The organism is Pseudonocardia xinjiangensis (assembly GCF_012911925.1).
In the GTDB taxonomy this organism is placed as follows: Bacteria; Actinomycetota; Actinomycetes; order Mycobacteriales; family Pseudonocardiaceae; genus Pseudonocardia; species Pseudonocardia xinjiangensis.
The window spans coordinates 1-57,029 of the sequence record NZ_JAAXKY010000014.1; the positions used below are offsets into that span (position 1 = coordinate 1).

Genomic DNA, 57,029 nt, shown 5'->3' on the forward strand with positions numbered 1-57,029 from the left:
GTCGGGGTGTGTGCGGTGCGGATCGGGGGAGCCGCGGCCGGCTGCGGGGGGTGGCCCGCGGCACGGTGCCGGCCGCTCGGGGTGACCTGATCGGCCCGGTCGGCGGGGCGAACCACGGGAAGCCTGGTGGTGGGGGGTGTCGGGTCGTACCCGGGCGCGCGGGGCGCCACGGCCGGGAGCGGACCGGTCCGGCCGACGGTCTTGACGGGCCGCGCCGGGAGGACGCGGGTGAGCCGCGTGGTCACCGACGTGCTGTCCGGGGCGGCCCACTGCGGCCGGCCCGCAAGGATGCCGGCGGCGGCCGGTACCGCCGGGGAGCCCGCTGCCGCGTGGACCGGCGGTGCGCCCGCGGCGGCTGCGGGCCCGTGGTGGTCGGGGTGGTGCAGCTCGTAGAGCCGCGTGTAGCCGGGATGCTGCCCCAGGAGTTGCTGATGGGTGCCCGCGCCGGTGATCGCGCCGTCCTCGAGGAAGAGGATCTGGTCGGCGTCGGTCACGGTGAGCAGGTTGTGGGAGATGATGATCGTCGTCCGGCCACTCATCAGCCTGCGCATCGGCTCGAGCACCCGCTGGGTCGACTCGGCGTCGAGACCGGTGGTCGGTTCGTCGAGCAGCAGCACGGGGGAGTCGCGGATCATCGCCCGGGCGATGGCGAGGCGCTGGCGCTGACCTCCCGAGAGCATCCGGCCGCGCTGCCCGATCCGGGTGTCGTAGCCCTCGGGCAGTGCGGTGATGAAGCCGTGCGCGTCCGCGGCGGTCGCGGCGTCGACGATCTCCTCGTCGGTGGCGTCGGCTTTGCCGTACCGGATGTTGTCGGCGACGGTCCCGTCGAACACGAGGGTCTCCTGCAGGACCGCGGTGACGTTGCGCCGCAGGTCACTCAGCGACAGGTCCCGCAGATCGCGCCCGTCGAGGGTGATCCGGCCGCTGTCGGGGTCGTAGAAACGCAGCATCAGCTTGGTCAGCGTGGTCTTGCCGGCACCGCTCGCCCCGACGATCGCCACCTTGGCGCCGGGCGGGACCCGATAGCTGATCCCGCGCAGGACCGCCTTGTCGGTTCCCGGGTAGCGGAACTCGACGCCCTCGAAACGGACGTCGCCTGCGGCGCGGGTCAACGGGCGGGGGTACTCGGGCTCGATGACGCCGGGCTGTTCGTCGAGGACCTCGATGATGCGCTCGGCGCTGGCGCTCGCCGAGTAGATCGAGTTCCACAGGTTGCCGAAGCCACTGATCGGCCCGTAGAGCTGGGTGAGGTAGGCGACGAAGACGAGCAGCCCACCGAGGGTGATCCGGTTGTTGGCCAGCTCCCACACCGCGATGCCGACGACCAGCAACACGCCGATGGTCTCGAGCAGGCTGCTGAACGGGGAGAACAGCGCTTCGAGCCGGGTGGCGGTCATCTGGGCCCGGAAGCTGCCGAGGTTCTCCTCACGGAACCGGTGCACTTCGTGGTCCTGGCGGTCGTAGGCCTGGACCAGCGCGACGTTGCTCAGCGTCTCCTCGGCGACCGCGGTGATCGAACCCGAGCGGCGCCGCCGTTCCCGTGAGGCGTCCTTGAGGCGCCGGGAGAACGTCCGCGCCAGCAGGAGGAACCCCGGCGCGGCGACGAACGCGGCGAGCGCCAGCTGCCAGTTCAGATAGAACATGGCGACGATGTAGAAGCCGATCTGGAACGTGTAGGTCAGGGCCACGTTCACGCCGGTCAGGACCATCGACTCGATCGAGCCGACGTCACTGGTCAGGCGGGACAGGACGTCACCGAGCTGGTTCTTCTCGAAGTACCCGAGGGACAACCGCTGCATGTGCTCGAAGAGGCGAACCCGCAGGTTCAGGACGAATCGCTCGCCGACCCACGCCGACATGTACTGATCGGTGAAGTTCAGCAGCCCTTCGAGCAGGGTGATTCCCAGATACGCGCCGGCCACCGTGGGGAACAGCCGATAGTCGTGCGGGGTCAGCACGTCGTCGACCAGGATCTTGAACAGCCAGATGCCGACCGTCGCCAGCGCCGGGCCGGCCGCGGCCAGCAGCAGGCTCAGCACCATCCGCCCGCGGAACGGGCGCGTCTCGGGCCAGAACCGGCGGAAGATGACCCGGACCTTGAGCCGGGGGGCCTGCTCGACCAGCGACGTCGCGCCCCCGGCAGCGTCGTCGTCCGCCGGTTCGGTCTCCGGTACCGCACCAGCGGAGTGGGCGTCGGCCGCCACGGCTGTCATGAAGAACCCCCTTTGCCACCACGGCCCCACCCGCGCGTCGCGGGTGGGGCCGTGTGTTGTTCAGAAGCTCAGCCGCAGTGGCTGCTGGACTTCTTGTCCCACTGGTGGTGGCTGCTGTGCTTGTGGTGCCAGCTCACCGGGCGGTGGTCCTTGTCGTCGTGGTGGTGGTGGTCGTGGCGCGACTTCGGGGCGTCCTTGCAGGACTTGCCGTGGTCCCGGCCGAATCCGATTCCGATGCCGATATGCATGTTGTCCCTTTCTGGGTTTACCTCGGGGAGCGAGGCCCTTGAGCAACCTCGGGGGGCGAGGTTACAGACGGCCTATCGGGGCCCTCCGTGGAGGTGTTTCCAAGATTCTCCCGCATTCCCCTGATCGGCGCAGCCATACCGTGGAAAACAGATCAAACTGGGCAGAAAGCCAGATATCAGAATCAGTAAGAATCGGGCTAAACCGTGCGTACGGGCGCCGCGATGGGCCCGCTGGACGGTGGTTGCTCTGATCGGGTGAAGCGGCCTCGGGTCGATCCGGGTCGCACCCGGGCGGCGGGGCGGGCCCGCACCGCCGGGTTCCCGGCCTACCTCCGGGGAAGCGACGACAGGATCTTGACGACGAGGGCGTCGGTCAACCCCAGCCGCGGCGTGTTCTCCCGCGCCCGCGCGACGATCTGCCGCGGGCTCAGCCCCATGTCGTGGTAGAGCCGGACGACCTTCTCCTGCTCCGGGGTCCAGGGTCGCCGCTGCGGTGCCGGCCGTACACGTCGCTGCTCCGGCACCCGGGGACCGGGCGCGGCAGGAGCGGGACGGGTGTTCGGCGGCCGGTAGTCCAGACCCACGCCGGTGTCCTTCTTCGTGAACTCCCCGGACTCGCCCCGGCGGCGGATCTCGTCGGCGTCGGCGACCACGAAGGCCTCCGCGCTCTTGTTCACCCCGACGGCGGTGATCGTGAGACCACGGTGATAAAGCGCCTGGCACGATTCCTTGGTGCAGTAGCGGTAGCCGAGCTCCGCCCGCTCTCCGGGTAGCTCGGCACCGCAACCGATGCACGTCAAAGCTGCGGACGTATTGCTCACCTCCGGTTGGTGAAACGCCGCAGCGAGGTGGCCTGTTCCGCGGGCGACCGGGGAATGGTCGGGTGATCTTTTGTGCGGGTTTCCGGACGGGCCGGGGAAGAATGTGTACCGCGGGCGCCGGCTGCTCCGGGGCAGGTCGGACTACTGATCCCCGTCCTCGGGTGTCACCGGGCAGCGGGAGGCTGTGCAGATGAGAGTCGAGTCGGTGACGCGTCTCCCGGAGGCGTTTCAGCGTTCGGTGAGTGCGGAGCAGATCACCGCCATGGCCCAGCGGGCGTTCGGGCCGCACGCACCCGTCGTGTCGGCCGTCGAACTGGGAAACGGGATGTACAACAACACCTACCGCGTCGAGCCGGCCGGCCAGGCACCGGTGATACTCCGGGTGGCGCCGGAACCGGGTCGGCAGAACCGCATCGAGCGGGAACTGATGCGCAACGAGCACGCGAGCCTGCCGTACTTCGCCCCGATCGCGCACATGATGCCGCGCACGCTCGCCGTCGACTTCACCCACGACCTGATCGGTCGCGACTACCTGTTCCAGACGATGCTTCCCGGCGTGCCGGCGGCAGACGGCCTGGCCGCCTACCCGCGTTCGCGGTGGACGTCCTACTTCCGCCAGATGGGCTCGATCGCCCGCCGGGTCCACTCCGTGCGCGGGCCCCGGTTCGGCCCCGTGGCCGGGCCCGGCTTCAGCACCTGGAGCGCCGCGGTGATCGCCTGCCTGGAGGACACCGCAGCCGACCTCGACGACGCGGGCCTCGACGCGACCGACGTCCGTGCGGTCGCCGAGGCTGCTGCCCGGGACAGGGCGGTGCTCGACGAGATCGTCGAACCCCGCCTGCTGCACGGTGACCTGTGGACCGTCAACGTCATGCTCGACCCCGGCGCCACCGAGCCAACGATCTCCGGGGTGTTCGACCACGACCGGGCCTCCTGGGGCGACCCGGAGGCGGACTGGACCGTCCACATGGCCGGGCAGCGGCCCGGCGCCGAGCGCGACACCTTCTGGGAGTCCTACGGGACACTGTCAGCGACCCCTGAGGGTGCCCTGCGCCGGCTCTTCTACCGGGCACGGCACATCGGCGCGATCCGGCTGGAGTGCCACCGGCTCGGGAGGTTCGATGACGTGCCACGCACCTATGACGGCATGCGGCTCGTGCTCGACGGGCTGCACGCCTGACGGTGCCGCGCTCTCAGGCGCCCAGGTGGGTCACGGTCGGTTCTCCGTGGCGGACGGCGAGGCCGGGGAGGTGGACGGCGAACCGCTGCTGCCCGGGCCGGAGGTCGTGGCAGCGTCCGGGACGGTGCCGCCGGGGGTAGGGCTGACCGGGCCGGGCGGCGTCGTCCGGCCGGAGTGAGAGCGGCGCCAAAGAACCCGGCCACGGGTGTCGGCGATGTCGCCGGTGGAGCCCGAGGTCGCGTCCTTCCTGCCCAACGTCCGCCACGCGAAGCTCCTGACGGCGAGTGCCCCCTCGCCTGCCGCGTCCCAGCCGCGTTCCCGCAACCGCTTGGCCTCGGGCCCGTGTGCGTACTCGACCGCCTGCCGGCGCAGCTTCTCCAACTGCCGGCGTCCTTCGGGCTGACCGGCGTAGTACCCGATCCCAGCCGCGATCACGTGGCTGATCAATCCCATGACGTCCTCCTGGTAGTCGTGCCGACATGACACCGACGGGGGCGAGCTCGCCGACTCGACTCCTCGTCGCAACCGGCCCGGTGTGCGCCGGACGCCGCTGGTACGGGGTACCCGATCGTGGTGGCGCTACGCGTCGGCGGCGTCACCGGTGTGCGGGAAGTCCGCTCGGAGGTGTGGCGGACGAGGACGCCGAGCGCGCACCGGTTCACTCCCGATCATGAACCGGTGCGCGCTCGGGCGGGCTACTTGACGGCGATGATGTCGACCGTGCGGATGTCGGGATCGCCGGCCAGCAGGTCCGGTCCGACCTGGGCGAGGGCCTTCGGGATCTCGCCGCCCAGGTGAGCCTGCCGGGCCTCCTCGGCCTCGAAGGTGTCGAAGATCCCGAAGGTGTTCTCGTCGATCCGGAACGCGTACCAGGTGACGGTCCCCTCCTCGGCGACGGCGATCGCTCGGCCCTGCTCGAGGAAGGCGCCCAGCTCCTCCGCCTTTCCCGGTTTGGCCTCGAGCCGGGCGAGCAGTCCGACGTGGACGGTCATGGTGTCTCCCTGGGTTCGGTGGTCCGGGCGCGCCTCGGAGCTCGCTTAGTGGAATGTATACTCCAAAACGGCGTTCATGCCTGCGGCGAACGGGCCGGCCGTCACGGAGCCAGTGCCACGAGGCAGAGGTCGACGACGGTGTCGACGTAGGCGGCGTCCACGGGTTCACCCGAGACCAGCAGCCGGTAGTGCAGCGGGGCGAAGACGAGGTCCAGCGCCGTGTCCGGGTCGACGTCGGCGCGCACCACCCCGGCCTGCTGCGCGTCGCGAAACGCCTGCCTGACGGGTGCGCGGCGTGGCTCGAACCACTGCTCCGCCAGGGCGCGGGCCAGGTCCGGGTCGGTCTGCGCCGCGCCGATCAGCTCCCGCAGTCTGCGCCCGCCGGGGCCGTCGACGTACAGCGTGACGAACCCGTGGGCGAAGCCGCGCAGCCGGGAGGGGAAGTCGCCGTCCCCGGCGGGGAAGGGGCCGATGCTCACCTTGTCGAGGAAGGCCTCGACGCGGACCGCGCTGGGTGCTTCTCTGGAGAGACGAGACGACTCGTCTCGTCATATCGGGAGGGAGATCCGGATCATGTCCAGTCCCGCTCGTCGGGCCTTCACTGTCGAGCACCGGGGACGATGGCGGCTGCGCACGCCCGACGGCGCTCCGTTCCTGTCCGTCGGCGTCGTCCACGCCGACGACACCAACCTGCGCTACCCGCACAACATCGACATCCATCGGGAGCGGTACGGGGGATCGAGGCGGCGCTGGCTGCACGAGGGCCTGGTCCCGGAGATGACGTCCTGGGGCTTCAACACCGTGGGCTGGACCTCCGAGTACGTCAGCGGCTCCGGCCTCGCCACGGACGGGGGCATCGTCGACCTGGGCCACTCGGACGGCCTGGCGCCCGACGAGCTCGCGGGGGCCGGCGTTCCGTACACGCTGTCGCTGCGTGTGGCCGAGATCGAGCACTGGAACGGCGCACCCGCGTACCGCGATCCGCGCACGCCCGCGTTCGCCCAGTGGTGCGACCACCTGGCCAGGACGCTGTGCCGTCCGGAGGACCCGAACCTTCTCGGGTACTTCCTCGTCGACGTACCCGGCTGGGGTCGCCATCCCGCGGGCGGCGGCTACCCGGCCGCCGAGCTCCCGGCCATAGCCGAGGCGTACTACCGCGTTGCCACCCAGGCGATCCGGCGCCACGACCCCCACCACCTGATCCTGGGTGACCGTTACGGCACCCGCGCCGCGGTGCCCGAGCCGGTGCTCGACGCGATGGCGCCCTACGTGGACGTGCTGTCGGTGCAGGCGTTCCCCGGCCCCGGCCCCGGGAGTCTCGATGCGGCGCTGGAACGGATCGGCCGCTGGCACGAGCGCACCAGCCGGCCCGTCCTGATCGCCGACACGGGCAACTGGTGTCCCACCATCATGAGCCCTGACCGCACGGGTTCCGCCCGTGACCAGCGCGAACGCGGTGCGGGCTACGTCGCGGCGGCCGAGGCGTTCGCGGCGCTGCCGTGGTGTCTGGGGTGGCACTGGTGCAGCTGGGTGGAGAACCCGCACCGCGGCTTCGGGTTGAAGGACCCCTGGGACGAGCCGTACCGGGATCTCACCGACGTGGTGGCGGAGACGAACCATCGGCTGACCGGGCTGGTGCGCGAACAGGCGGGCGAACCCGTCTGAGCCTGCTACCGGACGGTCATCGAGGCGATGTGCTCGATCACCGTGTCCAGCCCGGCCTCCAGCGCGGAGGTGTCCCTGCGGACCTGGGTGAGCAGAAGGCCGCCCTGCAGGGCCACCAGCAGTGCCGTGGCCAGGCGTTCGGGATTCGCGTCGGACGGCAGGTCGCCGCGGTCGCGCATCGCCTGGATCCCGGCCCGGATGGCTGCCTCCCACCTGTCGAACCCGGTGGCGAGAGCGGCGCGAGCCTCCGGATCGACCTCGGCGAGCTCACCCGCGAGCGAGCCGATCGGGCAGCCGCCTTCGTAGTGGCGCTCCCGCTGGAAGCCGACCAGGAGATCGCGCCACTGCCGCAGCGCCGTCACGCTGTCCAGCCGGCCGAGCAGGGGCTGCTGGGCGCCGAGCACCGCATCGGTCTGGCAGGTGATCACGGCACGGATCAGCGCCCGCTTGTCGCGGAAGTAGTGGTAGATCTGCGAGCTGCTGACCCCTGCTGTGGCCTGCACGTCCTCGAGGCTCGTGCCGGCGACGCCCCGCTCGAACATCAGGCCGGCCGCGGTGGTGACGATCCGCTCGCGGGTTGCTCGTCCCTTCCGGGTCAGCCGTGGCTCCGGCGTTATGTCCCCCTCGGTACTCACCGGACCCATCCTACCTTTCTGGAGCTGGTGCTCCACTACAGACGGTGCTACAAAGTGGAGTAACTATTCCATTCTGTCGGTGTCACCCGCCGACCCCGGAAGGACCACCATGACCTCCACCGACCACGCCCTCGCTGCCCGCATCGCCGAGCTGGAAGCGAGCCTCGACGGCAAGCTGCCGGCCGGGGCGCGGGCGGCTTTCGCCGCCGAGCGCGAGCAGCTCGACGCCGCCGGCCTACCCGCGGGGATCGCCGACGTCGGCACGCCGATGCCTGACGCACCGCTGCTCGACGTCCACAGTGACCCGACCACTCTGGCGGAGGCGATCGGCGACGGAGCCGCCGTGGTGGTCTTCTACCGCGGCGCCTGGTGCCCGTACTGCAACCTCGCGCTGCGGACCTACGAGCAGGAGCTGCTTCCCGCGCTCCGCGAGCGCGGGGTGAGGCTGGTCGCGATCAGCCCGCAGCGTCCGGACGGCTCGCTGACCGTGCAGGAGACGAACGAGCTCAGCTACCCCGTCCTCTCCGATCCCGGCAACCGGATCGCCACCGAGCTGGGGATTCTCGCCCCCGTGCACGACGGCGCACATGCGGCCCAGGTCGAGCTCGGGCTGGACGTGGCCGCCGGTAACGCCGACGGCACGGCGACACTGCCGATGCCGACCGTCGTGGTGGTCGACCGGGGGCGTGTCGCGTGGATCGACGTGCACCCGAACTACGCCACCCGGACGGAGTCGGCCGACATCCTCGCTGCGGTGTCGGCCACCGTGGCCGCCACCGGAACGTGATCGCGCAGGGCGCCGCCGGGGGCCGCCGATGAGCGCGCCCGTGTTCGACGCGGCACTCCGAGGAGCACCCACCTTCCTGGTGGGCAGCGACGGTCGTGTGGCCGGCCTCGCTGTCCACCGGTTGCGCCGCCCCGCCGACGGCGACGATGCGTGGCTGCTCGACCGCTGCGCCGGGCCCGTCGTCGACCTTGGCTGCGGACCGGGCCGGCTGCTGGTCGCGCTGGCGGAGCGGGGGATCCCGGCGCTCGGGGTGGACCACTCTCCCGTCGCGCAGGCCCACTGCCGCAGGCGCCGGGTGGCGATGGTGCGCCGCGACCTGTTCGCGGCCCTCCCCGAGGAGGGCCGCTGGTGGCACGTCCTGCTCGCCGACGGCAACATCGGCATCGGGGGCGATCCCGCCTCGTTGCTGACCCGCGCGGCTCGCCTGCTGCGTCCCGGCGGCACTCTGCTGGTGGAGACCCATCCCGAGCCGGAGCGGGCCTGGTCCGGGACGGTTCGCGTGTGTTCGGCCGGCCGGCTCGGTCCGGCCGTCCCCTGGGCGGCGGTCGGCTCCGCGGCGCTGCGCAGGCTGGGCCGGTCGCTCGGGCTGCGCGAGGGACCGGGCCGGGACGGGCGTCGCTGCTTCGTCGAGCTGACGGCCGGCTGATGACGCCGTTCGCGCCCGCCGATGCGGCGGACCGTGGGACGGCGAGCGAGCGCCCCTTGTGGCTTTCTTACCGACCTGTCGCTCGACCGGTTACGGGCGTCGGCCGCCGTAGGGTCTGGAGCGCACACACCACTCACCGGAGGATCCGATGACACGCCCCGAGGTCCGCCCGCGTCCACGCGAGAGAACGGCGCCGCCGATGCCCCGGTTCCGCAGTCCTCTACGTGGCCCCTGGCTGACCTCGGTGTTCGGAGCCGTGCTGCTCGCGGCGCTGCCCCTCGTCGTGATCACCGGCCTGCTCGACTACGTCGCCTACGGCGCCGGGCAGAGCATCCCCGGCGACGTCGGGTGGCTGCACCTTCCCGCTTTCGACTGGCCCACGCGCCCGTCGTGGCTGTTCCGGCTGACCCAGGGGCTGCACGTCGGGCTCGGGCTCATCGTCGTCCCGGTCGTCCTGGCCAAGCTGTGGTCGGTCATCCCCAAGCTGTTCGAGTGGCCCCCGGCCCGCACGCCCGCGAAGCTGCTCGAGCGCGCCTCGCTGCTGCTGCTCGTCGGCAGCATCCTCTTCGAGATCGTCACCGGGCTGCTCAACATCCAGTACGACTACGTGTTCGGTTTCAGCTTCTACACCGGGCACTACCTGGGGGCGTGGGTCTTCATCGCCGCGTTCGTCGCCCACGTCGCCCTCAAGCTGCCCACGATGCTCCGGTCCCTGCGCACCCGGTCCCTGCGCGCCGAGCTGCGGACCCCGCTCGCGGAGACCCGCCCCGAGGAGCCCGACGGTGAGATCGGGCTGGTCCCGACCGACCCCGCCCCACCCACGATGAGCCGCAGGGGAGCGCTCGCCCTCGTCGGTGGCGGCGTGGTGTTCGTCGTTGCGCTCACGGCCGGGCAGACGATCGGCGGCCCGCTCCGCCCCCTCGCGCTGCTGCTTCCGCGCAGCCGGACGCCGGGCGGCGAACCCGCCAACGACTACCCGGTGAACCGCACCGCCGCCGCCGCCACGATCGACCCCGCCGCCACCGGTGCGGCGTGGCGGCTGGATATGACCGGCGGCCCCGCGGCACAGCGGCTCGACCGGGCGATGCTGCTCGCCGGCTCCGAGTCGTTGCCGCTGCACACCGCCACCCTTCCGATCGCCTGCGTCGAGGGCTGGTCGACCGTCCAGACCTGGACGGGGGTGCGGCTTCGTGACCTCGCTGCGCTCGCCGGCGTCCCGAACCCGGGCTCGGCTTTCGTCGACTCGCTCGACCCCGGCCCGTTCGGCCGGGTCACGCTGACGGGCGGTCAGGTCGTCGACCCGGACGCGTTGCTGGCCCTGCAGGTCAACGGCGCCGATCTCAGCCCGGACCACGGCTTCCCGGCCCGGGTCATCGTCCCCGCCCTGCCCGGCGTGCACTGCACGAAGTGGGTCCGTTCGATCAACTTCCGGGCCGCGTGATGGGCACGTTCATCAGCCGCTACGGCGCTCGGCCCGCGCACCTCGCGCTCCTGCTGGTCTCCTTCGCCGTCGCCGCCTACGCCGCGTCGTTCCTGCTCGGCGACCCGGCGCTGCTCACCGTGCTCGTCTGGTTCGTCGGCGCCGCGGTGGTCCACGACCTGGTGCTGTTCCCGCTGTACGCGGCGGCCGACGGCTTCCTCACCGCGACGGTCGCCCGGCTGCCGCGCCCGCGCGTCCCGGTCATCAACCACATCCGGATCCCGGCGCTGGGCGCGGGCCTGACCCTGCTGATGTTCCTGCCGGGCATCATCCGCCAGGGCGGGGTGACGCACATGGCGGCCACCGGCCTGGACCAGCAGCCGTACCTGGGCCGCTGGCTCTGGCTGGTGGTGGTGCTGTTCGCCGTCTCCGCGGTGGTCTACGGGGTGCGGCTGCTGCTCGCCCGGCGGAGCACGGGTGACCTTCCGGCCGGGGCCGGCGCGACGTGACGGCCGGAACATCGGCCGCTGCCGGAGTGTTGTTCACAGAGCGTCCGTCGGGTGGACTGCGCCGTGGAACTCGGGAACCGGGACACGAGTTGACGGGAAAGACGAGCGTCGCACGAACGACGCCGACAGACACAGCTATGACGAGCGGCTGTTCGAGACCGAGGAGGCCACACGGTGGCAACTGAGACGGCGATTCTGGCTGGCGGCTGCTTCTGGGGAGCGCAGGAGTTGCTGCGCAAGCGCCCGGGAGTGATCTCGACGCGAGTCGGTTACTCCGGCGGCGACACCCCGAATGCCACCTACCGCAACCACGGCGACCACGCCGAGGCGGTCGAGATCGTCTTCGACCCCGACGTGATCTCGTTCCGGGACGTGCTGGAGTTCTTCTTCCAGATCCACGACCCGTCGACGAAGAACCGTCAGGGCAACGACGTGGGCCGCAGCTACCGCTCCGCGATCTTCTACACGAGCGAGGAGCAGAAGCGCGTCGCCCTCGACACGATCGCGGATGTCGACGCGTCGGGCATCTGGCCCGGCAAGGTCGTCACCGAGGTGGCCGCGGCCGGGCCGTTCTGGGTGGCCGAAGAGGACCACCAGGACTACCTGCAGAAGTACCCCAACGGTTACACCTGCCACTTCGTGCGGCCCGACTGGAAGCTCCCGCACCGCCAGGTGCAGTCGGCCCGGTAGGGGCCCCGTATCGGCGCGCTGAGGCCCGCCGCGTACTAGCCTGCAGCAGAGACTGTACTCAACGGTACAGTCTCTGCTGACAGGAGCATCGTGTTCACGTACGAGACGACCAGTGCCGACGAGGCACCCGCACCTGCCTCCTACGCGGTCGAGGACCGCTACCTGGGCTACCGGGACGCGGATCGCGCCAGGCCGTACGCCAAGTACCTCCGGGACGACACCCTTCCCCTGCAACCGCACGTCCCCGAGGTTCTCCTGGCGGGGATGGCGCCCACCGAGTACGGCTACGACATCGCCGACGCGGCCCGCATCCTCTCCCGTCCGGGCCACCACAAGATGGAGACCGGCTGGACGAGGCTCGACAGCGGCGTCGTCACGGTGGCCGTCCACACCGACATGCCCGGCGTGACCGGCGAGATGTGGGACTGGTGGATGGGCTGGCACAGCTGCGAGTCCAGCAGGTACAAGCTGTGGCATCCCGACGCGCACCAGTTCACCGCAGTCGGAGAGCCCAGGAGTGCGGACACCGCCCTGAGCGACCGGCAGCGCTACGTGGACAACGTCTCCTACGTGGACGAGTACGTCGGTGGCGTCCTCACCCCGCTCGCCATCCGGTTCGTCGATCCCGCTCGGCTCGGCTTCGACGCCCCCCGCCCAGGAGCCACGGTCATCGCCGGCCGGGTCGGCCTCAGCGTCGCGCCGGTCGCCTTCGGCTGGGTCGTGCACCAGGTGCGCCCCATCGACACCGGCGCCGAGATGCGGAGCCGGTTCTTCCTGAACCACCTGGAGCACCTCGACCTGCCGGGCGCCTCGGTGGCCACCCCGCCCAGCGGCCGCGCGCCCGTCGCACAACCCGACATGGCAGCCCTCGGCGCCGCCCTCCTGCATCACTGTGCCGCCGAGATGAACCACCTCTCGTCCTTTTTGCCCGTATTGCACGAGGAGTTCGCCGGCACCCCGTGACCTTTCCGGTCACGACACCGACTCGGATTGCGGAAATGCCCGGGCATGACAACGGGCCCATCTCGAGTGAGATGGGCCCGTTGTCGGGCGAGCGTCAGTGCCTTACGGAACGGCGTCCGTAGAGGTTGGCCACGAGGACGACCCCGATTGCGGCGACGATGACCTGCACGATCAGCTCGAGCCAGTCGATCCCGCTGGTAGCGGTCGGGATACCGATCGCGCGAGCGATGAAGGTGCCGATGAACGCGGCGACGATCCCGACCACGATGGTGAGCCAGATGGGAATTGGCTGCCGGCCGGGAACGACCAGGCGACCCAATGCCCCGATGATCGCCCCGATGACGATCGCGGTGATGATGCCGGTGACGGTCACAGTTCCTCCAGCGTATGGCGGGCCGACAGTTCGGCCCGGCTCAGTAGTTGTCCCCGTTCGAGGCGCGGCTGAATCCACAAACTCGCTCTGTGACCGATTCGAAACCATCATTGCGCCGGATGGGTGAACGGGGATGACCCCTGACTACGACGTCCCGGGCCCGCTGGTCCGGGGGGAGTGGCGCCTCCGGCCGTGGCTCAACGCTCCGCGGCGGCCAGGGCGCGTCGGAGTGTGTCGACGTCCGCGGGCACGCCCGGCGAATCCGTGAAGTTCGGGTCGCCGCCCGAGTAGACCGGGCCGTACGACGGGGTGCCGGGCTGGAAGCGCCAGCCCTCGGCGAGTGGGCCGACGTCGACCGCGTCGTAGCCGATCCCGTCGAGGAACGCCGTCACCGTCGCCTTCGCCTGCGCGTTGTCGCCCGCGATCGCCAGTGGGCTGCGCTCAGGGGATCCGGCCGGCCGCGGCAGCGCCTGGAGGTGCCTGTAGAAGATGTTGTTGAAGCCCTTGACGACGTGAGCGGTCCCCAGGTGCTTCTGGAGCAGCTCGCTGCTGGTGGTGGAGCCGTCGTCCAGCTCGGGGAAGTGCCCGTCGCGGTCGGGGTAGTAGTTGTTCGTGTCGATGACGACCTTTCCGGCGAGCGGTTCGACCGGCACGCTCCGGTAGGCCTTGAAGGGGACGGTCACCACGACCACGTCGCCTGCCTCGGCCGCCTCGGCCGGTGTGGCGGCCCGGGCGTGCGACCCCAGTTCGTCGACCAGCTCCTGGAGCGTCTCCGGCCCGCGCGAGTTGCTCAGCACCACGTCGTAACCACCGGCGACGGCGAGCCGTGCCACGGTGCCGCCGATCAAACCGGCACCGATCAGTCCGATTGTTGTCACGTCGGAGACAGCTCCGGCGTCTGAGTATGTATTCCCCGGAAGTCCGCCCCGGCGTGGGAGAGGTCACAGAACGAAGGGCGGGTGACCGCCGTGTGGTGATCAACGCGCTCGTCGAGCGCGACGTGAGCTGATCCGTGGGGGTAGTGGGCATGCAGTGGTACACGAAGGTTCTGCGCCAGTACGTGAACTTCGGCGGCCGAGCCCGGCGAACCGAGTTCTGGATGTTCACCCTGTTCAGCGTGATCGTCGCAGCGGTCCTCCGCCTTGGGGACGCCCTCCTGTTCTCGACGTCGGGACAGCCGACGGTCGCGTGGCTCAGCACGATCTACGGGCTGGCGGTCGCACTCCCGACGCTGGCCGTCGGCGCCCGGCGCCTGCACGACACGGGCCGTAGCGGGTGGTGGCAGCTCCTGGCGGTCATCCCGGTGATCGGCGCCATCGTGCTCATCGTGTTCTACGCGACCGCTGGGGAGCCCTCCGCCAACAAGTACGGGCCCGACCCGAAGGCCCTCCCGGCCGACTACCTCATCCGCTGAGCGGGAGCCTGCCGTCGGATCGTCACACGCGCCCGTAGCTCTCGACGAGCTCCGCTCCCAGGCGGGCGAGCTCGGCCCTGACGGACGGCGGCTCGACCACCTCGACGGTCGCTCCCCAGCCTGCGAGCTTCTCCGCGATCGAGATCGCCATGGGCGCCGCGACGCGGACCCGGACGCGCCCGTCGTCGAGCGTGTCGATGGGCTCGCAGTGCCGTCCGAAATGGTCGCGCAGCACCGGTAGCAGCCGCGCGGAGATGAGCACGGTGGCCGAGAGGAGCGAGCGATGCTGCTCCACCTCGTCGACCACCCGCTCCCACTCGCGCGACAGCTCGAAGCCGGCGGGTCTCTCGGCGGCGAGGTCGGTGACGGTCGCCTCGACGATCCGGTCGACGCGGAACGTCCGCTGTTCCTTCTCGGTGCCGGCGACGAGGTACCAGACGTCGTCCTTGTCGACGAGGCCCCACGGGTCGACGAGGCGGCGCGTCCTCGTGTGCCCGCGGCTCTCGTACTCCAGCGAGACCTTGCGGCGGCGGACGACGGCCTCCTGGAGGGTGTCGACCCGCTCGGGGCGTACGCGGTCCCGCTCGCCCCACCGCGTGGAGTCGACCACGACGGCGTGGGCCGCGGCCTCCGCCTCGGCCCGGAACGTGTCGGGCAGCGCTCTGACGAGCTTGCGCAGTGCCGACCGGACCGGCGGGGCGACGGACGCGGCGGGACCCGCGAGCAGGAACAGCGCCGTCGCCTCGGCAGAGGTGAGGCCGGTGAGGTCGGTGCGGGCGCCCCCGACGAGCGACCACCCGCCGCCGCGTCCGGGCTGGGGATAGACGGGGACACCTGCGGTGGACAACGCCTCCAGGTCACGGCGGGCAGTGGCCACCGACACCTCGAGCTCGGCTGCCACCTCGGCCGCGGTCACCCGACCGCGGGCCTGCATCAGGAGCAGCGTGGCCACCAGCCGATCTGCGCGCATGCGACGATTCTCCCAGACAAAGTGCTCACTAGATGAGCACTTACCGGGCCCATGATGACGGTGTTCACCGCGGCGGACAGGCCGCCCCGATCACAGGGAGCACCGATGTTCCGAGGATTCGCCACCATCAGCTTCTACGCGGACGAGCTGGCTGCGGCGCGGGACTGGTACACGGAGCTGCTGGGCATCGAGCCGTACTACTTCTTCCCTCCGGCGCCGGCGGCGCCCGCGTACGTCGAGTTCAGGGTCGGCGACGACGGGGACGAGCTCGGCTTCATAGACCGCAGGTACGCCCCCGGCGGGGCGTCCGCAGCCCCCGGCGGCGCGGTGATGCACTGGCACGTCGACGACCTCGCCGCCACGGTGGAGAAGCTGCTCAAGATGGGCGCCACCGAGTACCAGCCCATCACCGAGCACGGCGATGGATCGGGGTTCGCGACCGCGTCGGTGGTCGACCCGTTCGGCAACGTCCTCGGCGTCATGCACAACCCGCACTACGTCGAGGTCCTCGCCGCCCGGACGAAGGCGTGACCGCTGTGGCCACCGCGCCGAACCTGCGCACGTTCCGGGCGGAGGACCGTGCGGAGTGGCGGGCGTGGCTGCAGGACAACTGCGCCACGGCGGACGAGGTCTGGCTGGTGATCCAGCACGCGGGCAGCGGCACGCCGGGCGTCCGGCACCGCGACGCCATCGAGGAGGCGCTCTGCTTCGGCTGGATCGACAGCCTGGCGCGCAAGCTCGACGCCACGTCGTGGGCCCAGCGGTTCACCCCCCGCAACCCGCGGGGAGCCTGGAGCAACGTCAACAGGGAGCTGGTGGAACGGCTGACCGTGCAGGGCCTGATGACCCCGCACGGGCAGGCGGCCGTCGACCTCGCGAAGCGCACCGGCACGTGGTCGGTACTCGCCGACGCGCAGAGCGGGGTGGTCCCCGACGACCTGCGTGACCATCTCGCCGCCGACGAGGCCGCGGCCCGGCACTTCGAGGCGTTCCCGCGGTCGGCCAGGCGGGCGATCCTCGAGTGGATCGCGCGGGCCAAGCGGCCCGAGACGAGGCAGCGCCGCGTCGCGCGGACTGTCGAGTGCGCCGCCCGGAACGAACGGCCCTGACAACGCGCGAGCGGGCAGCCCACCTGCGTGGGCTGCCCGCCGGTCGGTCGGGTGGCTCCGGAGAGTCAGCTGCCGGTGAGCAGGCCGACCACCATCGAGATGATCGCGGTGTTGTAGACGAACGCGAGCAGCCCGTGGCAGAGCACGATTCCGCGGGTGCGGGCGTTCTGGACATCGACGTCGGACGTGGCGAAGGTCGTGCCGATGGCGAAGGAGAAGTAGACGAACTCGAGCAGCGTCGGCGACGGCGTCTCGGGGAACGACAGCGGAGCGTCGTCGCTGTTGAGGTACAGCCGGGCGTAGCGCTCGGCGTAGCTCAGGTGCAGGATCACCCAGGCCAGCAGCACCATGACGACGCTGATCGCCTTGACGGCGGCGACGCTCTCGTCGGTCCCTTCGGCCGTTGCGATGTTCAGCCCGGCACCGAGCAGGGTGATCGCCGTGGCCAGGGTGATGAGGTAGCTCGTGCGGCGCCCGGCCAGTCGCAGTGGCCAGCGCTCGTCCCCGCGTCGGGCCCGGCGCACCCGGGACACCCGGATACCGGTGTAACAGAAGGCGAAGAGCATCCAGGCCAGGCTGGACAGGATGAAGCTGGGGGAGTCCACGGCGGCATCGTCGGGATCCAGGATGTAGGCCAGGCTCGCCAGGAGCAGCAGGATGTCGACCGCGTTGGTCACCAACCGACCGGGCGACAGACCTGGCGACGTGGTGACGGGCTGCGGATCTTGGGCGGTGTCCGGTTCGGCCGTCTTGGTGGACACGCTGTTCTGGTTCACTGGGCTGTCGGTCCCTGCTGGTCGTCGTGGATCAATGGAGGAGAAGGCCCTGCAGTCTGCCGACGTCGTTGGCGTGCGGGGTGACCAGATGGTGAGTGACCGGCTCGGTTGGCCCGCCTCCAGCGCCTCGCACCTGTGTCGTCGATCGTGAGCGCGTGGATCATAGCCACCTGCGTTTCGAAGTTGATCGCTGCATCCTGATCACGGCTCGGTGCGCTCGGCTCGTTCTCGGGAGGTTCGGTGAGGGTCGCGGTCGTCGGTGCAGGCGTGGTCGGGCTGTCCACCACCGCCGAACTGCTGCGGCGCGGCGTCGACGTGGTGTGTCACGAGCGGGCGGGCGGGCCGATGGCCCAGCGTTCGGCCGGCTCGTCACGGATCTTCCGGCTGGCTCACCCCACACCGGACCTGGTGCGGCTCGCGCAGGCCGCCCGGGAGGGGTTCGGCCGCTGGGAGCAGGCGTCGCACACGGCGATGATCGCGCCGGGCGGCTGCGTGATCAGCGGGGACCAGGTGCCGGGGTGGGCGGCCGCGATGGCCGCTGCCGGGGCAGCACACGAGATCGTCGACGGGCGGTCGGGCCGGCTGCGGCTCCCTGCGCGCAGGCCGCCGTCAGCGGCGCTGGTCGACCCGTCGGGTGGCGTGATCGACGTCGACGCCGTGCGGGCCCACCTGATCGAGGTGACCAGCGGCGCCGTTGTCCAGGACCACGTCTACGCGCTCGAGGACACCCCCACCGGCGCAACCGTGTGGAGCTCGGCGGGAACGGCCCGGTTCGATGCGGTTCTGCTGACGGCCGGGGCCGGGACGTCGCCGCTCGCTGCGCAGGTCGGCATCTACACCCCACCCGCGTTGGCGCACCACGTGCGGTTCACCTTCCCGGTCGACCCGGCGGTGTCCTGGCAGTGCTGGATCGACAAGCCCTCCGCCGGCCTGGCCACCTACCAGCACCGGAGCGGTCCCGGCCGGTGGGCGGTCGGCGGATCGATCGATCCCGGGCAGGTGGCGTGGGAAGCGGGCCGGGACGCGGCCACCGCCGCGTCGCGCGACGCCGTACTCCGGTACGCGCGCGAGCACCTCGCGGTCGAACCCCGCGTCGTGGACACCCTGTACTGCGTCACCACACCGGGCCTGGCCGACGGGTTCGAGTTCCGCCGTCACGGCGCGATCCTCGCGGTGTCCGGCGAGAACCTGTTCAAGTTCGCGCCCCTGCTGGGCGAAGTACTGGCGGAAGCGTGCACCGGCGGGTCGACGCCTGCGGTCGCGGACCTGGCTCGCCGGTAGAACGCCCCGATCGAAACGGCTTTGCGCCCGGAGGCGCCCGAGGCGACCACGGCACAGCCGGACCGCGCCGGTGCGGTCAGCGGCTGCGCGACCTCGGAGAGGTCGATGTGGCCGGGTCGGTGGTGCTGGTCAGGCCGATCGGGAGCCGGCCGCGAGCTCGTCGGCGGCGTCGAGCACGTCCTCGCCGTACAGGTCGTGCACCCAGTTGGACTGGTAGACGGTGTCCAGGTAGCGCTCACCGAGGTCGGGGGCGATGGCCACCGAGGTGAGGTCACCGTCGTCGTGCTGGGCCAGCCAGCTCATCGCACCGCTGACGACCGTGCCCGTGGAGCCGCCGAACAGGAACCCGCTGCGGGCCAGCCGGTGGCAGGCCCGGATCGTGTCCGCCTCCTCGACGAGCACCACCTCGTCGACGTAGGACTCGTCGAGCAGCGCAGGGCGCACACCCGTGCCCAGCCCGGGGATCATGCGACGACCCGGTGCACCACCGAAGGTCACCGAACCGACGCTGTCGATCGCGACGATCCGCACCGGCCGGTGCCACTCCCGGAAGAACCGCGCGCAGCCCATCAGGGTGCCGGTGGTGCCGGCCCCCACGAACAGCACGTCCAGGCGGGGGAACTCGTCGGCGATCGCCGGGGCCGTCGTGCGGTAGTGCGCCCTCCAGTTACCCGGGTTCGTGTACTGGTTCAGCCACACATAACGGGGGTCCGAGGCGCACAGCGAGCGGACGTAGTCGATCCGGGCGCCCAGGAAGCCGCCGACGGGATCCGGTTCGGTGATGATCTGCACCTGGCTGCCCAGTGCCTCCATCAGCCGCCGGGTCGCGAGGTTCGAGCGGGAGTCGGTCACGCAGACGAACCCGTAGCCCTTGCTCGCCGCGATCATGCTCAGCGCGACGCCGAGGTTGCCGGACGAGGACTCGACCAGTATCGACCCAGGTCTGAGGAGCCCGTCGCGTTCGGCGGCCTCCACCATCTCTGACGCCGCCTTTAGCTTGATCGAGCCGGCGAAGTTGAAACCCTCGCACTTCAGGAAGAGCGACTGCCCGAAGATCGACTGGAGGTCGACGTAGAGCTGCTCCTCGTTGAAACCCTGAGGGACGGAAATGACAGACACGATGGCCTCCTCAATTACAGCAGAACATTCGGCTGCTCACCCGTACCGGCGCAGCTCGTGGAAGAAGTCGTCGACGACGTGGAGCTCGCCGGAGCGGGTCACCTCGTCGTAGACGTATTTGCCGACGGCGAGATCGAGCACGCCGAGGCCGAAGGGTGAGAACACCACCGGGCGGTCTGCCGGCACCGTGACTCGCCCGGCCATCACGTCGTCCAAGGTGCCGTCCAGGAAGTCACGGTTGCCCGTGAGCTGCTCGGCCAGATGGGGCGAGGTGTTGGCTTTGAGGCAGTGTTCGACGTCGTCGACGATGTTGGTGGAGGCCAGCACGATCTCGGGAGCGAGGTCGCGCAGTGACACGTGCAGGACCAGCGGGTTGTGGTCGAACCAGGACACGTCGTTGACGTGGGGTTCGCCGGCCACGGTCGCGAACACGACCAGGTCGCTGGAGCGGATCAGGTCCTCCGCGGAGCGGTGCACGGTGATCCGTCCGGGGAGGCCGGTCTGTTCGAGGTAGCCGCGGAACCCCGCGGCGTGCTCGGTGGACAGGTCGAAGACGCCGATGTCGTCGAAGGACCAGTCGGTGCCGGTGAGGAAGGTGTGGATGTAGCGGGCGATCAGGCCCACCCCGAAGAACCCGACGCGGGTGGGGCGGGCGCGGCCCCGGCTGAGCCGGTCAGCGGCCAGCGCAGCCGAGGCGGCTGTCCTGGTGGCGCTGATGATGGAGCTTTCCAGGCAGGCGAAGGGGTAGCCGGTGTCGTGGTCGTTGAGGATCAGCACGGCCGAGGCGCGTGGGATGCCGGCTGCGACGTTGCCGGGGAAGCTGGAGATCCATTTGAGGCCGTCGACGCGGACCTGGCCGCCGATGGAGGCGGGCAGGGCGATGATCCGGTCGGCGGGGCGGTCGGGGAATCGCAGGAAGTAGGAGGGCGGGTTGACCGAGTCACCGGCACCGTGCAACCGGTAGGTGGCCTCGACGACCTCCATGATCTGCTTCTCCCGGCCCTGCAGCGCCTGCTGGACCTGACCGCCGGAGATCACCGCGAACGGCGGGACGTTCGCGCTCATGAAGTGCTCACATCGATGGTGGGCGAGCAGTCGACCAGGCGCACCGCGTCGGCCATGCCGACCAGCACCTCGCGCGGCCCCTCGTACGGCTCCCGGCTGTGGGCGGTGCGGATGTTGTCCACCAGCATCAGGTCGCCCGCCTGCCACGGCTCGCGCATGGTGTGGGCCTCGTTGACCTCGTTGAGCAGGTCCACGACGTCCGGGGTCATCGGTTCGCCGTTGCCGAACCGCGTCGTGAACGGCAGCCCGTCGGCGCCGTACATGTCCACGAGGAACTCACGCACCTCCGGATCGATCGTCCACTCGCTGAGGAACGCGATCTGGTTGAACCAGCAGCGCCGGCCGGTCACCGGGTGGTGCACCACAGCGCTGCGCCGCTGCCTGGTGCGGAGCCCGCCGTCGGGCTGCCACTCGAACTCGATCGCGTTGGCGCGGCAGTAGCTCTCGACCGCGCCACGGTCCTCGGTGCCGAAGGCCTCGGCCCAGGACGCCCCGATGTCGTCGTTGTAGTTCCGGACGAGCAGCCAGCCCTCGCGCTCGAACCGGTCGACCAGCTCACGCGGCAGCGCCTCGAGCACGGTCGGCGAGTCGGCCACTCCGGTCGCGCCTCCGCTGGTGGCCGCGCCCAGACAGGCGAACAGCATCACCGAGGGGAACTCCAGGGTGTAGCTCAGCTCGTGGTGCATGCACATCTGCTGGTTCGCCGGCCACTTCGTCGAGGAGTAGACGCCCTCGGAGTAGACCTGCCGGGGTGCGAACGCCTCCCGCTCGGCCATCAGGCCGGTGGTGGTCAGCCGCTGGAACACAGCCGCCACCTCCGCCGCGTCGCGCAGGCCGAGGCCGCGGACCAGTACCGAGCCGTACTCGGCGACCAGGGCGCGCAACGCGTCCCGGCGCTCGCCCGCCCAGCGCGGCGCGTCGCCGCTGGGGTCGGCCCGCAACATCGGCGGCTTGCCGGGTTGCAGGTCCACGTCGAGCAGTGACGCCGCGGATGAGGACGACATCTCGATCTTCCTTTCCGTTGTCATGAGGAGAAAGCCATCAGTTCGGCGGCGCGCAGCACGGCCTTCGCCGCCTCAGCGGGCCGGGTGCGCAGGAAGTAGTGCCCGCCGTCGTCGAGCTCGTGCAGGTCGACATCCCGGGCGAACAGCTGCCAGTCGCGGTACCGCTGCGCGAACCTCGCGGTGCTCGGGTCGTCGGCGGCGACCACCACGGTGATCGGCGCGGACAGCTTCACCGCAGGCGGGCTGTCGAGGGCGTCGGCGAAGTAGCGGTGGGCGGACACGCAGTCGTGCCGGTAGGCCGCGCCGACGTGCTCGGCACGCTGCTGGTCCAGCTCCCCGAGCTGGGTGTAGCCGGTGTCCGCGGTCAGGCCGGCGGCGATCTCGGCGCTGGTCCGCTCCGAGAGCGCGGCGATGGTGGCGCGCCGGACGCCGGCGTCGCCGGGCAGCTGCGCAGCCAGGAACACCCGCTGGACAGCCACCCCCCGTGCCTGCAGCTGCGTCGCCGTCTCGAGGGCGAGCGCAGTGCCGGAGGAGTGGCCCCACAGCAGCACCCTGGTCAGGCCACGCCCGACGATCTCGGCGGCCACCTGCTCGGCGACCTGCACGATCGGCATGAACGGCTCGCGTTCGGCAGCGAGGTCGTGGCCGGGCAGCTCGACGGCGAGAACCGCCAGCCCGCTCCCCCGCAGGGCCCTGGCCACCGGCTCGAAGTTCACCGCGTTGCCACCCGCGTAGGGGAAGCACACCAGCGCGCCGACCTGCCCACCGTCCGATCCCGAGAGGGCCTGCAGCAAGCCGGGGCGGCGCTCGGACCTGCCGTCGACCAGGCCGGCCAGATCGGAGAGGACCGGGTGCCTGGTGATGTCCTTGAGCGACACCGCCCGGTCCAGTGCGATGGCCAGCTTCACGGCAGACAGCGAGTTGCCACCGCGGTCGAAGAAGTGGTCGCCGCGACCGATCTGGTCCACCGGAACGCCGAGCACCTTCGCCCACGCGGCCGCCAGCCGCTCCTCGGTCGGCGTCCGCGGTGCGTCGTAGTCCTCCTCGACGACGTCGAGCTCACGGGCGAGCAGCGTCAGCCGCTTCTTGTCGATCTTGCTGTTGGGGGTGAGCGGCAGGCTTTCCTGCCAGTGGAAGGCCGCCGGCACCATGTACTCGGGCAGCGACTCGGCCAGCCGGTCCCGCAGGACGTCGACCTCGAGCGGCCCCCCTGCGGAGTAGAACGCCACGAGCTGCTTGCTCTGGTCGGGCCGCTCGGCCACCACCACGGCGCCGTCGCGCACCCCGGGCACCCGCAGCAGCGTGTTCTCGATCTCGCCGATCTCGATCCGGAAGCCGCGGATCTTGACCTGGGCGTCGCGGCGGCCGAGGAACTCGAGCTTGCCGTCCGGCAGCCAGCGGCCGTGGTCGCCGCTGCGATAGAGCCGCTCGCCTTCGCGGTGCGGGTCGGCCAGGAACGCGAGCCGCGTGCGCTCGGGGTCGTTGATGTAGCCGCGACCGACGCAGATCCCGGAGAAGACGATCTCCCCCGGCGCGCCGAGCGGCACCGGGGAGAGGTGCTCGTCGACGACGTAGACGCTCACGTTCTGGATGGCCGGGCCGAGCGGGACGCGTTCCCCGTCGGGAGCCCGGTCCATGACCTCGTGGTTGGTGTCGTCGGAGGTCTCGGTCAGCCCGTAGGCGTTGACCAGCTTGATCGCCGGCTCCGCGGCGAACCAGCGCTGTGTCAGCTCCCTCTTCAGCGCCTCACCGGTGGCCGACACGCTGTGCAGGTCCGGGAGCTCGCGCGGGTGCTGCTCCAGGTAGGACAGCACGACCTCGAGATAGGACGGCACGACCTGCAGCACCGCGACGCGGTGCTCGGTGATCGTGTCGACGAAGCGCTCGACGTCGAGGATGGCGTCCTGCTCCACGAGCACGGTGCGCCCGCCCACCAGCAGCGCGGAGACCAGCTGCCACAGCGAGATGTCGAAGCACTGGGGCGCGGTCTGCGCGACCGCCTGCCCCTCACCGATCTCGCAGGCGTCGATCTTGGCGTAGAGGTGGTTGAGCATCCCGGCCTGCTCACACATCGCACCCTTGGGCTCACCCGTCGAGCCGGAGGTGAAGTAGATGTAGGCCAACTGGTCCGCCGTCACCGCCACACCCAGGTCGTCCTCGGCGTGGTCCTCCCCGTACGCGACATCGACCACCAGCCGCTCGACGCTCGACAGGGAGTCGAGGGCCTTGTCGAGCGTGGTGGTGCTGCCCGGCTCGGTCAGCACCAGCGTGCAGCCGGCGCGGGAGAGCGTGGTCGCGATCCGGTCGGCCGGGAAGTGCGGCTCGATCGGCAGGTACGCCCCGCCGGCCTTGAACACCGCCAGCACCGCGGCCATCCAGTCCAGGTTCCGCTCGGTGACCACCGCGACCACGTCCTCGCGCCGCAGCCCGCGGGCCAGCAGCGCCCGCCCGAGCCGGTTGGCGCGGGCGTTGAGCTCGCGGTAGGTCCACTGCCGCTCGCCCTGCACCGCCGCGACCGCGTCCGGGTGCGCCGCGACCTGCTGCTCGAACAGCTCGTGGAACCGCACATCCGGCAGCTCCCGCCGCGGACCCGCCAGGCCCTCGAGCTGAAACGCCAGCTCCTCGACCGACAGCAGGCTCTGCCGCCGGTGCTCGGCGTCGAGGTCGGCGGTGATCAGGGACAGCGCGGTGAGGTAGTAGCCGGCGACCCGCGCGGCGTAGTCGGCGTCGAGCACGTCGGTCCGGTAGCGCAGCACGAGCCGCCCGTCGGCGATGCCGACCCGCAGCACGGTGCCCTCGGCGAACTCGCCGGCGTGACCGGTCGGGTCCAGGACGGTCTCGAAGGACGGGCCGGCCACGCCCAGCTCGCGCCGCAGCTCCTCGACCGGGAAGTCCTGGTGCGACACCAGCTCCGACTCGACCCGGCCCGCACCCAGCAGCAGCGAGCGCCACGACCCGGGTTCGGTCGTCAGCCGGCAGGGCAGCGGGTGGCCGCCGTCGACGGCGACGTAACCGGTGACCACGTCCCGCTCACCGGACAGCGCCGCGAGCACCGTGGCGTGGGCGGCCACCAGCACCGAGCTGAACGGCACCGCCAGCTCGTCCGCCAACCGGTGCACCGCCGTCACCAGCGCGTCGGGAACCGGGGTCCCGTACTCGGCGACACCCGCCACCGCGCCGGACCTCCAGCGTGGGATCGCGGTCGAGCCACCGGCGACGAGCACCCCGCGCCAGAACTCTCGGCCGGCCTCCACTACCGCTCCCATCGACAACCTCCACTCACCGTGACCATGGTGTTGACCACTGCATTTCCGCTAATGCGATTGTGCATGGCGCGCGACCAGCTGCGGCGGAATCACCGCCAACGCCATCCGTCCGTGGTCCTCCCGCATCTCCCGGGCCGGGTTTCCCCCCCAGCGGGCGTTCTTCGGCATTTCTTCACCCTTCATGAGGAAAGCATCGGCGGCGAGTGCCGATCCGTTACCCATGGTCACTCCGTAGTGAACCATTGAGCTGACCCCCAGAGTGCAGCCCGAGCCGATGACGATGTGATCGGACTTGAATGCGCCGTCCTCCTGCGAGTGGCACTGGATCTTGCTTCCCGCATTGAGCGTGCAGTCGTCGCCGATGGTGACCAACGTCTTCTCGACGATGCCGCACCCGTCGTCGAAGACACGCTTTCCGATGCGGACCCCCAGCAATCGCCAGGCCAGGCCCTTGAACGGGGTGCCGTCGAGGATCTTCGGCTGCGCGCTCAGCTTCCAGTAGCGCTCGTGCCACCAAAAGTACGGATCGTAGATCGAGCAGACTTTGGGACGCAGGTCCTTGAACCCCGCGACGAGACGTTCCATGAGCACGGTGTAGAAGAGGCTGAACAGGAGGGCGAGAACGCCACCGATGGCGATCGACACCGCCCCGAGCAGGGGATAGAGGTCCGCGGCGCCCAACGCGAACAGTGTGACCACGAAGACGTTGATCGATCGCACGAGCAGGACGACCCCCATGGTCGCGATGTTGTACCGATTCTTGGCGGCGAGCCGGCGAGGCAGTTCCTCCGCGGTCTTCATGTGATCGAACCGGGTGTCCCGCTGGACCGTGCGCGGGATCTCGAAGTGGGGAGATCCCAGCAACCCGACGTCGTTCCGGGCCACTCCTCCGAACGGCACCATGACCTTCGTCGCGAGCAGGCAGTTGTCACCCGTGCGGCCCTGCGCCGGATAGACGATGAAGTTCCCGAGAAAGTTGCGTGCACCGATCGCCGTGGGAGACACGCGGAACGACGTGCTCGAGAAGTCCGCGTTGACGATCGAGAGCCCGTCGGCGACCATCGTGCCGCTTCCGATGGTGCTGTGGTACGGGTTCTCGTGCTTCAGGTCCATCCCGAAGTTAGACCCGGTCTGCACCACGTCGGGAAACTTGTACCCGAGCCAGTGAAGATAGTTGACGATGTAGGAGCTGTCGCCGAGCATGAACGTGAAGAACTTGGGGTTGGTCAGCCGCGCGACCATCCGCTGGGCCGCGTAGCGGATGCCGTACAGCCGGTAGTCCCGGTCCGGCTTGATGGCGAGGTTGAACACCCGGGGAACGGTCATCACGACGAGGAGGCCGACGAGCGTCCCACCGAAGAAGAGCACCATGGAGATGATCAGCGCGTGGAGGTAGAACTCCCAGCTCGTGAAGACCATGGGCCCTGGATCCAGGAGCGCGTTGAGCTGAGGGACCTCGGCCAACAGGATGATCAGGCCGCTGATCAGCAGCGGCATGAACACGAACAGCCCGTTGAGCAGCTGCAGGATGCCGTAGACCGTCCGGCGCGTTGCGGTGACGCGGACCGGGCCCGCCATCCGGTAGCTCCCCTGACTCCGCTGCGCCGGCGATCCGCTCCAGATCTCGCGGTCGGGTATCACCTGCCCGGAGTGCAGTGAGGACGTGTGGCCGAGCTGAGCCCGGTCGCCCATCGAGGTGTTGATGTCGACCACCGACATCTCGCCGACGAACACCTCTTTCCCGAGTGTGACCGGACCCGTCTGGATCACCCCGTTGTTGGCCCGGTAGCCGTTGATGAACGCGTCCTTGCGGATGACGCTGCCGTCGCCGATGGTGAGCAGATCGGTACACAGCGGCACATTTCGGGAGTAGATCGTGACGCCGCGCCCGATCTTCGCGCCCAGCGCCCGCAGATAGAGCGCATAGAGCGGCGAGCTCGCGCTCGTGCGCGACCGCATACCGATCATCAGGAGCAACGGGTTCGACCGAACCAGCACCTTCACGACCCAGAAGCGGACGTACCCCAGGCTCCACACCCGGATCTGCCGAGGCTTCCAGCGACCGATGATCAACCATTTGGCGATGATCGGGACGATGCACAGGGCCAACACGGCAGCGGCGCCGAAAACAACCGAGCGCAGATAGATCTCAAGGATTCCGGGGGCGACGGAGATCCATTCGTAGCCGCGTTCCATGACCTCCGCAGCGAGATAGGTATACGTGAGAAAGATCAGTAGCTGCAGCGCTCCGCAGAGGACGTACTCCCACCCGCGGGCCGGTTTCACCACATCGGCGGGCGCCGGTTCCGGGGCCTCGACGGGCGCGGCGACCTCATGCGAGAGTGCCGCGGCCAGCCTGCTGATCGTCTGATACCGGTAGATGTCCTTCATCGAGACTGCAGGCAGATCCGGCCGCTTCCTGACCCGGGCGCAGAACCGGGCCATGACCATCGAATCGGCGCCGAGATCGTCGAAGAAGTGGCTGTCGACCGACACGTGCTGGACCCCGACGACCTCGGCCAGCGCCGCGGCGAGGCGCTCGTCGGTCCCGGCCGAAGGGCCGGCGGAAACCGGCTGGAGGGTGGTGGATTGAGCTGGGTCGACCGCCAGGACATCGACAGATTTCGCCACTACCTGGGCTCCTTGACGCAGATGAGGAGAAGCACGGAACATCAGGAAGGTCCGGCCGCCGATCCGAGGCAGAACCCACCATGTTCATGCAAGATCATTTCTCCTCCTGACATCAACTGATCAGGGTTCGGTATCGCGCCCCCAGCGCGATCTCCTGATCCCGGTGCGGCCTGATTTGATCCGCACGTCCGGCCGGCGAGCCCCAGATCCGGGCCGTCTGCGACAGGTATCCGGGAAATCGCTGATTCGGTAGCCAATGTTTCGTGAGCATCCGCCGTTCACCCGCCCGCCATGCATGGCCGACCGGCGGAACCCGAATGCGCGCCGCCGACCACCGGATATGCGGGCTTCCCGCCGCCGGGTGCCGCTGATGCGGTGAAGGTCCAACGAGGCAACCGGGCACAGCGCCACGAGCCGTCGTCCTGCCGGAGTACCGGGCCTGCCCGTTCCGTCCGGTTCATGAGAAAGCCGCGGGACGACCGTCCACGTATCGATGCGGCGGAATCACCCGTCTGGCCCCCGAGTCCGGGTCCGGCTGGCAGCCGGGGGCGACCGGACTCCCTGCCGGACCGGTCACTCCCGTCTGCTCGTCGTGGCCGACGGCCTGCCCGGGGACGTCCGTGGCGCCCCTGACGACTGCTCACCGGTCCGGCGCGGGGGCCGCGTAGAGGTCGAGGACGGCGGGCTCGAGGACGGCGCCGGGGACGAGGTCGGCCGGCTCGGTGCCGGCCGGGGTGCGGACGGCCGGCTGGTGCTCGGCCGGGTCGTGGTCGGCCGGGACGTGCTCGGCCTGGTCGTGGGAGCCGCAGTCGGATCCGGCGCGCCCTCGGCTGTCGGCGTCGGAGCGGGAGCAGGAGCAGGCGGCGCGGGCGCCGGTCGCCGCACCGCAGGTGGCGCGGGGGGCGTCTCGACCCGCGCCCTGGGCGCCGGCACCTCGGCCGGCGGGTTGTCGCGGCGCGGCTGGACGGACTCCTGCGCGGCTGCCGGCGCTTCGAGCACCGCCGGTTCCAGCGGGGCCTGCTGCGGTTCCACCTGCTGCACCGGCGCCGCCGCAGGCACGGGCTGGGCCGGGATCGGGTCGGGCAGGGCCGGCGGCGGCACGGCGGCAGGCTGTCCTATCTGGACCGATTGGCCCGCCATCGCCACCGTGACCGCGATCGACAGCGACAGCGCCATCGAGACCGCGACCGCCACCCCGACCGGGAGCAGCCGCGGCCGCAGCCGTGGCTGCGCCGGCGCCGGAACAGCCGGGCTCGCCGAGGGCACCGGGATCACTTCCCGCGCCGGGACCGGCGACGGCTCGGGGATCGACAGCGCCGGGATCACCTCCCGGGCCGGGACCGGCGAGGGTTCCGGGATCGAGAGCGCCGGGATCGCTGCGGGCACCGGGCGCGGCGCGCCTTCGTCGGTCTCGACGGCCGGGTTGCCCCGCCACCGCTCCCCCGCGCCGACGGCCCCACCCTTCATGAGGAAGGAGTCGGCCTCCAGCACCGAGTCGGGGGCCATCGTGACGCCGTAATGGACGAACGCCTGGATGCCGAGGGTGACGCGGGCTCCGATGACCGTGCGGTCGGACTTGAAGGCGCCGTCCTCCATCGAATGGCACTGGATGACCACGCCCTCGTTCAAGGTGGCGTCGTCCCCGATCGTGACGAGGGTCTTCTCGGGGATGGCGCAGCCGTTGTCGAACACCCGGCGGCCGATCTTGACCCCCAGCAGCCGCAGGATCAGCGGCCGGAACGGCGTGCCGGAGAAGAGCGCGGGGCTGAGCAGCTTCCAGTGGCGTTCGTGCCACCAGAAGTACGGGTCGTAGATGGAACACGTCCGAGGTTGCAAGTCGCGGAACCTCGTGCTGAGCCGCTCGACCAGGATGCCGTAGCCCGTGCCGAGCGCGAGGATCAGCAGGAACGCCGCCGCGACCGCCCAGGTGCCCAGCGTGTGGTAGAGGTCGCCCGCGGCCGTGGCGACGAGCAGCAGCAGGAACGTCTGGAACCAGCGAACCTGCAGGAGGATACCGATCGTGCGCCGGTTGTAGCGGTTCTTCCCGGCGAGGCCCTGTGCGAGCTCCTCCGGGTTCTTGTGGAGGTCGCTGTCGCGCAGCACGGTCCTCGGGATCTCGAAGCACGGTGACCCCAGCAGGCCGACGTCGCGGCGGACCGGCCCGTCGATCGGGATCATCGCCTTGGTGGCCAGCAGGACGTTCTCGCCGACCTTCGCGCCCGCCGGGTAGAAGATGTTGTTGCCCAGGAAGTTGCGCTCCCCGAGCGCCACCGGTGCCACCTGGAACGACGTGCTCGAGTAGTCGGCGTTCATCACCGTGAGCCCGTCGGACACCATCGTCCCGCTGCCGATCGTGGTGAGGAACGGCGAGTCGTGCGCGAGCTGGTTGCCGAAGTTCGACCCCGTCTGCTGCACCCGCGGGAAGGAGTACCCGACGGCCGTCAGGTAGTTCACGATGTAGGAGCTGTCGCCGAACACGCCGTGGAAGAACTGGATGTTCGTCATCCGCCGGACCAGCCGGTGGATGTAGTAGTGGTAGCCGTACAGCGCGTGTGCCTTCCCGGGCACCACCAGCCGGTTGACCAGTCGGGGCAGGGTCACCACCGCCACGAGCCCCACCAGGGACCCGCCGTAGAAGACGACGAGTGAGATCCCGAGCACCTCGAGGTAGAAGAGCCAGTCGGTGACGCCGGCGTGGCCGACGTCCAGCAGCTCCGCGGTCCACGGGATGATCGACACCAGCTCGACCACGATCGCCAGTCCCACCGGGCCGATGAGCAGCACGTTGAACAGCTGCAGGAAGCTGAACCAGAACCGTCGGCCGGTGCCGCACCGGGCCGGGGCGACCACCCGGTAGTCGACGTCGGTGGGCTGAGCGGGCGACCCGTGCCAGGTCTCCCCCGCCGGCACGTGCCTGCCCGGCTGCAGCGACGAGCAGTGGCCGATCTGGGCACCGTCGCCGATGGAGCTGCCGATCTCGAGCACGGTCTTCTCGCCGACCAGCACGTCCTCGCCGATCGTGACGGGGCCGATCTCGATCATGCCGGCCTCCGCCCGGTAGCCCGGGAGGACCGCGCTGCCCCGAATGACCGTGCCCGCGCCGATCGTGAGCAGGTCGGTGCAGACCGGGACCGACTTCGAGAAGATGGTCACCCCGGGGCCGATCTTCGCGCCCAGCGCGCGCAGCCAGAGCACATAGAGCGGCGACCCGGAGAAGAGAGCCATCGGGTTCGCGCGGATGATCAGCCGGACCAGCCAGAACCGGAAGTAGCGCAGGCTCCAGATCGGGAACTCCGTGGCCTTCCAGCGCCCGATCAACACCCATTTCGCCAGGACCGGCAGCAGGCACATACCGAAGAAGACGACCGCTCCGTACGCCAGCGAACGCAGGTACGCCCCGCGCCACTCGGTTGCCTGCGAGACCCAGAGGAATCCCGTCTCCAGCAGGGCCGCGCCGAGGTAGAGCGAGGCGATGAACGCCACGAACTGCAGCGCGCCGCACAGCAGGTACCGCGGGGTGCTCACGCGGGTGGCCACCACCGGGACCGGCTGCACCGGAGCCGGGGGCGCGTCCGGCGTCGCGGACGGCAGGGCGGCGGCGATCGCGGCGATCGTCGGGCGGAGATAGGCGTCGCGGATCGAGATCGGGGGCAGGTCGGTCTTCGACCGGACCCGGGCGCAGAACTTGGCGAGCACCAGCGAGTTGGCCCCGAGGTCGTCGAAGAAGTGGCTGTCCACCGACACCCGCTCCAGGCCCAGGATCTCCGCGAAGAGCTCGGCCAGCTGACGCTCGGCCGGGCTCGAGGGAGCGACGTAGCCGCTGGGCGCCGGTTCGGCCTTCACCTGCCGTTCGATCCGCCCCCGGTGCTCGATCTCCCCCTCCACGGTCACCCGTCCCAGGTCACCGGTCCGGTAGATCCGGCCCGACGGGTTGTGCGGGATCGCCAGGAAGTCGGGGACGAACCGCTCGTCGGTCAGGTCGTCGCGGTTGACGTAGCCGGTGGTGAGCCCGATCCCGGCGATGCCGATCTCCCCGACCTCGCCACGACCCAGCGCCCGCCCCGGGTCCTCCGGATCCAGGATCACCGTCGCGTACGTGGGCAGCGGGACCCCGATCGTCTTGCGACGATCCGGATCCACCACGGTCCACGTCGCCGCCACCGTCGTCTCGGTCGGCCCGTAGACGTTCAGGAACCGCCGCCCCGGCTGCGACCACCGCACGATCAGGGCGGGCGGACACGCCTCCCCCGATACCAGCAGGAACCGCAGCGTCGGCACGGCGTCGTCGATCGTGGCCAGCAGCGTGGGCATGCAGCACATCGCCGTGATCCGCCGCCGGATGAGGAACCCGCGCAGGTCCGCACCCGTCGGTCTCGACCCCGTCGGCGCCGGCACCAGCGTGGCACCGACCATCCACGGCACCCAGATCTCCTGGACCGAGAAGTCGACCGCCATGGCCGAGCCCTGGTACACCCGATCGTCCGGCCGGTAGCCGTACACCGCCCCCGCCACCCGCACGAAGTTGTAGATGCTGGAATGCGACACGGCGACGCCCGTGGGGTCACCGGTCGACACCGACGGGTAGCTGATGAACGCCGGGCCGTCCACGAAACCTGTGTCGACGGGCAGGCGGCTCCCGTCCTGCGCGTCGATCTCGGCCGCGACGGCGTCGACGCACACCACCTCGACGTTCACGCCGTCGAGTCGCGAGCGCAGGTGCTCCAGCGAGAGCACCACGCTCACGGCCGCGTCGGACACGATGTACGCGATCCGGTCCGCCGGGAACTCGACGTCCAACGGCACGTAGGCCGCACCGGACTTGAGTACCGCCAGCATTCCCACGTACCCGTGCACCGCATCGTCGAGCAGCAACGCCACCCGCTCGCCGGCACCGACACCGAGGTCACGCAGATAACGGGCCAGCCGGTTGGCACGTGCGTCCAGCTCCGAGTAGGTCAGCGCCGCGTCCGCCACGTCCACCGCCAGGTGGCCGAAGCGGCCGACGTCGTGGAGGTCGTCGCAGCGCTCCTCGAACAGATGCTCCAGGCGTTGACCGGGGTGCCACCGGACGTCCTGGGAGTACCTGTCGTCGACGAGGACCACGTCGGACAGTTCCCGGGTGAGCCCGGTGTCAGGATGCCGATCGCGCAGCACGGTCGAACCTCCGCTCAGAACCGATGTCCGTCGAACCCGGTTTCCTCCCATTCACGCCGGCCGGTCCACAGCAGGGCGGACACATCCGCGCACTCGACCCACGACGCGACTCACCATCAACCGGGTAGGGCCGCGCAAACCGGCCATGCTCGAGCAAGCTGATCAATCCTCCTAGCGTGGGCCACCGGGCAGTGCGGACCGCGTCGTGACCCAAGAGCGAGCAACGCGGCATACAGCAGCTCCAGTTGCACCGAATGGCCCGCGTTGAGCCACGGCCGACCGGACCATGTGCCCGATTCATCGTGCACCGGAGACGCAACGTTTCGACCCGATTCATCTTTTCGCCCGATGTCCCCCTAGCGAGCGCGTTTGACTGCTCGAACGGGGGAACGGTGCGGAAATGGCGCAATGAATCGCAGATGAGCGGGTCGACGGGATGACACCGGCCCGGCGCGCTACGACAAGCGGGTGGACGACTCCAGCTCACTCCGTAATGGGCGCGGAACGGACGGCCCGGAAATCGAGCTGAGCGGGCACCGATCTTGCCCCGGAAGGATTGCTCTGTTCACCCGAATAAACAGCGGAATGCCGTCACTCCGCGTACGACGACGCCCGGTCGTCCCAACGGGACGACCGGGCGTAGGTGGGTTCGAGCGGGAGTGGTGACTCAGCCGATGAGGCCGAGCCTCCGCAACGTGCGTCGGATCGGGCCGCCGATCGGGCGGTAGGAGGAGCAACCGGTTGCACCACAGGCGCCGCAGTCGGTGCCCGACCGGTAGTGGTCGTGTGCTGCCTTCGCGTGACCACACGCACACGGCTCGACGACGGTGCGCCGCACCGGCGGAGCAGGCGGCGTGGCCGGTGCCGGCGGCGAACCGTGGCGCTGTGCCGGGATCGCCGTGCCGAGGTCCGGGACCGTCGGCATGCCCGTGGGAGGGGTCAGCACGGACGAGCCGGCAGAGTGTCGCCGGTCGCGCCGTGCGCTTCCGCTGGTCGGACGGCCCGATGCCGAATCCCCCATGAGGGTCCCTGCCCTTCGTCAGTCGATGACCCCGAGGGGCCGACCTCGCACTGTATGCGACGAGGGCGCCCGCCCGAGCACCACTAACTCTAGTGAATGAGGGAAGGTTACGGAGCCGTCGGTGACCGGTTAGTCAATGCGGTGAACGGACCACAGTGGTCCGAGCCCCGCTCAGTGGGCCCGAGGCCGGCCGCCCGCCTGGTCGGCGAGCATGCGCAGCCCGCTCAGCAGCCCGCCCAGCAGATCGCTCTCCCGGAAGGAGGCCAGCATGCTCATCACGGCGAGCTTGGCGCCACGGTCGGGGAGCCGCATACGCGCTCCGGCGCCGCTCAGCACCTCGACGACGCGCTGTCCCGGGCTGACCGCCACCAGCACGGCGTCGTTCGAACCCTCCAGCTGGTCGTGCAGCTCCGCGACCCGCGCGGTCGGGTTCGCACCGAGGTCTCCGAGATAGACGCTGAACCGCAGCCCGGTCTCGCGGCTGGCCAGGGTCAGCGCCTCGTCGAGCCGGCTGAGCTGGACGGGGGTGAACGGCTGGTCGGAGCGGGACGGCTCCTGATGGACCTCGGCGGCCGACACCCGGCCCGACGCCGTGACGACGGCGCCGAGGGGCAGGTCCTCGCTGTCGGGGACGGCCACGGCCGTACCCGTCCCACCGTGGTCGGTCGTGCCGCCCGGATGGGTGTTCTCACCAGCTGCCACGGGCACCTCCTCGTTCGAGACTGCTACGCGCCGGGCCGACGCCGTGCGCCTGGAGCGTCACCTGGTGGTCGTCGTCCACCGGCGGAAGCTGCGCGCCCTCCGGGTTGGCCGTCCACCACATCGGCTCGTGCGGCCAGGGCTGACCCGACCGGTACCGGGGGCGGCGAGCCATCCGCGGACCGACGACCAACAGGACGATGATCAGGTACAACCCGACCGGCGGCACCACGAGGTACAGAATCGTCTGCAGCACGCTCACGAGGGAAAACCTAGCTCACCACACCGACGGACGCCGACTCCCCCACCCGGCCGCCCGGTGCAGCTGCGCACCGAGGGCCAGCAGGAGCGCGTCGGCACCCGGACCCCCGACGAGCTGCACGGAGACCGGCAGCTCGGGACCGGTGCCGTCCTGCCCCCACGCCACGGGCAGGCTCAGCGCGGGCTGTCCGGTGAGGTTGTAGATCGCGGTGAACGGCGTGAAGTGCGTCTGCCGCTCGAAGTCCTGCGCGGGGTCGCCACCTGCGGTGAACCACCCGACCGGGCGGGGCAGCTGCGCGAGCATCGGCGTGAGCACGACGTCGACGGCGGCCTGCTCGGACACGACCCGGCGGGTCACGTCGATCACCCGCTGTGTGGCGGCGAGGTACTGCGGGCCGCTGATCGTGGTGCCACGATCACGCCACCACCGGGTCAACGGCGCCAGCAGCGGCTCGGCGGCGGGCGGCACGGGCTGCCCGTGCGCCAGCACCGCCCACAGCACCTCGAAGACGGGCCGGAGGTCGGTGGGGATGCCCGGGTCGAACTCCACCACCTCGTGACCCAGCTCGGCCAGCAGGGCCGACGCCCGCTCGTAGGCGGCCAGGCAGGCCGCGTCGACCGGGACGCCCGGCACCGGCGGGGCGGCGTAGCGCCCGACCCGCAGCCGCGACGGGGGCCGTCGCACGGCGGTCAGATAGCTGCCGGCCGGCGCCCCCAGCAGGTAGGTCTCGCCGGGAACCGGCTGGGCGAGCACGTCGAGCATCGCGGCGGCGTCCGCGACCGTGCGCGCCAGCGGGCCGGACACCGACATGCCGAGCGGGTCGCCGCCCACGGGGCCCCGCGACACCAGTCCTCGCGTGGTCTTGAGGCCGACGAGCCCGCACGCGGCGGCCGGGATCCGGATCGAGCCACCGCCGTCCGTGCCGTGGGCGAACGGGACGAGCCCCCCGGCCGTGGCCGCGCCCGCCCCACCCGACGACCCACCCGCCAGCCGGCTGGTGTCCCACGGTGTGACGGCAGGCGGTCGTCCCGCCGGCTCGGTGTAGGGCGGCAGCCCGAACTCCGGCGTGGCGGTCTTGCCCAGGCTGATCGTGCCCGCCGCCCGCAGCAACCGGGCCGAGTCGTCGTCGACCTCGGGGAGGTAGTCGGCGTACACGACGGAGCCGAACGTCGTGCGGACCCCGGCCGTCACCACGAGGTCCTTGATCGCCGTCGGGACGCCGAGCAGCGGGCGCCCGTCGCCGGCGCGCAGCGCGCGGTCCGCCTCCTCGGCCTGCGCGAGCGCCGCCTCCGGGGTGACGGTGACGAAGGCGCCGAGAACGCCGTCGAGCGCCTCGATGCGGCGCAGGTGGTGCTCCACCAGCTCGACGGCGGACAGCTCGCCGCGCCGCAGCGCCGCGGCCTGCTCCAGCGCCGTCAGGTCGTGCGGCTGGGATGCGTCCGGCTGTGTGGTCACGGCGCGGGCACCACGATCTCGTCGGCGCTGACCCACCGGCCGCCTGCCGACTCGATGGCCGGCAGCGCCGCCCTGACCTCGTCGAGGAGGTCCGGCACGAACACCAGTACCGAGTCGGGTCGGGCGTCGACCAGGTCGCCAGGGCCGATCACCGGGATGTCCGAGCCCGGGATGCGGGTGCCCTGCTTGGCCCGCGACGCGTCGGCGACTCCGGCGAGCAGCTCCCGGCCGACGCCCGCGCTGTGCAGCAGCGGCACCGACCGCGACGCTGCGCTGTACCCGTAGACCCGCCGACCTCGGCGCTGCTCGGCCACGAGCCAGTCGGTGAGCCGCGAGCTGCCGGCCCGTACCGCGTCCCCGAGCGCTGCGACCGCGGCAGGGTCGAGCACCCCGGCGGCGACCTCGCGGTCGGTGAGGGTCTCGAGCTGCTCCCGCGGCTCCGCACCGGCGCGACCCGCCACGAGCACGGTGCCGCCGTAGAGCGGGAACCGGAACGCCGCGAAGGCCGGGAGTCCCACCTCCGCCAGCATCCTGCGCATCACCGGCACCGAGTAGTAGGCGAAGTGGCCGTGCCGGACGGCGTTCCACTGGCCCTGCTCCAGGATCCCCGCCAGCGACTGGAACTGGACGAGCAACAGCCCGCCGGGAGCCACTGCCGCGGCACGGTCCCGCAGCGCGGCCGCCTGGTCGGCGGCGTGCATGAGCCCGAAACTGCAGTCGACCACCACGTCGGCGGGCTCGCCCGCGGGCGCCGGCCGGAGCCCGTGGCCGTGCAGCAGTGGGAGCCAGCTGCCCCCGTGCGGGCTGGGGAACTCGGCGACCGTCCCCGCCCGGGGCAGGACCTCGGCCGATGCCAGCCGCGCCACGGCGTCGGCGGCCTGGCGGGTGAGCGCGTCGGGCGCGACGCCCTGCGGGTCCTCCGGCACGTCCATGTCGTCGGCCAGCTGGGCGAGGCCGCACGCGGCACACAGCCACAGCCGCAACGGGAAGACGGGATCGGGCCCGGGGGCGTCGAACGGCGGGAAGAGCTCACTCGGGGGTTGCGGCCCGAGGTCCATGACGACGGTCCCGCGGTCGGAGCGGCAGAACCGGCAGCGGTGCGCGTCCTGCACGGGCGCCGACGCTACCGGTGGACTTCCGCGCGCACCGGCGCGGGTCGGGCGCGCGCCGCGAGCGCGGCCCGGTAGCGTGACCGCTCCGTTGATTCGTTCGTTTCGTCCGGTTGTCCCCCGATGTCGCGATACGGCCGGCCAAGGGAGGATCCGTTGCGCGATCTGGCACTTCCGGTCTCCGACCACCTCAACGTGCAGCTGCACGCCCTGGTCCCCGGCGGCGCGCACACCTACGCCAAGGGCGACGACCAGTACCCCGAGGACCTGGCCCCGATCATGTCCCACGGCCGCGGCGCCCACGTCTGGGACGTCGATGGCAACGAGTACATCGAGTACGGCTCCGGGCTGCGCTCGGTCAGCCTCGGACACGCCCACCCCCGCGTGGTGGAGGCCGTGCGCCGGGAGATCGGCCGCGGCACCAACTTCGTGCGGCCGAGCGTGGTCGAGCTCGAGGCGGCGGAGCGCTTCCTCGCCACCGTCCCGACCGCGGAGATGGTGAAGTTCACGAAGAACGGGTCCGACGCCACCACCGCGGCCGTCCGGCTGGCGCGTGCCGTCACCGGCCGTTCGCTCGTGGCCATCTGCCGTGACCAGCCGTTCTTCTCCACCGACGACTGGTTCATCGGCACCACCGCGATGTCGGCGGGCATCCCCGAGCAGCTCACCGTGTCGTTCCCGTACGCCGACCTCGACGCCACCGCCGCGCTGCTCGAGCAGCACGACGGCCAGGTGGCGTGCCTGATCCTCGAGCCGGCCACCCAGCAGGAGCCGCCGCCCGGCTACCTGGAGGGCATGCGCGCTCTCGCCGACCGGCACGGTGCCCTTCTCGTCTTCGACGAGATGATCACCGGCTTCCGCTGGTCGGAGGCGGGCGCCCAGGGCGTGTACGGGGTGGTGCCCGACCTGTCGACGTTCGGCAAGGCGCTGGGCAACGGGTTCGCCGTCTCGGCGCTCGCCGGCAGGCGGGAGGTCATGGAGTGGGGCGGGCTGCGCCACGACCGCGAGCGCGTGTTCCTCCTCTCCACCACCCACGGGGCGGAGACGCACTCGCTCGCGGCAGCCATGGCCGTGATGGACACCTACACGCGGGAGGGGACGGCGGCACGGTTGCACGCCCTCGGCGAGCGGCTCGCCGCCGGCGTGCGGGAGGCGGCGGCCGGGATGGGGGTGGCCGACCACGTGCTCGTCCGGGGCCGGGCGAGCAACCTCGTCTTCGCCACCCTCGACGAGGACCTGAGGCCGTCTCAGCCCTACCGCACCCTGTTCCTGCGCGGGCTCATAGCCGGCGGAGTCGTCGGGCCGTCGTTCGTGGTGAGCAGCGCCCTCACCGACGACGACATCGACCGCACCGTCGAGGTGGTGTCGCAGGCGTGCGCGGTCTATCGCAAGGCGCTCGACGCCGGGGACCCCTCGCCGTGGATGGGCGGCCGTCCGGTGCGGCCGGTGTTCCGCCGCCTCGTCTGACCGCTCAGGCGGGCAGCCGGACGCGCGCGAGCACGGCGCGGTGGTCGCTGCCCTCGATGTCGATCACCTCGAAGCCGGTGGTGGCCGCAGCGGCCGGGACGAAGACGTGGTCGATCTGGATGCCGCGCCACCGTGCGCCCGAGGCGGGGTAGGTGCCCACCAGGCCCTTCCCGGTGCCGGCCGCTGCGCTGCGACACGTTCCGACCGCGGCCCGGAGCGGCGCATGGTCGAGCGTGGCGTTGAAGTCACCGACCACGATCGGCTCCACAGGACCGTGGCACCACTGCTCGACCAGCGCGAGGTCCCGCCGCCACCGGTCGGCGCGCCGCCGTCCCATCGGTGCGGTGGTGTGCACCGCGAAGAGGCTGCGCCGCCCCAGTACGCCACCCGTGGCCTCGAGGTGGCGCACCCGCATCCCCGACCCGGACCGGACGTGGACGTCCCCGACCGTCGAGGCGGCCAGCAGCGTGACGCCCTGTGCGTCCTTCGTGCCCACCGCGGTGGACACCCACGAGCGGTAGCCCAGCATCTCCACCTGCGGCATCAGCTTGTCCCGGAAGTCCGCGCCCGCTTCCGGGAGCACGACGAAGTCCGGGGCGCGCGCCGCGATGAGGGTGGCCAGCTGACCCGTGTCGGCCTGACCCCTGAGCACGTTGAACGACAGGATCGTGAGGTCGTCCGGACCTGCCGGCGGCGCCGGTCGACGGACTGCACGTCCGGCGACGGCGCCAGCGCCGGCCAGTGCCACCGCGGCGAGCGACGCCGCCGCCGGGCGGGAACGCGGGCGCGTGGCGAGCAGTGCGGCGGCAGCCAGCGCCGAGGCGGAGACGTGCGGGCGGAACGCGGCGATGTCGACGAAGGGGAACCGGTGGTCGAGCCGGAGCCGGTCGGGGAGGATCACGCCCGCCGCCGCACCGGCCAGTGTCACCGCGGCCCCGATGCGAAGTCTGCGTCCTACGAGCATGGCTGGCGATCCTTCCCGATGTCGGCACCGGGGGAACGGACGGGTCGATGCCCTGGTTCCGGGACCGGACCCCGGGTGCCGGTCAGGCGCTCTCGCGCTGGTCCCGCTCGACCATCCGGCGGACGCGGTCGATCAGCTGGGTCCGGTCGGAGGAATGGGCGACCTCGATCTCCAGTGGAGCAGCGTCGGGCCGGGTGTAGGTGACCGTCAGGGTTCCCCCGCGGCCGAGCAGCACCATCCAGTCGTGGATCTTGCTGACCAGCAGGGCGAGCGTGTCGCTGCCGACCGCGACGACCACGGTGTCCGCGACCGAGCCCGTGCCGTCCGGGGTCGACGTGACGTCGACGAGGCCGCGGAAATGACCTGCGCGGTTGAGCCACGCGCTGAGCGCGCAGGCATCCGCCTCGTCGGCCAGCCGGATCGCCGCCTGGGGCGCGTCACGCATGCGCGCACATCGACTCGACGAGGACGTGCCGGTGCACCGGGCGCACGGCCCGGTGATGGATGTGGGGACTCCGCACTGCGCTCCTCGATGCTCGTAGCTGATCAATTACATAGTCCTCCGGCCGCGTTGATCTGTTACCGGAGTTAGGCGCTCTCCGGGTCGTGATCCGGCACGCGGGCGGCGTCGACGAGCTGCTCCCACGTCAAGCCGCTGCTCAGGGCCAGTGCGAACAGGAGCTGACCGGTCATCCAGGTCTCGTAGCCGGCACGGTGTCGTCGCTCACCCGGCTGGATGTGGGGCGCATGGAGCCCCGCGTGGGTGGCGAGCCGGCTCAGCCCGTAGCCGCCGGGCAGCCCCGGCCAGACGCGCCTGGCCAGCCGAGCGGTGTCCAGGACGAGCGACGGGCGCCACGCGGGCAGGTGGGCGGCGATGACCCGCAGTTCGACCGCCGCGTTGTGCGCCACGAGTACGCGCCCCCTGATCGAGGCGTGGACCTCGTCGGCGACGCGGGCCCAGCCCGGGCACGCGAGGACGTCGCTGTTGCGGATGCCGTGGACGTCGTGGGTGACGCGCGGCGTGATCGGGCGGGTCGGGCGGACCAGCCAGACCCGCATGCTTGCCTCCCGCACGACGGCGGCGGGCTCGATGGGCAGTACGGCGATGTCCACGATCTCCGGCGGTTGCTGCCCGTTGCCCTGCACATCGACGACGGCGAGCTGCTGATCGGCCAGAGCGGTGGGAGTGCTCAAGTACACGCGAAGATCTCCGATGGGGTCCGACCGGGGCCGGGACCATGGGGGTGCCGGGGGTCGCTGACGTTCGTGCACCTGGCGGCCCCGGGTGGGTGCCCGGCTCGCTCGGCGGCTCGTCGAGGCCCGCGGCGACGACGGCGCGTTCGGTGCTTCTGCATCATTGCGTGACCGGCCGACCACGCTTCGATGTACCCCATTCACTTTCGGGTCACCTTCGCGTCGCTATGGTCGGCACGTCAGGTCTGTCTGTCGGCCGCCTCACGTTCGTCGCCCCGGACAAGGTCCGGTGGCACGCTGATTCGTACTTCACGAGCCAGGGGGAAGACATGACACGGACTCCGCAGGAGATCTTCGCGCAGCACGGCGCCGCGCTGGGCGCAGCCGACATCGACCGGATCGTCGCCGACTACAGCGACGACGCCGTCTTCATCACTCCCCGCGGCGTCCGGCACGGGAAGGACGGCGTCCGCGAGGGCGTCACCGAGCTCCTCGCCGACCTTCCGGACGCGAAGTGGGACATCCCGGTCACGCTCTTCGGGAAGGACGTCCTGTTCATCGAGTGGAGCGCGGTGTCCGGTTCCCGGCGGGCCCGGGACGGCGCCGACACCTTCGTCTTCGACGGCGACCGGATCCGCGTGCACACCGTGCGCTACACCCTCGAGAGCACTACCTGACGCCGCCACCGCCCGCGACCGCAGCCAGGTACCGATCCTCGGCCGTGTAGTCGAGCAACGGTCCGAAGAAGTCGTCGTCGGCCCCCGGGAGGGCGCCCGCCTCCGCACCGCTCGCCACGGCCACGAGCCACTCGACCTCCTCGGCTACGGTGGCCGCATAGTCACCGGCCGGCGTGTACCCGAGGTCGATGGCCGCGGTCATGTCGAGCACGATCGGATGGGGCGCCTCCCAGGGATGCCGGCCCAGTGCCTGGTCGGCATCGTCGTCGAGCAGCACCTCGTCCCACCGGTGACCGAGCTGCCGGGCGATCGTGCGGGCGATCTCCAGTGCGCTCGGCGCATCGGGATCGGCACTGTTGAGGATCCGCCGGCCCGGCTTGGCCGCCACCACCTCGATCAGGGCGGCGATGTTCGCCGCGGCCGTCGTGTGGTCCACCCCCGCGCCGCGGTGCGCGAGGAAGACGGCCGGACGCCGGTCGAGCACCCGCTTGACGAACATCCACTCGCGCGCCCGCGCCGCGCCGGCACCATGGATCTTGGAGGGCCGGACGACGGTGACGGGATGGCCGCTGTCGAGCAGCACCTGCTCGGCCGCCACCTTGTTCGCGCCGTAACCCTCGCGGGACATGTGGTCGCCGCCGCCCGGGGCCATCGTGGGCTGCGTCTCGCGGATCGGCCCGTCGAACCGCGGTGCGGTGTCGGAGTTGGTGTGGTGGCCCGCGGCGTCGGCGTACACGGCCTTGCTCGAGATCATCACGGTGGAACCGGCCTCGCCCAGCATCGGCAGCAGCAGTGCCGCGTCGTCAGCGGTGTAGCAGATGCAGTCGACGAGCAGGTCGGCACCGTCCCCGAGAGCGGCGGCCAGCTGGGCCGGGTCGTCGCGTTCCGCCGCGACGAACCGGGCGCCGTCGGCGGCGACGTCCGCCGGGAGGTGGGCCGGGTCGCGCCCGGTGAGATCGACCTCCCAGCCGGCGGCCAGCAGGCGACGGGCGGTGGCCCGCCCGATGAGACCGGTACCACCGATGATCACGGAGCGGGGCATCGCAGGACCGTACTCCCCCGGCCGTACTGCGCGGGCCGCTCCAACTACACGGTGGTCCGCCAGCTGTACCGGTGCTCGGGCCGCCCGGTGGTTCCGTACCTCATGGCCACGTCGGCGCGGCCCTCCTCGGCCAGCGTGGCGAGGTAGCGCTGGGCGGTGGCCCGGGAGATGCCGAGGTCCGTGGCGACCTCGGCCGCGGTGGCCGGCTGGTCGGCGGTGCGGAGCCGATCGGCGACGAGGCGGGCGGTGACGGGCGACTGCCCCTTGGGGGTGGGCGGCCGGTCGCCCTGGCGGAGGGCGGCGAGGGCGCGGTCGACCCCCGGCTGGCCGAGGTCGCCGGCCCCGGGCGACAGGACCTGCCGGTACTTCGCGTAGGCCCCCAGCCGCGCCGCGAGCAGGCCGGCGGTGAACGGCTTGACGATGAAGTTCACGGCTCCGGCGGTGAACGCTCCCCGGACCGTCGCCGGGGAGGCGTCGGCGCTGACGATCATGACGTCGCACGAGAGCTCCGCGGCGACGGACAGTCCCGGCCGGTCCGGCAGATGGTTGTCGAGCAGGACCAGGTCCGGCGCCGATCCGGCCACCAGCTCGAGCGCCTGGGCTGCCGTGTGCGCCGTGCCCAGCACGGCGAACCCCGGGACCGTCGTGACGAAGCGGGCATGCAGGTCCGCCACCCGGAAGTCGTCGTCGACCACGACCACCCCGAGCGTCACGGCGCCACCGCCTCTCGCGCCTCGAGGACGTGCGGTAGCTGCGCGACGAACACCGTCATCGCACCGTCCCCGCCGGGATGGGTGATCTCGACGCCACCGCCGAGGCTCGCCGCCGTGCTGCGGACGATCGCCAGCCCCAGGCCGCGGCCGGCACCACGGCTCGTGACGCCGTCGGTGAAGATCCCGGCGCGGCGCTCCGGAGGGATCCCGTCGCCGGTGTTGGCGACGGAGATCACGAGGTCGTCGTCGTGGGAGAGCAGGTCGATCACCACCCTGGCCGGTCGCTCACCGGCCTCGTGCGCCGCTTCCAGCGCGTTGTTCACCAGGTTGCCGAGCACGGTGACGACCTCCACGGGCGCTGTCAGCTTCCGCGGGACCCAGCTGTCCTCGGCCAGCACCAGCTCCACGCCGAGCTCGGCGGCCTCGGACATCTTCCCGGCGAGGAAGGCGCGGATCGTCGCGGGGGCGATGGCGTCGCTGTCGTCGGCGATGAGGACGTCCGGTGCTCCCAGCAGCGCGTCCACGTACTCGACGGCGTCGGCCGGCGCGGCCGTGTGCAGCAGCCCGTGCACGGTGTGGAGGCGGTTGGCGAACTCGTGCCGCTGCGCGCGCAGGGCCTGGGTCATCAGCCGGACGGCGGTCAGCTCGCCGGTGAGGTTCTCCACCTCGGTGCGGTCGAACACCGTGATCACCGAGCCGAGCGGCCGCTCGCCGTGCTGCACCGCGCGGTGGGTGACCACCAGGACGCGGTCGCCGACGGTGGCCACCGAGGTCTTGCCCGTGCGGTCGTCGAGGACCCGGCGCAGCGGCCCGGGCAGCTCCAGGTCGAGGAGTCGCCGCCCGCGCTCCAGCCGCGGGTCGACCAGCCGCAGCGCCTCGGAGTTGGCCATCGTCACCACTCCGTCGGGATCGAGGGCGATGACGCCGTCGGACACCCCGAACAGGACGGCCTCCCGCTCGCGTACGAGCTCGGCCAGGTCGGACGGCTCCAGTCCGAAGGTGCGGCGTTTCAGCAGCCGGGTCAGCAGCAAGGTGGCGCCCACCCCCGTCAGCAGGGCCGCCCCCAGGAACAGCGCCGTCCGCGACAGCAGGCTGCGCAGGGCGGTGGCGATGTCGCTGGCGTCGAAACCGACGCTGATCTCCCCGACGATCACGTGGTCGGCGGTGCGCAGCGGCACCTTGCCCCGCGCCGAGAGGCCGAGGGTGCCCTGCTCGATGTTGGTCACCTCGCGCCCCTGCAACACCTCGGCGGGGCTGGTGCTCACGGTCTTGCCGATCTGGTCCGGTGCCGGGTGCGCGAGCCGGATGCCGTTGTCGTCGGTGATCACCACGAACAGCGCACCCGTGGCCGCCTGCGCGGCCAGGGCCCGTTCCTGGACGGCCTGCTGGTCGCGGCGGGCGACGGCGTCGGCCAGCCCGGGCGAGGCGGCGAGGGTGTGGGCCACGTCGAGGGCGCGCTGCTCGAAGCGCTGCTCCAGGCTCTGGTCGAGCTGCCAGGCCTCGAGGCCGAACCCGAGGCCGACCACGGCGAGCAGCACTCCCACCTGGAGCAGCAGCATCTGCCGGGTGAAGGGCAGCACGCGACGGCGGCGGGACGTCCGGGACGGTTGCTGCGCTGCGACCACCGGACGAGCCTACGACCCCTGGTGAGCGAAACGCGCAAAACCTCGGCTATGCGCAGAGCGCGGGTAACCGTCACAAGCGTGACGTGCCCCACGGCGCTTCCTATGTTCCTGGGCACGCACCGGCGCCGACGAGCAGGGCCGGACATCTCGAAGGCGAGACGCGCATGGAACATCTCATAGAACTGGCGAACGCCACCAAGAGGTTCCCGAACGGGAAGGGCGGCATCCACACCGCCATCCGCGACGTGACCCTCACCGTCGAACCGGGTCAGTTCGTGGCGGTCGTCGGACCCACCGGCTGCGGCAAGTCCACCACCCTGTCCCTGATCTCCGGCCTGCAGCCGCCGTCGGTGGGCACGGTGAAGGTCAACGGCAAGGACGTCGACGGCGTGCCCGACGGCGTCGGCTACATGTTCCAGGCCGACGCGATGCTGCCCTGGCGCAGCGTGCTGGCCAACGTGGCCGCCGGCCCGATCTGGCGGGGCGTCGAGAAGTCGCAGGCCCGCGACCGCGCCCGCGACTGGATCGCCCGCGTCGGGCTGGAGGGCTTCGAGGGCTACTACATGCACCAGCTGTCCGGTGGCATGCGCAAGCGCGTGGCGCTGGCGCAGACGCTGGTCAACGAGCCGTCGATCCTGCTGATGGACGAGCCCTTCTCCGCGCTCGACGTCCAGACCCGGGCGCTGATGCAGCAGGAGCTGCTGCGCCTGTGGGCCGGCACGAACGCGGCGGTGGTCTTCGTGACCCACGACCTCGAAGAGGCGATCGTGCTCGCCGACCGGGTCGTCGTCATGACCGCGTCGCCCGCCCGCATCAAGGCCGTCTACGACGTCGGTCTGTCCCGGCCGCGTGACGTCGAGGAGCTCCGGATCACCACCGAGTTCATCGACGTCTACCGCAGCATCTGGTCCTCGCTCTCGGCCGAGGTCGACATCGCCAGGAAGGTGCCCTCCCGTGTCGCTTGACACCTCCGCCGTCCTCCACAGTGGACCCGACGGGCCCCGCTCCGACCAGGACCCCGGCGACGACCTGAGCGCCGTGCACCGGGCGCGGCGCCGGCACGCCGGCGTGGTCTGGTCCCTGCGGCTCGTCGTCCTCGTGGCCGTGTTCGGGGCGTGGGAGGTGCTGGCGACCTACGTCATCGACCCCTTCTACTACTCCAAGCCCAGCCTGATCGTCGTCCGACTGTTCGAGTGGTTCACCGTCGGAACCTCGAAGGGGTCGATCTGGTCGAACATCAGCGTCACATTGCAGGAGGCGGTCTACGGCTTCGTGCTGGGCGCGATCCTCGGGGTGATCCTCGGCATCCTGCTCGGCCGCGCCCGCCTGCTCGCCGAGGTGCTCCAGCCGTTCATCCAGGCCCTCAACGCCGTGCCGCGCATCGTGCTCGCCGCGCTGTTCATCATCTGGTTCGGGCTCGGCATGGAGTCGAAGGTCGCCACGGCGCTGGTGCTCGTCTTCTTCCCGGTCTTCTTCAACGCCTTCCAGGGGGCGCGCGAGGTCGACCGCAACTTCGTGGACAACGCCCGCATCCTGGGGGCGAGCCGCGTGCAGATCCTGTGGTCGATCGTGGTGCCGAGCGCCACGTCGTGGATCCTCGCGTCGCTGCACACCGCGTTCGGCTTCGCCCTCATCGGCGCCATCGTCGGCGAGTACGCCGGCGCGTCCAAGGGCATCGGTCTGCTCATCTCCACCGCCCAGGGCACCTTCGACTCCGCAGGCATCTACGCCGGAATGATCCTGTCGACCGTGCTGGCCCTGCTCGCCGAGGTGATCCTCGGCGGCGCCGAGAAGCGGCTCCTGCGCTGGCGCCCGCCGTCCCAGGCGACCACCACCGCCGGCATCTGACTCCCCCACCGCCTCCGAAGGAGCACAAGCATGTCCCGCACCATCCGTAGCACTGCCGCTGCGGCCGCCGTCGCCGCCGTCGCGGTGTCCGTACTGGCCGGCTGCCAGACCCTGCCGAGCGCGTCGTCCGGCGGGGAGGACCCCACCAACGTCTCCATCATGGTCGGCGGCCTGGACAAGGTGATCTACCTGCCCGCCGAGCTCACCGACCGGCTCGGGTACTTCAAGGAGCAGGGACTCACCGTCGACCTCCAGTCGCAGCCGTCCGGCGCCAACGCCGAGACGGCACTGGTCGCCGGTCAGGTCGACGGGGTCGTCGGCTTCTACGACCACACCATCGACCTGCAGACGAAGGGCAAGTGCATCCGCTCCGTCGTCCAGTTCGCCAACGTGCCCGGCGAGGTCGAGATCGTGGGCAACAACGCGGGGATCGGTAGTACGGCCGACCTCACGGGCAAGAAGCTGGGCATCACGAGCCCCGGATCGTCGACCGACTTCCTCACCCAGTACCTCGCGGGCAAGGCCGGCGCCACCACCGACGCCTACACGACCGTCACGGCGGGAGCGGGCGCGACCTTCATCGCCGCCCTGGAGAACGGCGGCATCGACGCCGGCATGACGACGGACCCGACGGCCCAGCAGATCAAGGAGAAGGGCACCGGGAAGATCCTGCTCGACATGCGGACCGAGGACGGCACCCGCGCGGCGCTGGGCGGCCTCTACCCCGCGAGCTCGATGTACATGGACTGCAGCTACGTCGACGCCCACCCGGGCACGGTGCAGAAGCTGGCCAACGCCTTCGTCAAGACCCTCGGCTACATCAACTCCCACTCCGGCGCGGAGATCGCCGCGCAGATGCCGGCCGACTACGCCGCAGGCAGCGGCGGCGTGCCCAGCTACGCGGCCGCCATCGACGCCAGCAAGGGCATGTTCAACTCCACGGGCGTGATGGACGCCGAGGGTGCGAAGAACGTGCTGCAGGTGCTCAGCCAGTTCAACCCGAACGTCAAGGGCAAGGCCGACAGCGTCGATCTCACCAAGACCTACACCACCGACTTCACCACGAAGGTGGCGCGCAGCTGACCTGAGCCCGTCGGGGTCCGGCCGGTCACAGCAGGTCGCTGCGGCTGAGCACCCCCACCAGCCGGTCGCCGTCGACGACAGGCACCGTGCGCATCCCCCGGTCGGCGACCAGAGCCCGCGCCTCGCCGACGGTCGCGCCGGCGTCGACGGTGATCGGCGCCCTCGTCATGACGGCGTTGACCGTGGTGTGCGCGGACCGGCCGGCCAGCGGGTCGGCCAGGATGTCCGCCTCGCTGATGATGCCGACCAGCCGGTTCTCACCGTCGACGACGGGCAGCGCGGAGTGCCGGTGGTGCAGCATCACCTCAGCGGCCACCGCGACGCGTTCCGCCGAGCCCACGGTGATCACCTCGCGCGTCATCACCTCCTGCACCGGCGTGGCAGCGACCGGAGGCGGCCCGGTACGACGCCTCTGTTCCAGGGCGAACAGGGCGTCCTCCGGCTTGTCCCGGCCACCGAAGAGTCGGCGCTGGCCGGTGCGGAGGCTGCCCAGGTCGAGGTGTCGCAGCAGGTCGCCACGGGTGACCACACCGACCAGCCTGCCGCCCTGCACGACCGGCATCACCCGCAGCTCGCCGTGGCTGCGCAGGCGCTGCGCCACCACCGACACGTTGGCCGTGGGCGACATCGACAGCACGTCCGGGCTCATGATCTCCTCGACGCGCACCCGCCCGTCGGCCTCCGCCCCCTCGGCGTCGTGCTCCTCGCGGAAACGCAGGACGTCGAGCAGGCTCACCATGCCGACCAGCCGGAACGACGGGCTGACCACTGGCAGGGCGCTGAAACCGAACCGCGTCATGCGTTCGACGACCGCCGACAACGGCTCGTCGGAACGCACCGTGACGACGCGGGATGTCATGAGGTCTCGAACGAGCGGCGCCATTGATCAACGGTAGCGGCTCCGAACCCGCCGTAGCGCGCAAAAATCAGCGGCCTACCTCCGCCGGGAGTCCTTGACGAACACGATCCCGTCGACGCCTGCGACGTGGGCCGGATCGAGCGGGGCGTACCCGAACCAGGGGGACACCCGGGCCGCGGGCGTCACGTCGGCGAGGACGAAGGCCAGCCGGTGGGCGTCGACGAGGTAGCGCTCCTCCGGCAGCGCGTACAGCAGCCCTTCGATGGTGTCCGGCGGCGGCGCGTCCACTCCCTGGTGGCGAATCGTGCCGAGGGCGGTGGCGAGGAAGGCGTACTCCTCGCCCAGGTGGGCGTTGACGATCGCGCCTGCGCTCCACCATTCCATCGGCAGGCCGCCCAGCCGCATCGAGCTCTTGTCCCGCTGCAGATGCGCGTTGTGGGCGAACACCAGCGCCGGCCCCCGTTCGGCGAGGGCGAGCAGGTTGGCGGCCATCATCGAGGCCCGCAGACCCAGCAGCCGCGCCATACGGCCCGGCGACGTGTCGGCCATCCAGAAGTGGTAGCTCAGCAGCCCGGTGGCGGTGCGGCCGTACAGGCGGGCCCGGTGCCAGTCCTCCCGGGAGGACGTCGCGATCAGGTGTGGCGTCTGCGCGTCGAGCAGGGCAACCAGGTCGTCGGCGAGCAACCGCAGCTGTTCGGCGTCGGTCGTCCGCCCCCCGGACCGGGACGGGTCCATCATCGCGGCGGGCTCGATCCACCGGTCGTCGGCGCCGAGCAGGCGGTCGAGCGCGTCCGCGGTGCAGGGCAGCAGGTCGGCGTCCAGCCTGGCGGCGAGACAGGCGTGGAGTGCGATGAGGGCCTGCCGTGGGCTCGCGGCGCCGGTGATCTCCAGCGGGCCGTCGAAACCGGCGAAGCGCACCTGCTCCGACGCGGGCCGGCCGTCGTTGTACGCGCGCATCCAGCGCACCAGCTCACGGTTGGCCGCCGACGCGCCGAACCCGTGACTGAAGCCGCGCGCCATGACATCGTCGAGGTTGCCGGTGCCCGAGGTGACGTAGTCGTCCACGACCAGGCCCATCATGCAGTCGCTCTCGATGGCGATCGTCCGGTAGCACTCCTGCTCGACGAGCTGCCGGAAGAGATCGTTGCGCACGTCGAGCAGATCGTCCTCGCCGTGGGTGGGCTCCCCCAGGGCGAGCAGCCGCGGCCTGCCCGGGAGCAGCCCCATCGCGGCAGCAGGGTCGACGGCATGGGCGGCGTCTGAGATGACAGCAGTCATACCGGTGAACGGTATCGTTGAACCGCCCGTTGAAACTTGTCGCCGATTCCGGCAGAGCAATTGCGCAGAACCTTCAAAGGAGTGGACAGGTGAGGCCGGTTGACCTGGCACGATCACACGGTCTGTCCACCCAGGCGGTCCGGAACTACGAGGCGGCCGGCATCCTTCCGGCCGCCGAACGCACCCCGCACGGCTACCGCACCTACACGTCGCTGCACGCGCAGGCGCTGCACGCCTTCCTCGCCCTCGTGCCCGGACACGGCCACCAGACGGCCACGTCGATCATGCAGGCGGTCAACCGGGACGCCACCGAGGACGCGCTCCGGCTCATCGACGAGAGCCACGCCCAGCTTCTCGACGACCGCCGCACCCTGGAAGCCGTCGAAGCCGCTGTCGGTGACCTCGAACCCCTGCCGCCGGAACGCGGCGAGATGTTCGTCGGCCCGCTGTCGAGAAGGCTCGGCGTCCGCCCGGCGACCCTGCGCAAGTGGGAACGTGCCGGCGTGGTCCAGCCGCGCCGCGACCGGCAGACGGGCTACCGGGTCTACAGCGCGGCCGACGTGCGCGACGCCCTACTGGCCCACCAGCTCAGGCGGGGTGGCTACCTGCTGGAACAGATCGCCCCGCTGATCACCCAGGTCCGTTCCGCCGGCGGCGTCGCACCGCTCGAGTCCATGCTGGGCGACTGGCGGGCCCGCCTCTCGGCCAGGAGCCGCGCGATGCTCAGCGGCGCTGCCGCGCTGGACGCCTACCTCGCTGCTGGCCCGTGCCGTGCCCGCGCCCGATGATTCTCACCGCAGAAGCGGGTCTGACCTACTGACCACGCTTCGGCACGAGATGAGAGGTTGCGGGCCATGATTGAGCTGACGCTCGAACGGTACGGCCAGGCGTTGATGGACCAGACCGCGCAGTTCGCTGAGACCGTGCGCCACGCGGCGGCAGATGCACCAGTACCGACGTGCCCGGAGTGGACCTTGAGCCAGCTCGTGGAGCATGTCGGTCAGACGCAGCACTGGGTTGCCTCGATCGTGGAGAAGCGGGTGTCCGACCCGTCGCAGATCCCCACGTCGTTCGCGGCACTGCCCGCCGACCAGGACGCATGGCCGTCATGGCTGGCCGATGGCGCATCGCTGCTGGCCGCGGCCTGCGTCGATGCCGGCCCGGACGCGCCGGTGTGGAACCCGGCGGGTGACGCTCGGTCGGGGACACGGTTCTGGCTGCCTCGCGTCCTCGCGGAGACGATCATCCACCGCGCCGATGCAGCCGCCACCGCGGACGTGGCCTACCAGCTCGACGCCGAGCTCGCCGCCGGCGCAGTCAGCGACCACCTGGCGATGATGACCTCGCCGGGATGGGCGGCTCAGCGGCCGGACTCCGCCGAGGCGCTTCGCGGCAGCGGGCAGACGTTGTACCTGCACGCCGACGACGAGCCGAGCCTTGGTGAGGCCGGCCGGTGGTTCATCGAACGTGGCGCCGAGGGAGCGACGTGGCACCAGCGCCCCGGCGTAGCGGACGTCACGGTCCGCGGGCCGGCGACCTCGTTGCTGCTCATGCTGACCAGGCGTCGGTCGATCTCCGCGGCGCTGGACGACAGCCTGCACGCTTCAGGCGACCTCGACCTGTTGACCCACTGGGTCGACCACACCGCCCACCAGGCCGGGTAGGCCGCGGGCACCTCGTGCGGCAGTCATCCGGCCTAGGCACGGGTGCGAGTGCGCTCTTACGCGGCGAGGTGCAGGAGTGGTTGTCGGCGGGGTCTTCGCTGCGGGTCGATCCAGGCCGGGGGGATCAACTCGGGGAGCCCGTCGCGGATCCGTACTTCCCACTCGGAGTGATGCTGCAGACGGTGGCAGGCCCGGCACAACATCACGCAGTTGTGCAAGGCCGTGTCGCCACCGTCCTGCCAAGCCTTGATGTGGTGGACCTCGCACCACGACGGCGGTCGCCCGCACCCGGCGCACCCGCGGTCGCGGGCGGCGATGGCGCGGCGCAGACCATCGGGGATCGTGCGGGTGACCCGCCCGACGTCGAGCGGCTGACCCTTCCCGTTCAACACCACAGGCACGACCGCGGCATCACAGGCCAACATCCGCAACGACTCCGGCGAGAGAGTGCCCCCGAAGTCCAGGCAGGCGGCGCGGGCCCGGTTCTCCAGGTCTTCGAGCCGGATCAGCACGCTCAGGTGTGGACGGCGCCCGCCGCACTCGGGCACATCGCCGTGGTCGAGCACGTAGCCACACACGTCGGCGAGCGCGTCGGCCTGGCGTTGCGCGGTACTGCGGTGCTCGTCGCCGGTGACGGGTCGGGCGTGGGCGTCGATCACGGTGGCAATGGCATCGAACATCGCCGCGTCATCGAACTGGCCTTTGAGCGTGCCGCCGGGCTTGCCGCGGTGGCGGAGCACGTGCAGTTCGTTGACCAGGGCGGGTGGACGGTCGTCGGGCTCGGCGCCGTCCTCGTCAAGGGCCTCGACCAGTGCGGTGCCCCAGGTCTGCAGCTCCGAGGGGGTGTAGACACTCGCCTTCTCCGCAAGCTGCGCTTCGGCACCCGCCCACACCTCGGGCGTGAGCCGCTCCGCGGCCGGGCTCGCCAACACCCGGGCGATCACCGCGACGTGCCGCAAACCCGTCTGCCCGGCGACGAACACCTCGGCCGTAGCCGCCAACCGGGCGGGCAGCGCGGTGCCGTCGAGGCTCACCCGCGGGCACACCTGCTCGGCGGCGACCACCCGCTGCCGGGCCTCGAACCGCTCCCACCCGAGCAAATCCCCCAACGCCGCCGGAGTCGACTTATAGCCGCGCTCGGCGAACGTGCCCCGCCGCTCCAGAGCCGCCACGGTGGCAACGACGACCCGGTCCAGCCGCCTGCTGGTGCCCTCGCACAAGGTGAGAACAGACAGCAGGTCGTCGTCGGTGGCGCCGGTCTCAGCGGCCGCGGACAGCGCGTCGATCACCTCGACCAGGAGGCGGTGGGTGGTGGTGAGCGGGCTGTCCGACACCCCTCCATCATACTCGAACACATGTTCGAATCGATGTTCGTCGTCGCAGGTCAACGGCCGTTCAGCGCTCGCGACCGACCCTCGCATCGAACGGCGGCCGTGCTGGCGGCGCGAGGCTCGGTGCGGCGCCCGGTGCCCCCACACCGCCGGGTCGGATGCACTGTTGCCGTTCGGCAGCAGCCTCCCAGTGATCACAACCTCGGCCCATGACGGCAGACCCGCGCTTGAGACTGGGCGGGTCGGCCGAGGGCGCACCTCGGCAGCGCCCGATAAGCGCAGCATCGAACAGCGCCCGCCACAGCGACGAGCCGAAGGGCCACGACCGGCGCCGGAGGAGAACGGCGCCGGCTACTCCGCCCTCTTGAGGTAGCGGTCCAGCTCGTCGAGAGTCATCCGCTGCCGGCGGAGCGGCTCGGAGGCGTCCAGCGCCACTGCGTGGAGACCGCCGAGGAACAGCTCCAGTTGCTGGTCGATCAACAGCCCGTTCAGCTCGGCGCCGATGACGGGCAGCGGGCGGGACAGCTTGATGACGCCGAGCATGATGTCGATGGGGGTGACCCCCTGGCGGAGCTGCCCCTCCTGCTGGGCGGTGCTGACGAGCTGCTCCATCCGCTCGAAGAGCTGGTTGCGCCTCACCTTCAGCACTCCCCCCTCGCCGCGCATGTCCTCCTCCAGGCCGGAGGCCAGCACCGGCATGAAGCCGCCGACCCGAAGATCCACCATGCGGCGTATGAGCTGCGCCAGCGCGCCCCAGGCGTCCGGATGCTCGGCGGTGGCGCGGTCCAGCTCCTCACCGACCAGCGCCATGTTCTCCATTGCGACGTGCTGGACGAGCGTGTGACGGTCGGGAAACCGGCGGTAGAGGGTGGCGATGTTGACGCCGGCGCGGCGCGCGATCTCCTCCAGCGACGCGTGGATGCCCTGCTCGAGGAAGACCTCGCGGGCCGCGATGATGATCTGCTCGCGGTTGCGGCGAGCGTCCGCCCGCAGCCGGGTCGCGCTCTCGGCCAACCGGCACCCATCTCCTCAAAATCTGCAGGGAACCCCTTCGTTTGTGCTAGCTTACTCGACGCAGCAACCGCAGGGTTTACCTTCACTTATGAGGGAGAGGTTGATGTCCCAGACCACGACCCCTGACAGCCGGAGCTTTCCGCTCCGACGGCAATGCCCGTTCGCCCCGCCGCCGGAGTACGACCGGCTGCGCGCCGATGAACCCGTCTCGAAGGTGCAACTGCGCACCGGCAGCACCGCCTGGCTGGTGACCCGGTACGAGGACGTCCGGACCGTGCTGAACAGCCCGGCGTTCAGCGCCGACGGCACCCGCCCCGGCTTCCCGGCGCCTCTCCCGGGGTTCGAGCAGATTCTGCAGCGCCCGCCGTTCATCCGGATGGACCCGCCGCAGCACAGCTTCTACCGGCGCATGCTCATCCAGGACTTCACCGTCAAACGCATCAAGACGATGCGGCCCGGCATCCAGGCCACCGTGGACCGGCTGCTCGACGACCTGCTCGCCCGAACCCCGCCGGTGGACCTGGTCGAGGCGTTCGCGCTCCCCGTGCCGTCGCTGGTGATCTGCCAGCTGCTCGGTGTGCCCTACGACGACCACGAGTTCTTCCAGAGCAGGAGCCAGGTCGTCCTGTCAGGGGCGCGCACCGCCGAGCAGTCCGCGGCCGCGTTGGGTGGGCTACGCGCCTACATGGACGGGCTGATCACCCGCAAGCATCAGGAGCCCGGGGACGACCTGCTGAGCAAGCTGACCACCGAGCAGCTGGAGCCCACCGGCGAGCTGCGCCGGGATGAGCTGCTGATGATGTGCCTGATGCTGCTCAACGCGGGGCACGAGACCACGGCGAACATGATCTCGCTCGGCGTTGTGGCGATGCTGGAGCACCCCGACCAGCTCGCAGCGCTGCGGTCGGACCCCACGCTGCTTCCTGACACCGTCGAGGAGCTGCTGCGTTACCTCAGCATCGCCGACATCCTCACCACCCGGATCGCGGCCGAGGACACCGAGCTCAGCGGCACGGCGATCCGCGCGGGCGAGGGGGTGATCGCCCTGCTGGCCGCGGCCGACTGGGACCCCGGGGTGTTCCCCGAGCCCGAGCGGCTCGACGTCCACCGCGTCAACCGCCACCACGTGGCCTTCGGCTACGGCGTGCACCAGTGCCTCGGGCAGCACCTCGCCCGGCTGGAGCTGGAGATCGTGTTCTCCACCCTGTTTGCGCGCATCCCCACCCTGCGGGTCGCTGTGCCGGTGGACGAGCTGCCCTACAAGCACGGGGGGTTGCTCTTCGGCCTGCACGAGCTGCCCGTCACCTGGTAGGTGGAGCGTGGGGATCACCGCCGATACCAACGTCGCATCAGGGCCGTTGGCGCGGGCCCGTCCCGCTCGTGAGAATCGTCGACGGCCGGCGCCGCGCCGGAAACGATCTGCCGTGGAACGGGTGTCGCACTTCCACCGCACCGGACGCGCCTGCACTCCAGAGCAAGCTCGATGAAGGACGGTGCTCGTGCCCAGCCCCCGACCACCTGTCTCCCCGCAGGACCGACGTGATGCCGGCCTGCTCTGGCGCTACCACCAGCTCGGTCACGAACTGCGCCGCTGCGACGTCGCCATCGGTCTGGGCAGCCACGACCTCGGCGTCGCCACCTACGCAGCGGAGCTGTACCACCGCGGGCTGTTCCCGGTGATCGTCTTCAGTGGCGGCACGTCACCCACCACCCGCGACCGCTTCCCGGAGGGCGAGGCCGCTCGCTACCGCACCCACGCGATCGGGCTGGGGATGCCGGACTCCGCGATCATCGTCGAACCGACGGCCACCAACACCGGCGCGAACATCACGAGGTCCCGGTCCGTTCTCCAGGCCGCGGGGCACGATCCGAGCAGCATCCTGCTGATCTCGAAGCCGTACGCGCAGCGCCGCAGCTACGCCACCATCCGGAAGCTCTGGCCGGAGGTGGACGTCGTCTGTGCCTCGATGCCACTCGGCTACGACGAGTACGTGGCGAGCATCGGCGACGAGAACCTCGTCATCGACATGATGGCCGGGGATCTCCAGCGGATCATCGAGTACCCGGCGCGGGGATTCACTGTCCAGCAGAAGGTGCCGCCCGACGTTCTCGACGCCTGTCGGCGGCTGCACTCGGCAGGTTTCGACAGTCGACAGGTGGCACTCGACGACTCGTGACCGGCCAGCCGCCGTGGCCGCCGGGTGGCGGCGCCCCCGCCTACTCGCCGTGGCGGCGGGTCTCGCGGTAGATCGCGATCGCGTGCTGCTGCGAGTTGACCTCGAGCTTCACGAGGATCGACCGGATGTGCGTGCGCACCGTGCTCATCGCCAGTACGGCGTCGACGGCGATGTCGGCGGCCTTCTGCCCGCGCTCCAGACGTCGGAGCACCTCGAACTCGCGGTCGGTCAGCAGGTCCAGCCGCCGCCTGCGCGTGTCGACCTCGGCCCGCGCCACCCGGTGCAGCTCCAGCCAGGCCAGGCGTTCCTTGGTCATCATCACCGCGCGCCCCGCCGACACCTGCAGCACCGTGTGGACCAGCACCTCCAGTGGGCAGCTGCCGGGGACGTAGGCGGCGGCACCGGCGGCGACGGCGGCGGCCGTGCGCTCCCGGTCGGTCCGGCGGCCCACCACCAGGGTGGGCCAGCCCGACGTCACCGCCTCCGCGACCAGCCCGACGCTCTCCGGGAAGTCCAGGTTCACCACGACGACCCCGCCACCCCGGGACGGCCGGGGGAAACCCGAGCCGCTCCCGTTGACCTCGCGCCTCTCCGCGGCGAGCCCGTTGGCCTGCAG

Annotated in this window: 53 protein-coding genes (1 of these 53 running past the window's edge); 21 read left to right on the forward strand and 32 right to left on the reverse strand. The window is 70.9% G+C overall.

Annotation, left to right across the window (positions count from 1 at the left end):
* From HF577_RS06855 to HF577_RS06865, 3 genes are all read right to left on the reverse strand, one after another.
* On the reverse strand, positions 1–2,213 hold a 2,213-nt coding region (locus tag HF577_RS06855; protein ID WP_169394895.1), incomplete at its 3' end, for an ABC transporter ATP-binding protein.
* Positions 2,214–2,281: 68 nt separating this feature from the next.
* On the reverse strand, positions 2,282–2,461 hold the full coding sequence (locus tag HF577_RS06860) for a hypothetical protein (protein ID WP_169394896.1): 180 nt from the start codon (positions 2,459–2,461) through the stop codon (positions 2,282–2,284).
* Between the two features lie 326 nt (positions 2,462–2,787).
* Positions 2,788–3,261: a hypothetical protein gene (locus HF577_RS06865; protein WP_169394897.1), complete on the reverse strand. Its 474-nt coding sequence runs from the start codon at positions 3,259–3,261 to the stop codon at positions 2,788–2,790.
* A gap of 226 nt (positions 3,262–3,487) precedes the next feature.
* Between HF577_RS06865 and HF577_RS06870 the strand changes: the two genes are divergently transcribed.
* Positions 3,488–4,462, forward strand: coding sequence for a phosphotransferase family protein (locus HF577_RS06870; RefSeq protein WP_312858979.1), 975 nt, complete (start codon positions 3,488–3,490; stop codon positions 4,460–4,462).
* 30 nt (positions 4,463–4,492) lie between these two features.
* Here HF577_RS06870 and HF577_RS06875 read toward each other — a convergent pair whose 3' ends face one another.
* From HF577_RS06875 to HF577_RS06885, 3 genes are all read right to left on the reverse strand, one after another.
* Positions 4,493–4,915: a hypothetical protein gene (locus HF577_RS06875; RefSeq protein ID WP_169394899.1), complete on the reverse strand. Its 423-nt coding sequence runs from the start codon at positions 4,913–4,915 to the stop codon at positions 4,493–4,495.
* A gap of 242 nt (positions 4,916–5,157) precedes the next feature.
* Positions 5,158–5,454 carry a putative quinol monooxygenase gene (locus tag HF577_RS06880; RefSeq protein WP_169394900.1) on the reverse strand — a complete coding sequence of 99 codons (297 nt, stop codon included), beginning with the start codon at positions 5,452–5,454 and terminating at the stop codon, positions 5,158–5,160.
* 101 nt (positions 5,455–5,555) lie between these two features.
* Positions 5,556–5,933 (reverse strand): TetR-like C-terminal domain-containing protein, encoded by a 378-nt coding sequence (locus HF577_RS06885; RefSeq protein ID WP_169394901.1) that lies wholly within the window; start codon positions 5,931–5,933, stop codon positions 5,556–5,558.
* A gap of 94 nt (positions 5,934–6,027) precedes the next feature.
* Between HF577_RS06885 and HF577_RS06890 the strand changes: the two genes are divergently transcribed.
* Positions 6,028–7,119: an agarase gene (locus tag HF577_RS06890; RefSeq protein ID WP_169394902.1), complete on the forward strand. Its 1,092-nt coding sequence runs from the start codon at positions 6,028–6,030 to the stop codon at positions 7,117–7,119.
* Positions 7,120–7,124: 5 nt separating this feature from the next.
* Here the strand turns inward: HF577_RS06890 and HF577_RS06895 are convergent, their stop codons facing one another.
* A complete protein-coding gene (locus HF577_RS06895; protein WP_169394903.1) occupies positions 7,125–7,763 on the reverse strand; it encodes a TetR/AcrR family transcriptional regulator in 639 nt (212 codons plus the stop codon).
* Between the two features lie 100 nt (positions 7,764–7,863).
* Here HF577_RS06895 and HF577_RS06900 point away from each other — a divergent pair, with 100 nt between their 5' ends.
* The 6 genes from HF577_RS06900 to HF577_RS06925 all read left to right on the forward strand — a co-directional run bounded on the left by HF577_RS06900 (position 7,864) and on the right by HF577_RS06925 (position 12,769).
* The gene (locus HF577_RS06900; protein ID WP_169394904.1) at positions 7,864–8,541 is read left to right on the forward strand and encodes a peroxiredoxin-like family protein; all 678 of its coding nucleotides are present in this window, start codon (positions 7,864–7,866) and stop codon (positions 8,539–8,541) included.
* 28 nt (positions 8,542–8,569) lie between these two features.
* Positions 8,570–9,187, forward strand: a complete 618-nt coding sequence (locus HF577_RS06905) for a class I SAM-dependent methyltransferase (RefSeq protein WP_169394905.1) — start codon at positions 8,570–8,572, stop codon at positions 9,185–9,187.
* A gap of 148 nt (positions 9,188–9,335) precedes the next feature.
* A complete protein-coding gene (locus tag HF577_RS06910) occupies positions 9,336–10,628 on the forward strand; it encodes a molybdopterin-dependent oxidoreductase (RefSeq protein WP_169394906.1) in 1,293 nt (430 codons plus the stop codon).
* Positions 10,595–11,116 (forward strand): hypothetical protein, encoded by a 522-nt coding sequence (locus tag HF577_RS06915; RefSeq protein ID WP_312858981.1) that lies wholly within the window; start codon positions 10,595–10,597, stop codon positions 11,114–11,116. Before HF577_RS06910 ends, HF577_RS06915 begins: the two co-directional genes overlap by 34 nt.
* A gap of 174 nt (positions 11,117–11,290) precedes the next feature.
* Entirely contained in the window at positions 11,291–11,806 is a 516-nt protein-coding gene (gene msrA, locus HF577_RS06920) for a peptide-methionine (S)-S-oxide reductase MsrA (protein ID WP_169394907.1), read from the forward strand.
* Between the two features lie 90 nt (positions 11,807–11,896).
* Entirely contained in the window at positions 11,897–12,769 is an 873-nt protein-coding gene (locus HF577_RS06925) for a DAPG hydrolase family protein (RefSeq protein WP_169394908.1), read from the forward strand.
* 94 nt (positions 12,770–12,863) lie between these two features.
* On the opposite strand, the gene HF577_RS06930 is transcribed toward HF577_RS06925, so the two are convergent.
* Complete coding sequence (locus tag HF577_RS06930; RefSeq protein WP_169394909.1) at positions 12,864–13,142, reverse strand: GlsB/YeaQ/YmgE family stress response membrane protein; 279 nt, start codon at positions 13,140–13,142, stop codon at positions 12,864–12,866.
* 197 nt (positions 13,143–13,339) lie between these two features.
* Positions 13,340–14,020, reverse strand: coding sequence for an NADPH-dependent F420 reductase (locus tag HF577_RS06935; RefSeq protein WP_169394910.1), 681 nt, complete (start codon positions 14,018–14,020; stop codon positions 13,340–13,342).
* Positions 14,021–14,169: 149 nt separating this feature from the next.
* Between HF577_RS06935 and HF577_RS06940 the strand changes: the two genes are divergently transcribed.
* On the forward strand, positions 14,170–14,556 hold the full coding sequence (locus tag HF577_RS06940) for a DUF805 domain-containing protein (RefSeq protein ID WP_169394911.1): 387 nt from the start codon (positions 14,170–14,172) through the stop codon (positions 14,554–14,556).
* A 22-nt stretch (positions 14,557–14,578) separates the two neighbouring features.
* Here the strand turns inward: HF577_RS06940 and HF577_RS06945 are convergent, their stop codons facing one another.
* A complete protein-coding gene (locus HF577_RS06945) occupies positions 14,579–15,526 on the reverse strand; it encodes a helix-turn-helix transcriptional regulator (protein ID WP_169394912.1) in 948 nt (315 codons plus the stop codon).
* 105 nt (positions 15,527–15,631) lie between these two features.
* On the opposite strand from HF577_RS06945, the gene HF577_RS06950 reads away from it, so the two are divergent.
* Together HF577_RS06950 and HF577_RS06955 are read left to right on the forward strand one after the other, a co-directional pair.
* Positions 15,632–16,057, forward strand: coding sequence for a VOC family protein (locus HF577_RS06950; RefSeq protein WP_169394913.1), 426 nt, complete (start codon positions 15,632–15,634; stop codon positions 16,055–16,057).
* Complete coding sequence (locus HF577_RS06955) at positions 16,054–16,635, forward strand: YdeI/OmpD-associated family protein (protein WP_312858982.1); 582 nt, start codon at positions 16,054–16,056, stop codon at positions 16,633–16,635. The genes HF577_RS06950 and HF577_RS06955 overlap by 4 nt, the downstream gene beginning before the upstream one ends.
* Before the next feature lie 65 nt (positions 16,636–16,700).
* Here HF577_RS06955 and HF577_RS06960 read toward each other — a convergent pair whose 3' ends face one another.
* The gene (locus HF577_RS06960; RefSeq protein WP_169394914.1) at positions 16,701–17,411 is read right to left on the reverse strand and encodes a DUF1345 domain-containing protein; all 711 of its coding nucleotides are present in this window, start codon (positions 17,409–17,411) and stop codon (positions 16,701–16,703) included.
* Positions 17,412–17,651: 240 nt separating this feature from the next.
* Between HF577_RS06960 and HF577_RS06965 the strand changes: the two genes are divergently transcribed.
* Entirely contained in the window at positions 17,652–18,692 is a 1,041-nt protein-coding gene (locus HF577_RS06965; RefSeq protein WP_169394915.1) for an FAD-dependent oxidoreductase, read from the forward strand.
* Between the two features lie 129 nt (positions 18,693–18,821).
* Here HF577_RS06965 and sbnA read toward each other — a convergent pair whose 3' ends face one another.
* From sbnA to HF577_RS07015, 10 genes are all read right to left on the reverse strand, one after another.
* Positions 18,822–19,811, reverse strand: a complete 990-nt coding sequence (gene sbnA, locus HF577_RS06970) for a 2,3-diaminopropionate biosynthesis protein SbnA (RefSeq protein ID WP_169394916.1) — start codon at positions 19,809–19,811, stop codon at positions 18,822–18,824.
* Between the two features lie 36 nt (positions 19,812–19,847).
* A complete protein-coding gene (sbnB, locus tag HF577_RS06975) occupies positions 19,848–20,876 on the reverse strand; it encodes a 2,3-diaminopropionate biosynthesis protein SbnB (protein WP_169394917.1) in 1,029 nt (342 codons plus the stop codon).
* Positions 20,873–21,880, reverse strand: coding sequence for a TauD/TfdA family dioxygenase (locus tag HF577_RS06980; protein WP_169394918.1), 1,008 nt, complete (start codon positions 21,878–21,880; stop codon positions 20,873–20,875). The genes sbnB and HF577_RS06980 overlap by 4 nt, the downstream gene beginning before the upstream one ends.
* Positions 21,881–21,900: 20 nt before the next feature.
* A complete protein-coding gene (locus HF577_RS06985; RefSeq protein WP_169394919.1) occupies positions 21,901–25,146 on the reverse strand; it encodes a non-ribosomal peptide synthetase in 3,246 nt (1,081 codons plus the stop codon).
* Positions 25,147–25,194: 48 nt separating this feature from the next.
* A complete protein-coding gene (locus HF577_RS06990; RefSeq protein ID WP_169394920.1) occupies positions 25,195–27,819 on the reverse strand; it encodes a Pls/PosA family non-ribosomal peptide synthetase in 2,625 nt (874 codons plus the stop codon).
* A 531-nt stretch (positions 27,820–28,350) separates the two neighbouring features.
* Positions 28,351–32,931 (reverse strand): Pls/PosA family non-ribosomal peptide synthetase, encoded by a 4,581-nt coding sequence (locus tag HF577_RS06995; protein ID WP_312858983.1) that lies wholly within the window; start codon positions 32,929–32,931, stop codon positions 28,351–28,353.
* 1,192 nt (positions 32,932–34,123) lie between these two features.
* Positions 34,124–34,654, reverse strand: a complete 531-nt coding sequence (locus tag HF577_RS07000) for a DUF5130 family protein (RefSeq protein WP_169394921.1) — start codon at positions 34,652–34,654, stop codon at positions 34,124–34,126.
* Positions 34,641–34,913, reverse strand: coding sequence for an aa3-type cytochrome oxidase subunit CtaJ (gene ctaJ, locus HF577_RS07005; protein ID WP_169394922.1), 273 nt, complete (start codon positions 34,911–34,913; stop codon positions 34,641–34,643). Before ctaJ ends, HF577_RS07000 begins: the two co-directional genes overlap by 14 nt.
* Positions 34,914–34,928: 15 nt before the next feature.
* Positions 34,929–36,368: an amidase gene (locus HF577_RS07010; RefSeq protein ID WP_169394923.1), complete on the reverse strand. Its 1,440-nt coding sequence runs from the start codon at positions 36,366–36,368 to the stop codon at positions 34,929–34,931.
* Positions 36,365–37,480 (reverse strand): class I SAM-dependent methyltransferase, encoded by a 1,116-nt coding sequence (locus HF577_RS07015; protein ID WP_312858984.1) that lies wholly within the window; start codon positions 37,478–37,480, stop codon positions 36,365–36,367. The genes HF577_RS07010 and HF577_RS07015 overlap by 4 nt, the downstream gene beginning before the upstream one ends.
* A gap of 120 nt (positions 37,481–37,600) precedes the next feature.
* Between HF577_RS07015 and HF577_RS07020 the strand changes: the two genes are divergently transcribed.
* On the forward strand, positions 37,601–38,944 hold the full coding sequence (locus tag HF577_RS07020) for a glutamate-1-semialdehyde 2,1-aminomutase (protein ID WP_169394924.1): 1,344 nt from the start codon (positions 37,601–37,603) through the stop codon (positions 38,942–38,944).
* A gap of 4 nt (positions 38,945–38,948) precedes the next feature.
* On the opposite strand, the gene HF577_RS07025 is transcribed toward HF577_RS07020, so the two are convergent.
* The 3 genes from HF577_RS07025 to HF577_RS07035 form a co-directional block, all read right to left on the reverse strand.
* Entirely contained in the window at positions 38,949–39,908 is a 960-nt protein-coding gene (locus HF577_RS07025) for an endonuclease/exonuclease/phosphatase family protein (protein ID WP_169394925.1), read from the reverse strand.
* Between the two features lie 82 nt (positions 39,909–39,990).
* The gene (locus tag HF577_RS07030; protein WP_169394926.1) at positions 39,991–40,353 is read right to left on the reverse strand and encodes an effector-associated constant component EACC1; all 363 of its coding nucleotides are present in this window, start codon (positions 40,351–40,353) and stop codon (positions 39,991–39,993) included.
* Positions 40,354–40,496: 143 nt separating this feature from the next.
* Positions 40,497–41,108 (reverse strand): 3'-5' exonuclease, encoded by a 612-nt coding sequence (locus HF577_RS07035; protein WP_169394927.1) that lies wholly within the window; start codon positions 41,106–41,108, stop codon positions 40,497–40,499.
* A gap of 323 nt (positions 41,109–41,431) precedes the next feature.
* Between HF577_RS07035 and HF577_RS07040 the strand changes: the two genes are divergently transcribed.
* Positions 41,432–41,779 carry a nuclear transport factor 2 family protein gene (locus tag HF577_RS07040; protein WP_169394928.1) on the forward strand — a complete coding sequence of 116 codons (348 nt, stop codon included), beginning with the start codon at positions 41,432–41,434 and terminating at the stop codon, positions 41,777–41,779.
* Here HF577_RS07040 and HF577_RS07045 read toward each other — a convergent pair.
* Genes HF577_RS07045 through HF577_RS07055 form a run of 3 tightly spaced genes read right to left on the reverse strand, consistent with a single transcriptional unit; the run spans position 41,772 to position 45,159 of the window.
* On the reverse strand, positions 41,772–42,821 hold the full coding sequence (locus HF577_RS07045) for an NAD(P)H-binding protein (protein ID WP_169394929.1): 1,050 nt from the start codon (positions 42,819–42,821) through the stop codon (positions 41,772–41,774). The two genes, HF577_RS07040 and HF577_RS07045, sit on opposite strands and share 8 nt — an antisense overlap.
* 44 nt (positions 42,822–42,865) lie before the next feature.
* The gene (locus HF577_RS39615; protein ID WP_312858985.1) at positions 42,866–43,534 is read right to left on the reverse strand and encodes a response regulator; all 669 of its coding nucleotides are present in this window, start codon (positions 43,532–43,534) and stop codon (positions 42,866–42,868) included.
* On the reverse strand, positions 43,531–45,159 hold the full coding sequence (locus tag HF577_RS07055; RefSeq protein WP_312858986.1) for a sensor histidine kinase: 1,629 nt from the start codon (positions 45,157–45,159) through the stop codon (positions 43,531–43,533). The genes HF577_RS39615 and HF577_RS07055 overlap by 4 nt, the downstream gene beginning before the upstream one ends.
* A 164-nt stretch (positions 45,160–45,323) precedes the next feature.
* Between HF577_RS07055 and HF577_RS07060 the strand changes: the two genes are divergently transcribed.
* Genes HF577_RS07060 through HF577_RS07070 form a run of 3 tightly spaced genes read left to right on the forward strand, consistent with a single transcriptional unit; the run spans position 45,324 to position 48,090 of the window.
* A complete protein-coding gene (locus tag HF577_RS07060; RefSeq protein WP_169394930.1) occupies positions 45,324–46,124 on the forward strand; it encodes an ABC transporter ATP-binding protein in 801 nt (266 codons plus the stop codon).
* On the forward strand, positions 46,114–47,007 hold the full coding sequence (locus HF577_RS07065) for an ABC transporter permease (protein ID WP_407692189.1): 894 nt from the start codon (positions 46,114–46,116) through the stop codon (positions 47,005–47,007). Before HF577_RS07060 ends, HF577_RS07065 begins: the two co-directional genes overlap by 11 nt.
* Before the next feature lie 30 nt (positions 47,008–47,037).
* Positions 47,038–48,090, forward strand: coding sequence for an ABC transporter substrate-binding protein (locus HF577_RS07070; RefSeq protein WP_169394931.1), 1,053 nt, complete (start codon positions 47,038–47,040; stop codon positions 48,088–48,090).
* Positions 48,091–48,115: 25 nt separating this feature from the next.
* Here the strand turns inward: HF577_RS07070 and HF577_RS07075 are convergent, their stop codons facing one another.
* Positions 48,116–48,973, reverse strand: a complete 858-nt coding sequence (locus tag HF577_RS07075) for a CBS domain-containing protein (protein ID WP_169394932.1) — start codon at positions 48,971–48,973, stop codon at positions 48,116–48,118.
* A gap of 51 nt (positions 48,974–49,024) precedes the next feature.
* Positions 49,025–50,227 carry an erythromycin esterase family protein gene (locus tag HF577_RS07080; RefSeq protein ID WP_169394933.1) on the reverse strand — a complete coding sequence of 401 codons (1,203 nt, stop codon included), beginning with the start codon at positions 50,225–50,227 and terminating at the stop codon, positions 49,025–49,027.
* A gap of 89 nt (positions 50,228–50,316) precedes the next feature.
* Here HF577_RS07080 and HF577_RS07085 point away from each other — a divergent pair, with 89 nt between their 5' ends.
* Positions 50,317–51,015, forward strand: a complete 699-nt coding sequence (locus HF577_RS07085; protein WP_407692190.1) for a TioE family transcriptional regulator — start codon at positions 50,317–50,319, stop codon at positions 51,013–51,015.
* 66 nt (positions 51,016–51,081) lie between these two features.
* Positions 51,082–51,891 (forward strand): maleylpyruvate isomerase family mycothiol-dependent enzyme, encoded by an 810-nt coding sequence (locus HF577_RS07090; RefSeq protein WP_169394934.1) that lies wholly within the window; start codon positions 51,082–51,084, stop codon positions 51,889–51,891.
* Between the two features lie 56 nt (positions 51,892–51,947).
* On the opposite strand, the gene HF577_RS07095 is transcribed toward HF577_RS07090, so the two are convergent.
* Entirely contained in the window at positions 51,948–53,225 is a 1,278-nt protein-coding gene (locus HF577_RS07095) for an HNH endonuclease signature motif containing protein (protein WP_169394935.1), read from the reverse strand.
* A gap of 348 nt (positions 53,226–53,573) precedes the next feature.
* Positions 53,574–54,236, reverse strand: a complete 663-nt coding sequence (locus tag HF577_RS07100; protein WP_169394936.1) for a TetR/AcrR family transcriptional regulator — start codon at positions 54,234–54,236, stop codon at positions 53,574–53,576.
* A gap of 103 nt (positions 54,237–54,339) precedes the next feature.
* Here HF577_RS07100 and HF577_RS07105 point away from each other — a divergent pair, with 103 nt between their 5' ends.
* Positions 54,340–55,548, forward strand: coding sequence for a cytochrome P450 (locus HF577_RS07105; RefSeq protein ID WP_169394937.1), 1,209 nt, complete (start codon positions 54,340–54,342; stop codon positions 55,546–55,548).
* Positions 55,549–55,735: 187 nt separating this feature from the next.
* Positions 55,736–56,413: a YdcF family protein gene (locus HF577_RS07110; protein WP_169394938.1), complete on the forward strand. Its 678-nt coding sequence runs from the start codon at positions 55,736–55,738 to the stop codon at positions 56,411–56,413.
* 40 nt (positions 56,414–56,453) lie between these two features.
* Here HF577_RS07110 and HF577_RS39620 read toward each other — a convergent pair whose 3' ends face one another.
* Positions 56,454–57,029, reverse strand: the 3' portion of a protein-coding gene (locus HF577_RS39620) for a response regulator transcription factor (protein ID WP_169394939.1). 51 nt of this gene lie beyond the right edge of the window; 576 of the gene's 627 nt are visible here — the last part of the coding sequence; its start codon lies beyond the right edge, outside the window — the gene reads right to left on this strand; it ends in the stop codon at positions 56,454–56,456.

Excerpts from the sequence above, each read along its gene's own strand:
- sbnB (WP_169394917.1), bottom strand. The coding sequence starts at position 20,876 with ATGAGCGCGAACGTCCCGCCGTTCGCGGTGATCTCCGGCGGTCAGGTC.
- HF577_RS07020 (WP_169394924.1), top strand. The coding sequence starts at position 37,601 with ATGTCGCGATACGGCCGGCCAAGGGAGGATCCGTTGCGCGATCTGGCA.
- HF577_RS06980 (WP_169394918.1), bottom strand. The coding sequence starts at position 21,880 with ATGTCGTCCTCATCCGCGGCGTCACTGCTCGACGTGGACCTGCAACCC.
- HF577_RS06990 (WP_169394920.1), bottom strand. The coding sequence starts at position 27,819 with ATGTTCCGTGCTTCTCCTCATCTGCGTCAAGGAGCCCAGGTAGTGGCG.
- HF577_RS07025 (WP_169394925.1), bottom strand. The coding sequence starts at position 39,908 with ATGCTCGTAGGACGCAGACTTCGCATCGGGGCCGCGGTGACACTGGCC.
- HF577_RS07040 (WP_169394928.1), top strand. The coding sequence starts at position 41,432 with ATGACACGGACTCCGCAGGAGATCTTCGCGCAGCACGGCGCCGCGCTG.
- HF577_RS07090 (WP_169394934.1), top strand. The coding sequence starts at position 51,082 with ATGATTGAGCTGACGCTCGAACGGTACGGCCAGGCGTTGATGGACCAG.
- HF577_RS06860 (WP_169394896.1), bottom strand. The coding sequence starts at position 2,461 with ATGCATATCGGCATCGGAATCGGATTCGGCCGGGACCACGGCAAGTCC.
- HF577_RS07105 (WP_169394937.1), top strand. The coding sequence starts at position 54,340 with ATGTCCCAGACCACGACCCCTGACAGCCGGAGCTTTCCGCTCCGACGG.
- HF577_RS07075 (WP_169394932.1), bottom strand. The coding sequence starts at position 48,973 with ATGGCGCCGCTCGTTCGAGACCTCATGACATCCCGCGTCGTCACGGTG.
- HF577_RS06985 (WP_169394919.1), bottom strand. The coding sequence starts at position 25,146 with ATGGGAGCGGTAGTGGAGGCCGGCCGAGAGTTCTGGCGCGGGGTGCTC.
- HF577_RS06950 (WP_169394913.1), top strand. The coding sequence starts at position 15,632 with ATGTTCCGAGGATTCGCCACCATCAGCTTCTACGCGGACGAGCTGGCT.
- HF577_RS07045 (WP_169394929.1), bottom strand. The coding sequence starts at position 42,821 with ATGCCCCGCTCCGTGATCATCGGTGGTACCGGTCTCATCGGGCGGGCC.
- HF577_RS07080 (WP_169394933.1), bottom strand. The coding sequence starts at position 50,227 with ATGACTGCTGTCATCTCAGACGCCGCCCATGCCGTCGACCCTGCTGCC.
- HF577_RS06910 (WP_169394906.1), top strand. The coding sequence starts at position 9,336 with ATGACACGCCCCGAGGTCCGCCCGCGTCCACGCGAGAGAACGGCGCCG.
- HF577_RS07060 (WP_169394930.1), top strand. The coding sequence starts at position 45,324 with ATGGAACATCTCATAGAACTGGCGAACGCCACCAAGAGGTTCCCGAAC.
- HF577_RS06895 (WP_169394903.1), bottom strand. The coding sequence starts at position 7,763 with ATGGGTCCGGTGAGTACCGAGGGGGACATAACGCCGGAGCCACGGCTG.
- HF577_RS06880 (WP_169394900.1), bottom strand. The coding sequence starts at position 5,454 with ATGACCGTCCACGTCGGACTGCTCGCCCGGCTCGAGGCCAAACCGGGA.
- HF577_RS06940 (WP_169394911.1), top strand. The coding sequence starts at position 14,170 with ATGCAGTGGTACACGAAGGTTCTGCGCCAGTACGTGAACTTCGGCGGC.
- HF577_RS06875 (WP_169394899.1), bottom strand. The coding sequence starts at position 4,915 with ATGGGATTGATCAGCCACGTGATCGCGGCTGGGATCGGGTACTACGCC.
- HF577_RS06905 (WP_169394905.1), top strand. The coding sequence starts at position 8,570 with ATGAGCGCGCCCGTGTTCGACGCGGCACTCCGAGGAGCACCCACCTTC.
- HF577_RS06890 (WP_169394902.1), top strand. The coding sequence starts at position 6,028 with ATGTCCAGTCCCGCTCGTCGGGCCTTCACTGTCGAGCACCGGGGACGA.
- HF577_RS06945 (WP_169394912.1), bottom strand. The coding sequence starts at position 15,526 with ATGCGCGCAGATCGGCTGGTGGCCACGCTGCTCCTGATGCAGGCCCGC.
- HF577_RS06900 (WP_169394904.1), top strand. The coding sequence starts at position 7,864 with ATGACCTCCACCGACCACGCCCTCGCTGCCCGCATCGCCGAGCTGGAA.
- HF577_RS07030 (WP_169394926.1), bottom strand. The coding sequence starts at position 40,353 with ATGCGTGACGCGCCCCAGGCGGCGATCCGGCTGGCCGACGAGGCGGAT.
- HF577_RS07070 (WP_169394931.1), top strand. The coding sequence starts at position 47,038 with ATGTCCCGCACCATCCGTAGCACTGCCGCTGCGGCCGCCGTCGCCGCC.